Source organism: Desulfosporosinus sp. BICA1-9 (assembly GCF_000802135.1).
On sequence record NZ_JUEE01000131.1, the window covers coordinates 1 to 57,671 of the forward strand.

The 57,671-nt window shown below is 43.0% G+C and carries 59 protein-coding genes, 3 tRNA genes, 1 other RNA gene, 1 riboswitch and 1 other annotated feature (1 of these 65 running past the window's edge); of the genes, 16 read left to right on the plus strand and 47 right to left on the minus strand.

Going from position 1 to position 57,671, the window contains the following annotated elements:
• Positions 1-399: hypothetical protein (locus JL57_RS15315; RefSeq protein ID WP_034142900.1), on the minus strand; the 399-nt coding region annotated here is incomplete at its 3' end.
• Between the two features lie 157 nt (positions 400-556).
• Here JL57_RS15315 and JL57_RS15320 point away from each other — a divergent pair.
• On the plus strand, positions 557-847 hold the full coding sequence (locus JL57_RS15320; protein ID WP_291300142.1) for a hypothetical protein: 291 nt from the start codon (positions 557-559) through the stop codon (positions 845-847).
• A 121-nt stretch (positions 848-968) separates the two neighbouring features.
• Here JL57_RS15320 and JL57_RS15325 read toward each other — a convergent pair whose 3' ends face one another.
• The 3 genes from JL57_RS15325 to JL57_RS15335 all read right to left on the minus strand — a co-directional run bounded on the left by JL57_RS15325 (position 969) and on the right by JL57_RS15335 (position 2,124).
• Entirely contained in the window at positions 969-1,343 is a 375-nt protein-coding gene (locus JL57_RS15325) for a Uma2 family endonuclease (RefSeq protein ID WP_291300143.1), read from the minus strand.
• Between the two features lie 177 nt (positions 1,344-1,520).
• Positions 1,521-1,913 carry a type II toxin-antitoxin system HicB family antitoxin gene (locus JL57_RS15330; protein WP_034142901.1) on the minus strand — a complete coding sequence of 131 codons (393 nt, stop codon included), beginning with the start codon at positions 1,911-1,913 and terminating at the stop codon, positions 1,521-1,523.
• A 37-nt stretch (positions 1,914-1,950) separates the two neighbouring features.
• Positions 1,951-2,124: a type II toxin-antitoxin system HicA family toxin gene (locus JL57_RS15335; protein WP_034142902.1), complete on the minus strand. Its 174-nt coding sequence runs from the start codon at positions 2,122-2,124 to the stop codon at positions 1,951-1,953.
• A gap of 814 nt (positions 2,125-2,938) precedes the next feature.
• On the opposite strand from JL57_RS15335, the gene JL57_RS15340 reads away from it, so the two are divergent.
• Positions 2,939-3,778: a hypothetical protein gene (locus JL57_RS15340; protein ID WP_291300144.1), complete on the plus strand. Its 840-nt coding sequence runs from the start codon at positions 2,939-2,941 to the stop codon at positions 3,776-3,778.
• 432 nt (positions 3,779-4,210) lie between these two features.
• Here the strand turns inward: JL57_RS15340 and csrA are convergent, their stop codons facing one another.
• From csrA to flgM, 7 genes are all read right to left on the minus strand, one after another.
• Positions 4,211-4,444, minus strand: coding sequence for a carbon storage regulator CsrA (gene csrA / locus JL57_RS15345; RefSeq protein WP_034142903.1), 234 nt, complete (start codon positions 4,442-4,444; stop codon positions 4,211-4,213).
• A gap of 1 nt (position 4,445) precedes the next feature.
• Positions 4,446-4,904: a flagellar assembly protein FliW gene (locus tag JL57_RS15350; protein WP_034142904.1), complete on the minus strand. Its 459-nt coding sequence runs from the start codon at positions 4,902-4,904 to the stop codon at positions 4,446-4,448.
• Positions 4,905-4,953: 49 nt separating this feature from the next.
• Entirely contained in the window at positions 4,954-5,502 is a 549-nt protein-coding gene (locus JL57_RS15355) for a DUF6470 family protein (protein ID WP_034142905.1), read from the minus strand.
• A gap of 267 nt (positions 5,503-5,769) precedes the next feature.
• Complete coding sequence (gene flgL / locus JL57_RS15360; protein ID WP_034142906.1) at positions 5,770-6,663, minus strand: flagellar hook-associated protein FlgL; 894 nt, start codon at positions 6,661-6,663, stop codon at positions 5,770-5,772.
• A gap of 39 nt (positions 6,664-6,702) precedes the next feature.
• Positions 6,703-8,319 (minus strand): flagellar hook-associated protein FlgK, encoded by a 1,617-nt coding sequence (flgK, locus tag JL57_RS15365; RefSeq protein WP_034142907.1) that lies wholly within the window; start codon positions 8,317-8,319, stop codon positions 6,703-6,705.
• 4 nt (positions 8,320-8,323) lie between these two features.
• Positions 8,324-8,806, minus strand: coding sequence for a flagellar protein FlgN (locus JL57_RS15370; protein WP_034142908.1), 483 nt, complete (start codon positions 8,804-8,806; stop codon positions 8,324-8,326).
• A 30-nt stretch (positions 8,807-8,836) separates the two neighbouring features.
• Positions 8,837-9,106, minus strand: a complete 270-nt coding sequence (gene flgM / locus JL57_RS15375; RefSeq protein WP_034142909.1) for a flagellar biosynthesis anti-sigma factor FlgM — start codon at positions 9,104-9,106, stop codon at positions 8,837-8,839.
• Positions 9,107-9,447: 341 nt separating this feature from the next.
• On the opposite strand from flgM, the gene JL57_RS15380 reads away from it, so the two are divergent.
• Together JL57_RS15380 and JL57_RS15385 are read left to right on the plus strand one after the other, a co-directional pair.
• Positions 9,448-10,254 carry a flagellar motor protein gene (locus tag JL57_RS15380; protein ID WP_034142910.1) on the plus strand — a complete coding sequence of 269 codons (807 nt, stop codon included), beginning with the start codon at positions 9,448-9,450 and terminating at the stop codon, positions 10,252-10,254.
• The gene (locus JL57_RS15385) at positions 10,251-11,084 is read left to right on the plus strand and encodes a flagellar motor protein MotB (protein WP_034142911.1); all 834 of its coding nucleotides are present in this window, start codon (positions 10,251-10,253) and stop codon (positions 11,082-11,084) included. Before JL57_RS15380 ends, JL57_RS15385 begins: the two co-directional genes overlap by 4 nt.
• A gap of 7 nt (positions 11,085-11,091) precedes the next feature.
• On the opposite strand, the gene JL57_RS15390 is transcribed toward JL57_RS15385, so the two are convergent.
• Positions 11,092-12,135, minus strand: coding sequence for a M28 family metallopeptidase (locus JL57_RS15390; RefSeq protein ID WP_034142912.1), 1,044 nt, complete (start codon positions 12,133-12,135; stop codon positions 11,092-11,094).
• Between the two features lie 29 nt (positions 12,136-12,164).
• Here JL57_RS15390 and JL57_RS15395 point away from each other — a divergent pair, with 29 nt between their 5' ends.
• Positions 12,165-12,602, plus strand: coding sequence for a YaaR family protein (locus tag JL57_RS15395; RefSeq protein ID WP_034142913.1), 438 nt, complete (start codon positions 12,165-12,167; stop codon positions 12,600-12,602).
• 58 nt (positions 12,603-12,660) lie between these two features.
• The gene (locus JL57_RS15400; protein ID WP_034142914.1) at positions 12,661-13,449 is read left to right on the plus strand and encodes a protein-glutamate O-methyltransferase CheR; all 789 of its coding nucleotides are present in this window, start codon (positions 12,661-12,663) and stop codon (positions 13,447-13,449) included.
• 62 nt (positions 13,450-13,511) lie between these two features.
• On the opposite strand, the gene JL57_RS15405 is transcribed toward JL57_RS15400, so the two are convergent.
• The 15 genes from JL57_RS15405 to dnaG all read right to left on the minus strand — a co-directional run bounded on the left by JL57_RS15405 (position 13,512) and on the right by dnaG (position 26,750).
• Positions 13,512-13,706 carry a hypothetical protein gene (locus JL57_RS15405; protein ID WP_034142915.1) on the minus strand — a complete coding sequence of 65 codons (195 nt, stop codon included), beginning with the start codon at positions 13,704-13,706 and terminating at the stop codon, positions 13,512-13,514.
• A gap of 204 nt (positions 13,707-13,910) precedes the next feature.
• The gene (locus JL57_RS15410; protein WP_034142916.1) at positions 13,911-14,297 is read right to left on the minus strand and encodes an EamA family transporter; all 387 of its coding nucleotides are present in this window, start codon (positions 14,295-14,297) and stop codon (positions 13,911-13,913) included.
• Between the two features lie 207 nt (positions 14,298-14,504).
• Positions 14,505-14,944, minus strand: an RNA gene (gene rnpB, locus JL57_RS15660) — RNase P RNA component class A.
• Between the two features lie 52 nt (positions 14,945-14,996).
• Positions 14,997-15,149, minus strand: a complete 153-nt coding sequence (locus JL57_RS34570; protein ID WP_291300145.1) for a hypothetical protein — start codon at positions 15,147-15,149, stop codon at positions 14,997-14,999.
• A gap of 204 nt (positions 15,150-15,353) precedes the next feature.
• Positions 15,354-16,166 carry a Nif3-like dinuclear metal center hexameric protein gene (locus tag JL57_RS15415; protein ID WP_034142917.1) on the minus strand — a complete coding sequence of 271 codons (813 nt, stop codon included), beginning with the start codon at positions 16,164-16,166 and terminating at the stop codon, positions 15,354-15,356.
• Positions 16,157-16,954, minus strand: coding sequence for a class I SAM-dependent methyltransferase (locus JL57_RS15420; RefSeq protein WP_034142918.1), 798 nt, complete (start codon positions 16,952-16,954; stop codon positions 16,157-16,159). Before JL57_RS15420 ends, JL57_RS15415 begins: the two co-directional genes overlap by 10 nt.
• A gap of 255 nt (positions 16,955-17,209) precedes the next feature.
• Positions 17,210-18,100, minus strand: a complete 891-nt coding sequence (gene garR, locus JL57_RS15425) for a 2-hydroxy-3-oxopropionate reductase (protein ID WP_291300146.1) — start codon at positions 18,098-18,100, stop codon at positions 17,210-17,212.
• A 24-nt stretch (positions 18,101-18,124) separates the two neighbouring features.
• Positions 18,125-18,916 carry a hydroxypyruvate isomerase gene (gene hyi / locus JL57_RS15430; protein WP_034142919.1) on the minus strand — a complete coding sequence of 264 codons (792 nt, stop codon included), beginning with the start codon at positions 18,914-18,916 and terminating at the stop codon, positions 18,125-18,127.
• A gap of 44 nt (positions 18,917-18,960) precedes the next feature.
• A complete protein-coding gene (ilvB, locus tag JL57_RS15435; RefSeq protein WP_034142920.1) occupies positions 18,961-20,739 on the minus strand; it encodes a biosynthetic-type acetolactate synthase large subunit in 1,779 nt (592 codons plus the stop codon).
• Positions 20,740-21,552: 813 nt separating this feature from the next.
• Positions 21,553-22,686 carry an ATP-binding protein gene (locus JL57_RS15440; protein ID WP_034142921.1) on the minus strand — a complete coding sequence of 378 codons (1,134 nt, stop codon included), beginning with the start codon at positions 22,684-22,686 and terminating at the stop codon, positions 21,553-21,555.
• Positions 22,687-23,163: 477 nt separating this feature from the next.
• A tRNA-Val gene (locus tag JL57_RS15445) sits at positions 23,164-23,238 on the minus strand.
• Positions 23,239-23,340: 102 nt separating this feature from the next.
• Positions 23,341-23,415 (minus strand) — tRNA-Ile (locus JL57_RS15450).
• A 20-nt stretch (positions 23,416-23,435) separates the two neighbouring features.
• Positions 23,436-23,510: transfer RNA gene (locus JL57_RS15455), tRNA-Asn, on the minus strand.
• Positions 23,511-23,719: 209 nt separating this feature from the next.
• Positions 23,720-24,910 carry an RNA polymerase sigma factor RpoD gene (gene rpoD, locus JL57_RS15460; protein ID WP_034142922.1) on the minus strand — a complete coding sequence of 397 codons (1,191 nt, stop codon included), beginning with the start codon at positions 24,908-24,910 and terminating at the stop codon, positions 23,720-23,722.
• A complete protein-coding gene (dnaG, locus tag JL57_RS15465) occupies positions 24,900-26,750 on the minus strand; it encodes a DNA primase (RefSeq protein WP_045691004.1) in 1,851 nt (616 codons plus the stop codon). Before dnaG ends, rpoD begins: the two co-directional genes overlap by 11 nt.
• A 361-nt stretch (positions 26,751-27,111) precedes the next feature.
• Here dnaG and JL57_RS15470 point away from each other — a divergent pair, with 361 nt between their 5' ends.
• Positions 27,112-27,699: a GerMN domain-containing protein gene (locus tag JL57_RS15470; RefSeq protein ID WP_034142923.1), complete on the plus strand. Its 588-nt coding sequence runs from the start codon at positions 27,112-27,114 to the stop codon at positions 27,697-27,699.
• Between the two features lie 203 nt (positions 27,700-27,902).
• On the opposite strand, the gene JL57_RS15475 is transcribed toward JL57_RS15470, so the two are convergent.
• The 7 genes from JL57_RS15475 to pruA all read right to left on the minus strand — a co-directional run bounded on the left by JL57_RS15475 (position 27,903) and on the right by pruA (position 32,630).
• Complete coding sequence (locus tag JL57_RS15475; protein WP_034142924.1) at positions 27,903-28,898, minus strand: deoxyguanosinetriphosphate triphosphohydrolase; 996 nt, start codon at positions 28,896-28,898, stop codon at positions 27,903-27,905.
• Positions 28,899-29,111: 213 nt separating this feature from the next.
• Positions 29,112-29,234, minus strand: coding sequence for a HepT-like ribonuclease domain-containing protein (locus JL57_RS36455; RefSeq protein WP_366557036.1), 123 nt, complete (start codon positions 29,232-29,234; stop codon positions 29,112-29,114).
• A gap of 130 nt (positions 29,235-29,364) precedes the next feature.
• Entirely contained in the window at positions 29,365-29,772 is a 408-nt protein-coding gene (locus JL57_RS15480) for an RsiV family protein (protein ID WP_291300147.1), read from the minus strand.
• Positions 29,759-30,034, minus strand: coding sequence for a hypothetical protein (locus JL57_RS34575; protein WP_291300148.1), 276 nt, complete (start codon positions 30,032-30,034; stop codon positions 29,759-29,761). The genes JL57_RS15480 and JL57_RS34575 overlap by 14 nt, the downstream gene beginning before the upstream one ends.
• The gene (locus JL57_RS36460; protein WP_366557037.1) at positions 30,031-30,141 is read right to left on the minus strand and encodes a hypothetical protein; all 111 of its coding nucleotides are present in this window, start codon (positions 30,139-30,141) and stop codon (positions 30,031-30,033) included. The genes JL57_RS34575 and JL57_RS36460 overlap by 4 nt, the downstream gene beginning before the upstream one ends.
• Positions 30,131-30,511 (minus strand): RNA polymerase sigma factor, encoded by a 381-nt coding sequence (locus JL57_RS15485; protein WP_291300149.1) that lies wholly within the window; start codon positions 30,509-30,511, stop codon positions 30,131-30,133. Before JL57_RS15485 ends, JL57_RS36460 begins: the two co-directional genes overlap by 11 nt.
• A gap of 487 nt (positions 30,512-30,998) precedes the next feature.
• Positions 30,999-32,630 carry an L-glutamate gamma-semialdehyde dehydrogenase gene (gene pruA / locus JL57_RS15490; protein ID WP_034142925.1) on the minus strand — a complete coding sequence of 544 codons (1,632 nt, stop codon included), beginning with the start codon at positions 32,628-32,630 and terminating at the stop codon, positions 30,999-31,001.
• Positions 32,631-32,935: 305 nt separating this feature from the next.
• On the opposite strand from pruA, the gene JL57_RS15495 reads away from it, so the two are divergent.
• Entirely contained in the window at positions 32,936-33,823 is an 888-nt protein-coding gene (locus JL57_RS15495) for a LysR family transcriptional regulator (protein WP_034142926.1), read from the plus strand.
• 50 nt (positions 33,824-33,873) lie between these two features.
• Here the strand turns inward: JL57_RS15495 and JL57_RS15500 are convergent, their stop codons facing one another.
• Positions 33,874-34,833, minus strand: a complete 960-nt coding sequence (locus JL57_RS15500; protein WP_034142927.1) for a helix-turn-helix transcriptional regulator — start codon at positions 34,831-34,833, stop codon at positions 33,874-33,876.
• A 256-nt stretch (positions 34,834-35,089) separates the two neighbouring features.
• Positions 35,090-35,222: riboswitch (molybdenum cofactor riboswitch) on the plus strand.
• Between the two features lie 80 nt (positions 35,223-35,302).
• Here JL57_RS15500 and modB (JL57_RS15505) point away from each other — a divergent pair.
• From modB (JL57_RS15505) to JL57_RS15535, 7 genes are all read left to right on the plus strand, one after another.
• Complete coding sequence (gene modB / locus JL57_RS15505) at positions 35,303-36,010, plus strand: molybdate ABC transporter permease subunit (protein WP_045691638.1); 708 nt, start codon at positions 35,303-35,305, stop codon at positions 36,008-36,010.
• Position 36,011: 1 nt separating this feature from the next.
• Positions 36,012-37,073 (plus strand): sulfate/molybdate ABC transporter ATP-binding protein, encoded by a 1,062-nt coding sequence (locus tag JL57_RS15510; protein ID WP_034142928.1) that lies wholly within the window; start codon positions 36,012-36,014, stop codon positions 37,071-37,073.
• Between the two features lie 39 nt (positions 37,074-37,112).
• Positions 37,113-37,964, plus strand: a complete 852-nt coding sequence (gene modA, locus JL57_RS15515; RefSeq protein WP_034142929.1) for a molybdate ABC transporter substrate-binding protein — start codon at positions 37,113-37,115, stop codon at positions 37,962-37,964.
• 28 nt (positions 37,965-37,992) lie between these two features.
• Positions 37,993-38,838 (plus strand): ModD protein, encoded by an 846-nt coding sequence (gene modD, locus JL57_RS15520; RefSeq protein ID WP_034142930.1) that lies wholly within the window; start codon positions 37,993-37,995, stop codon positions 38,836-38,838.
• Positions 38,839-39,046: 208 nt separating this feature from the next.
• Positions 39,047-39,853: a molybdate ABC transporter substrate-binding protein gene (gene modA / locus JL57_RS15525; RefSeq protein WP_034142931.1), complete on the plus strand. Its 807-nt coding sequence runs from the start codon at positions 39,047-39,049 to the stop codon at positions 39,851-39,853.
• Between the two features lie 22 nt (positions 39,854-39,875).
• Entirely contained in the window at positions 39,876-40,568 is a 693-nt protein-coding gene (gene modB / locus JL57_RS15530) for a molybdate ABC transporter permease subunit (RefSeq protein ID WP_034142932.1), read from the plus strand.
• A complete protein-coding gene (locus JL57_RS15535; protein ID WP_034142933.1) occupies positions 40,568-41,233 on the plus strand; it encodes an ATP-binding cassette domain-containing protein in 666 nt (221 codons plus the stop codon). Before modB (JL57_RS15530) ends, JL57_RS15535 begins: the two co-directional genes overlap by 1 nt.
• Before the next feature lie 18 nt (positions 41,234-41,251).
• Here JL57_RS15535 and ileS read toward each other — a convergent pair whose 3' ends face one another.
• Positions 41,252-44,353 (minus strand): isoleucine--tRNA ligase, encoded by a 3,102-nt coding sequence (gene ileS / locus JL57_RS15540; RefSeq protein WP_034142934.1) that lies wholly within the window; start codon positions 44,351-44,353, stop codon positions 41,252-41,254.
• A gap of 68 nt (positions 44,354-44,421) precedes the next feature.
• Positions 44,422-44,650: a binding site (T-box leader), on the minus strand.
• Between the two features lie 629 nt (positions 44,651-45,279).
• Here ileS and JL57_RS15545 point away from each other — a divergent pair.
• A complete protein-coding gene (locus JL57_RS15545; RefSeq protein WP_291300150.1) occupies positions 45,280-46,035 on the plus strand; it encodes a cell wall metabolism sensor histidine kinase WalK in 756 nt (251 codons plus the stop codon).
• A 261-nt stretch (positions 46,036-46,296) separates the two neighbouring features.
• Here the strand turns inward: JL57_RS15545 and JL57_RS15550 are convergent, their stop codons facing one another.
• The 11 genes from JL57_RS15550 to glyS form a co-directional block, all read right to left on the minus strand.
• Positions 46,297-46,515 carry a glutamate mutase L gene (locus tag JL57_RS15550; RefSeq protein WP_034142935.1) on the minus strand — a complete coding sequence of 73 codons (219 nt, stop codon included), beginning with the start codon at positions 46,513-46,515 and terminating at the stop codon, positions 46,297-46,299.
• Positions 46,516-46,677: 162 nt separating this feature from the next.
• Complete coding sequence (locus JL57_RS15555; RefSeq protein ID WP_034142936.1) at positions 46,678-47,325, minus strand: DUF1638 domain-containing protein; 648 nt, start codon at positions 47,323-47,325, stop codon at positions 46,678-46,680.
• A gap of 2 nt (positions 47,326-47,327) precedes the next feature.
• Complete coding sequence (locus tag JL57_RS15560) at positions 47,328-49,133, minus strand: hydantoinase/oxoprolinase family protein (protein WP_291300151.1); 1,806 nt, start codon at positions 49,131-49,133, stop codon at positions 47,328-47,330.
• Entirely contained in the window at positions 49,114-49,290 is a 177-nt protein-coding gene (locus JL57_RS34580; protein WP_291300152.1) for a glutamate mutase L, read from the minus strand. Before JL57_RS34580 ends, JL57_RS15560 begins: the two co-directional genes overlap by 20 nt.
• A gap of 1,414 nt (positions 49,291-50,704) precedes the next feature.
• A complete protein-coding gene (locus JL57_RS15570) occupies positions 50,705-51,022 on the minus strand; it encodes a type II toxin-antitoxin system RelE/ParE family toxin (protein ID WP_034142938.1) in 318 nt (105 codons plus the stop codon).
• Positions 51,006-51,290 carry a type II toxin-antitoxin system prevent-host-death family antitoxin gene (locus JL57_RS15575; RefSeq protein WP_366557038.1) on the minus strand — a complete coding sequence of 95 codons (285 nt, stop codon included), beginning with the start codon at positions 51,288-51,290 and terminating at the stop codon, positions 51,006-51,008. Before JL57_RS15575 ends, JL57_RS15570 begins: the two co-directional genes overlap by 17 nt.
• A 345-nt stretch (positions 51,291-51,635) precedes the next feature.
• The gene (gene ppdK / locus JL57_RS15580; protein ID WP_034142940.1) at positions 51,636-54,290 is read right to left on the minus strand and encodes a pyruvate, phosphate dikinase; all 2,655 of its coding nucleotides are present in this window, start codon (positions 54,288-54,290) and stop codon (positions 51,636-51,638) included.
• Positions 54,283-55,104: a pyruvate, water dikinase regulatory protein gene (locus JL57_RS15585; protein WP_034142941.1), complete on the minus strand. Its 822-nt coding sequence runs from the start codon at positions 55,102-55,104 to the stop codon at positions 54,283-54,285. Before JL57_RS15585 ends, ppdK begins: the two co-directional genes overlap by 8 nt.
• Positions 55,105-55,186: 82 nt before the next feature.
• Positions 55,187-55,387, minus strand: a complete 201-nt coding sequence (locus JL57_RS15590; RefSeq protein ID WP_034142942.1) for a hypothetical protein — start codon at positions 55,385-55,387, stop codon at positions 55,187-55,189.
• Entirely contained in the window at positions 55,374-56,009 is a 636-nt protein-coding gene (locus JL57_RS15595) for a helix-turn-helix transcriptional regulator (protein WP_034142943.1), read from the minus strand. The genes JL57_RS15590 and JL57_RS15595 overlap by 14 nt, the downstream gene beginning before the upstream one ends.
• Positions 56,010-56,530: 521 nt before the next feature.
• Positions 56,531-57,671, minus strand: the 3' portion of a protein-coding gene (glyS, locus tag JL57_RS15600) for a glycine--tRNA ligase subunit beta (protein ID WP_034142944.1). 935 nt of this gene lie beyond the right edge of the window; only the last 1,141 of its 2,076 coding nucleotides appear in the window; its start codon lies off the right edge, out of view; its stop codon occupies positions 56,531-56,533.

Sequence of the window (57,671 nt, forward strand, 5' to 3'; positions counted from 1 at the left end):
ATTGTGCGATTCCTTGTAAATAGTGGACTCTTTTTTCCCGCGCTCTCGTCCCACTTTGCTATAATAGTCGATCAACAACCTGAACTCGGGTACAAGCTTTTGGTACGAACCCCTTGCCTTAAAACTATGCCACTTTGAATCGGGATATCTGCCGTGAAGGTCGAACTGCTCGATAGCGCCGATTATTGCGTGTTTCTTTTCGAGTTTGTCATGAGGCGACGAATTGGCCTGGTAATCCCGGTACACGTCGCCATAGCATTTCCAACTCCTTAACCCAGCTTCTGATATGATCCATTGGATTTCTCTGCGGAACGTGTAAATGTACTTCTTTGAGTAGCCTGAATCTTCCATGTGGGAGAGCAACTTGGGGTAATTGTTTTTTAAGTTTTCTACGTTCATATATTTGACCTCCTATCAAGATTGATAGGAAAATCATAACATAAACAAATCCAAACTAATCCTTGTGAAAATGGCTTGGTTATAAAACAATTCGAAGAAAGGTTTGGATTTTATTTTTGTTTGGATAATGAAATCCAAATGTTTGGATAATATCGAGATGTTAGCTGAAAAAAATAAGGACATTAAGAAAGCCTATGACCTATTACAGATCATCAGTAAGGACGAAAAGGCAAGAATGCTGTACGATGCTCGGGAAGCCGAGCTTCGTGACCAGCTAACTAGGATGAAGTCAGAGAAGGATAAAGGAAGAGTACTGACAGCCAAAGCAGCCTTAAAGAAAGGGTTGGCGGTCGAACTAATCGCAGAAATCACAGGACTCCCCCTAGAAGAGATCCTAAAATTAGATCGTAACGAGGTCGTACTCTCACACAATAGGAAACTACTCTGACAATTGATGAATGGTTAAAAGGGGATTGTCCCCTCAAAATTTGGGCATTTCGTCTTCGGATGAAGTGTCTTTTTGGCATTTTAAAAAAATCGATAAATTAGAATAATAAGGAAAGGAATGACTAAAAAGCTACCGGTGCCTGAGAAACCTCAACAACCAAATCAGGTGCTCCCTCACATCCCCTTTGATCCAGTTTTTTGGGATCGCATACGACTACCAAATCGGGTTGTACTACAGTCTTAGTTTCTTCTGTACTCTCGTCCGCCCGTGGAAGACGAACATCAAAAGGGGCAACGTATACTTTACAGGTCTTACCTAGGAGATAGTTAGAAAACTGTCTCCCCAGCTCCACTAGAATTTCCTGGTGTAACCGAGATGGGGCGGGGGTCATGTCAACAATTATGCCTTCGATCAGTTCCATACGCTTCTCATTATCCCATAGCAAGTAGTCTGCGTAAGTATAACCCTCTAACTTTTCACGAGCCGATTCGCCCATTGCAAATCCCCCTTCCAAAAAAATCCCGCACCCATATTATACTCTAAAGTTAAAGAGTTCCTACGAGTGTCTGGCTATTCAGCTTGATTCTTCTCATTACTCTATATCAGCAAATACTTTTACTGGATTTACTGAGTGAATCCAACACTAACATCACCATTATTTTATACTTATAATCTAACGATTTCGGACATCGAGCTTTTCTTTCAAGCCTTCCTGTAGAATCTGCGAAAAATTAACCCCTGCTTTTTCGGCTAGGTCATTAAGCCAACTGGGCAAAGTTAGATTTTTTCGGATTGTTCGATTATCGTTTGCTCTGCGATATGCATCGATATCAATATCAACTAGGGTAACAATCTCGTTGTCTGCGCATACAGGCTGAAGAGTAGATGGTAACGGAATAGACCGACCCATATCCTCTTCACAGATCCCCCATAGCCCAATCGCGTCGCGGGCCATTTCAATAGCATTGGCTATATCTGTGCCTTCGGTGTTAATTCGCAAATCAGGGACAAAGACAACATATCCGACTTCAGCCGGAGTTAAAACAATAGGGTATACTTTTTTCATAATGCACCTCCAATTATTTTCATAGCGGTATAAGGGCTTAACTCAGCCCCTGTCGCTTGATGATAGCTCTTGCTAACTTTTCATCCACTTCTCGATGGCGAGGAATTGGTTCGCTGTTTATTCCATTGGTATATATGTCATGATTTGCACCATTTCGAAATAACCACCAACCATTGACAGTTAATTTTTTAATCAAGTCTTTTCGTTTCATCCCCTCACCTCTTAGTTTATATTATACATATCTAATGCGCATAACACAACAAATTTTTTCCATTAATTACTATTTTATAAAGCTACCGGTGCCTGACACCAACTTATAACTTATCAACTTATTGTTTAGCTTGTGAAAACTAGGGTTCGATGTTGTAGGTGCGAGAAGTATACTCATATGGGTTTAGAGTTTGTTAGTAAGATATTCATAGTAAGCCCGAGGGCGTACCACTTCAACGTCGACGAACTATGCTGACTTATTGCGAATAATGAGTTAAATATTATGCTCTTCGAGGGCATCAAAACGCTCAAGATGAGTCAGCGCCTCGTTTTAGGTTTTCCAATCGCGGAAACAAGCTCGAGAGATACCCTTCCGTCCGGTAAGCCACCCTCGGGGTCAACGCAATTATAAACTTATTCTGACAATTTTAATTTGCTCTTCAAGAATCTAAGGATGACAATAATCAATGTCGTCACTCTTCATAATACGCATATAGTTTGTCTTACTTGGCACAAATTATATCATTGTCGGACATTTTTCAATTCCTACGCTAATTTTCTTTGGAAGATGGCGTGTTTGACCTGTCGAAATTTTCGTGTTTCATAGTAGCTTTTGTAAAAGTAGGGACAAAGTTTAGAAAAATGCCCCTCTTCATCCTCATAAAGAAGCCTTCCATTTCCATCATTGGTTACATTCACAGAAAGATAGTCAATATTATTACAGCATGCCAATATGCGTTTCTGAATAAAATACTGACCTGTAGTTTAACGGCTTAGGTTATAGTATAATATTTACAAAGGGGTAGGTGATAGTCTTGGAAACGGAGATCAACGCTCACAATAATGATATTATCATGAAGGCCACCGCTGCTATGTTTAAGGACAAGACGCTTGAGGTTTTCGGGCTTAAGACAGCTAAGATTGTGGATATCATGCCCACGGTCTTACCTGTAGTGGAGGCCAAAGAGAAGCGGGTAGACTTTGTATTCCTCTTAGAAGACGATACCCTGCTCCACTTGGAATTCCAGACCACAGTCCCTGAGGACCTCTTACGGCGAGTTGCCTACTACGGAGCTAGACTTGTTGAAAGACACAACATGAATGTCAACACTGCCGTAATATATTCAGGACGAATCGAGAGTGCTCCCGAACTACTGGAAAAAGGATCGCTATGCTACAGAGTCAATAACGTCTTTCTCAAGCGCATGGACGGCGATGCAGAATATAATAGGATAAAGACCCTTCTTGACCAAGGAGCGGAATTAGAAGAAGCAGATATATTGAAACTGATACTTCTCCCATTAATGAAGAGTCAACAACCCGAAGCGGAGATGACCATTAAAGCTGCACAATTGGCCAAATCAGCCAATTCCAAATTAACCGACTTTGTCATAGGATCAATCATAGCCATTACTGACAAATTTTTACCAGAAGAATATAAGAAGAAATTACTGGAGGTGTTAAGCATGACTCAGATTGAAGAATGGATAAGAGAAGAAGGCAAGCTTTTGGGCAAGGCAGAAGGTAAAGCAGAAGGCAAGCATGAAGATGCCCGCAACGCATTAATTGAGGGAATAGAACCAACAATTGTGGCTAAAATCACAGGCTTACCTCTGACAACGATCCAGAAAATAAAAGCTGACTTGACTAACTAAGTTATTCCGAATTCTCTTATGCCTCCATGTAATTAGCAAATATGCTCGGGTCGAATCGGTACGATGGAGATCAAATCTTTAATGATTTGGCCACCAAAATCCACAGTGCGAACTGGATCAAATGAGCTTCCTCGATTTTTCGACTTGTGTAAATATTGTTCATGTAAGCATACACGAATACCCGGAATAATGTCTTAGCCTCACGTTCCAACAGAAGAACGTGGGGCTTTTTCTGTCTGATCACACATCAAGAATGGTGCATCTATTCTCGCCTCAATCTGGTCTAACGTTTCAAGTCGGTATTAACCCATTCTAGTTTCTGGTTCAGATAGTTTTCGTCTATCACTGCTACTCCTTTATGCTATTAGAACTTCGGAATTTGGCCTAATATTATTCCCTGAATAAAATTAAGAAGTAAGCTGCTATACGCACTTACTTCTTAATTTGCATTTCTTTCAGTTTATCTAACTCGGTTAGATCATTGGGAACGGCAGCTTGTCTGTTTTCTGCCGCAATCGCATCGAAAATCTCTCCACGGTAAATCTTAACCACTTTGGGGGCCTCAATTGCCAAGCGGATGTTATCCCCTTTGATACTGATCAACGTCACCACGATGTTGTCACCTATGACGATTCGCTCGCCAACTTTACGAGTAAGTGCCAACATATTATCTTCCCCCTTCGACAGCTTCTTTCAGCAAGCCGTCAGGAAATAATTTATGCCGGATAGAATACTCTGGCTTGTCCAGAATAACCTGCCTACCCGTTCGATTGACCCCATTTATTACGATAGGCGCCAACAGATTCACCGTCATATCCGCCAGTCTTTCTTTCGCATTAGCGATCAAAAATACCTGCGGCAGATTTTCCAGGGAAAGGTCCAGTTCCTTAGCAACTCCATCCTCCAGGACAAATTCATAGTCCTTCAAAAAAGCAAAAGGATCCACTAATAAGAAGGTTAAATTTGCTTCCATTGTGGACTGAAGAAAAAAGAAAGGACTTTCCGTATCATGCAGTACATATGCGAACATCTTCTCGTCAGGAAAACCAGGGATTCCGTGGGGGAAGTTAAATAATTGTTCTTCTGCTACTTCCAGTTGTCCTAATCTAGTTGACTCTATCTTCATATACTATTCCCTCCAATCTGGGAGCTCATTCGCAAGCTCATAGCGATCTTCAAACTTTGACATCCACGGTTGATATTTCAATACTGGGGTATTGAATGACTTTAATATCTAGAATCCCAGGCTGATAGTCTCCTTCTACCTTGCCTGGCTGAATAGAAACATTCACATTTCCAGCACTAGCATTTATCTGAGCTGGATTAGCTTGATAATTTATCCTAGGCGCAGCAAGAGGTGCAAAAGTAATCTCTGGAACAGCTGTTAGACTGGCACTGAAAGCTATATTGCCAATCGCATTTGACCCATTCTCAAACCGAGCCATTTGGTTTCCCTCTCCCACAATCCGCGCAATAGTGTCCATAGCGGTTTGCCTACCCAATTCAGCATTGTCTCGGGAAAAATCGGCCATATTCTTTAGCCCGATTGAATAACGAAAAGGAGTCTGGTCGATCGTCAGCTCTCCCCGCGGTTGACGAATCTCCAAAGTCGGCGGCGTCGTCTCCATTTGCACCTGAGGCCGAGTGGACTGCAGATTCAACTTGGCATTCTGAATGTTATAATCCAGACGAATCGGCTGAGTATTAATATTAATTTGGAGCATGAAGCCACTCCCTTCGGTCGAAATACCTAATCCGTTCCATCTTGACCCAAGATGTTTTGCTTAACACAGAGCGAAGCCTCAGAATGAGCAGCCGCCAAACTCAACGAAGACAAGAACCCCAAATCAAGGGCTGAGCACAGGACGTGCGAAGCCGCCAACTGAGCCAGGGACGGCGAATTTGGCGGGGACCCTCGGCCCCAATCCGAAGTCTGAGTCGTAGTTTGGCCTGCGAATTCTACGGCTGACCGAGTGTTAACAAAACATCGCCTATCTCATAAAATCCACTAAAGAAGGCTGAATAATCTGCGCCCCAATCGACAGCGCAGCCTTATAAACATTTTCTGAATTCTTGAAATCGATAATCGTCTTGGCGATATCTGCATCCATAATACTCGAAAGATTCTGGGTCAGATTGTATGATGTGGTATCCAATTGTTCCCGCAGTGCCGTCATCCGGTTAGTACGCGCTCCTATATCGGCACGATGCGCTAAGACATTATCTATATTCCCTTCAATATCCTCAAGAGAATTTCCGATCGCTGTTGCATCATTGTTCTCCAATGCTTGACTTAAGGCATTTAACGTCGCAAATATCCCCGAGCCGCCCGTTAGAGGTTCAAAAAACAAACTCTTACCATCAACGGAAATAGGTAAGCTAAGATTATTCCCCACCTCAAATTTAACAGCCTCACTATTCCCTTTCCATTGCCAAGTTCCATCGGTAGTTACTGGTTCCTTATCCGTTGCTGTCCCTGAGAAGATAAACCTTGAGCCAATTTTAGTATTCGCTAACATACCGAGTTGTTCTGTAATCTGACGAACCTCCAGGACAATACTTTTTCTATCATTTTCAGATAACGTCCCGTTTGATCCTTGTACTACAAGCTCCTTAACCCGTTGCAGCATCGACGTCATATCCCCGAGGGTGCCGTCCGTCGTATCCATCAGCCCCAACGCTTCATCGACGTTGCCCTTCCATTGCTCGACAGCAGAAATATTGCTCTTCATACGCAGGGCATTTTGAATTCCTACCGGATCGTCTGAGGGACGATTGACACGATAACCGGAAGTCATCTGGTTTTGGATTTGATTCATTCTCTCCTGGGTCGCTTCAAGATTACGCAGTAAGTCTTGAGTCATCATTTTATTGGTTATCCGCAAAGTAATCACCTACTCTCGCTGTTTAATATCATGTTCTTATTAACGGGTCGTCCCCATTCGATTGACAATCGTATCTAACATATCATCCATCATGGTTACCATGCGAGCTGCTGCTGAGTAGCTTTTTTGAAACCTCACGAGATTTGTCATTTCCTCATCCAAGGATACGCCGGAAAACGACTCCCGCTGGCTTGTTAGGTGTACGACCAAGACATCTTGTCCGGCTTTCATACGCTCGGCCTGTTGGACATCCACACCCATTTGAGCGACGTTCGACCCGTAATAATCGCCGAAAGAAGCTCCTGTAACAGGAATTGGATAGTCTTCACCAAGTACACTTTTCAGGCCATTCCAGCCACTCGATAACGAGGAAAGCGCTCTTGCAATGCTCCCATCCCCTACGGTAACAAGCAGGTTACCATCAACGTCGAGAGCATGGGTAGGAGGAAGAGGAGGAATAGGTGTTGTATCTAACGGAATCATTCCAGTAGCAATTCGATTAAGATCATCCTCGATTAAAAAATTTAGGGTTATTGTTGCAGCTGTGACCACGGGAAGTTCGGGTGGGTTCGACGAAGAAGGGTTCGACCCATCTGTAAAGAAATTAATCCCGACCGGGCCTGCTAGAGGATCGGTATCGTTTTCCGCGATTAACCCTTGCCCTTTTTGATGAAGCGCATTTACCGCGCTGGCGATTCCCTGAGCTAGCTTGTCAAATTGCTCCCTAAACTTAGGAAGATCAACATCACGCACTTCGATATTTGCAGCGAGGGCTCCAAGTTTACTTCCTAGGTCAACATCCTTATTGGTTAAATCGTCACTCCAGACGACTCGGGAAAACCCTTCATCATTCTCCGGAGGAGGTTCTTCTAAAAATCTTACTCTGCTGTCATCGACCAAGATATTGGACACTGAATTCTCATTTCCAATAATCACCTTATAATTATTAACACTACGATCCGTAAAGGTTGAGTCCTTCGTTTCGACGACTCTGACGCTGACAATCTTGGAAAGCTCATCCACCAGGACATCCCTTTGATCTCGTAAATCATTGGGGTTGTCTCCGGCAACTTCTGACCGTTTAATTATGTCATTAAGATCTTTAATTTGCTGACCATACATATTGATTTGATGAATCTGAACCTTGACATTCGACTCTAAATTTCCTCTCATGTCACTAACTTGTTGGTCAATGTTATGGAAACTTTCCGTTAAAGTTTGTGCTCGCTCACGAACAACTGAGCGCGCTCCCATATTTTCCGGATTTTTCGACAGATCACTCCAAGAGCTCCAGAATTTGTCCATATCTGAATGCAGACTGTTCTCGGAAGGTTCGTTTAGAATGCCTTCAATTTTCTGAAGACTATCTTGTCTTCCTGCCCAATACTGTTGCTTGGATGTCTCCCCTCGAAACTGCCGGTCCACATAGCTATCTCTAGCTCGCGTGATCGTATCCAGAGTTACCCCCGAACCTATGCTCAGGCTTTTTCCGGCCACGGATACCGTATAGGGAGTGGTTGCCGTCAAATTCCCAATCTGCCGAGTATAGCCCTCGGTATTAGCATTGGAAATATTATGCCCAGTAATATTTAAAGCGGCTTGCTGTGATGACAGCGCTCTGCGCGAAAGTTCTAAGCCAAAGAAAGTCGAACTCATATCTTTAAATCCTCCGATCCAAGAGATGAAGTTTACGGGATTCTTCATTCTCTTTAACACTGGGATGCTGGTAAGTGTTTTTTTCCTGATGGGTTAACATACTAACTGTAAACTCCACAACTTTCATGGCCTGTTGAAGAAGTTGGGTATTAATCTCATGAATTTCTTGTAAATCTCCAACAACCTTATCCAGATCATGACTCACTTCCTGTAAGATCGGGAAATGTTCTGCCAATTCTGCCAGAGTGAGGTCCTGGGGCTCTTTTCCAAGGTCACGGCCAATGTGTTCTGCCCACATAAGCCGCTCTTTCTCCAAGCGGCCTGCCTCTAATAAGAGTTGTTCCTCCCGAGCCGTAATCGACTCAATTTCTTGGAGGTTATTCTTCAGCAAAGCTTTTTGCTTATTCCTTTCAAGAACATTTAAGTCCTCATAAACCTTGACTTGTCGTCTTAAGTTTTCATTAAAGCTCTGAAGTATTTCAGGCACGGAATTCTCCCCCTCTGATGCATTCATTAACTAGAACTCTGGAGAAAACAATTTTTCCGCTATCTTTTGTCCGTCAATTTGGAACTCCCCACGTTCAATCTGTTCAGTCAGAGCTTTAACACGGTCCTCCCGAACAGAGGGAAGCTCTTTTGCCTTCTGAAGCAAAGCTTGAAAGACTTGCGCTTTGTCGGAAACAGCGACCTTATCTTCAGAACCGAGCGTCTTCTTTTGCACTTGTGATACACGATTGACTGCTTGAACGCTCCCAATCGGAGACATTGAAGTCCCATCTATTTTCATTTTGCTCACTCCAAAATACTTATTCTACTCTCTATATCGAAGATTAACCGCAAAAACTAAAGAGGAATTTTCTTGATTGCGAAACATTTTTCAAAGAAACTTAGAATTATAGTTTCTTCCTCAGTTTTTCCTATATAATACAATCATAAACTTTACTGTAGAAAATCTAATGATCAGCGTGTAAAATGACGATATAACTATATCGGATCATTCTCATGAAAAGTTTCTCATTTTCGACTAGCGATTATAATAGTCAGAAATTTAGCAAGGGAGGTAAGTCGTAATCCTTCATACTTCAGTTATAACCCCTTTCGAGGTATTAGGGTTGCGGCAAGCAGATCATGGATTTATCAACAATGATTGGACTTCTCGCTGGATTCGGTTCCATCATCATCGGTTTCATATTAGAGGGGGGGACTGTCAGTTCTCTAGGCGGGGTATCTGCTGCTATCATTGTCTTCGGTGGAACTGCTGGAGCAATTATTACCAGTTTCCCACTGTCTGATCTCAAAAAACTTCCTCAATGGTTTAGAATCGCATTTACCTCCCAGACCTTCGGGACTGCTGAGGCTTATGAGACCCTCGTGAGATTTGCCGAAAAAGCAAGACGCGAGGGGTTACTCAGCTTGGAACAAGAACTTGAAACTGTAACAGACCGCTTTACCCATCAAGGCATGCAACTCGTAATCGATGGAACCGACCCTGAAATTACCCGAGAAATTCTAGAATCGAATATTGCGGTTCTAGAAAAACGCCATAAGGTTGGAATTTCCGTATTTGAATCTGCGGGTGGTTATGGGCCTACTATGGGCATTATCGGAACCGTCATGGGCCTTGTCATGGTCTTAGGTAATCTATCTGATCCAGAAGCGCTCTCCCACTCGATTGCAGCTGCCTTTCTTGCCACTCTCTATGGCGTCGCTTCTGCAAACCTCTTATGGCTTCCTATTGCTACAAAACTTAAAATGAAGGACAAAGCTGAAGTATCGGCCATGGAGATGGTACTCGACGGCATTCTGTCCATCCAGGCAGGTCAAAACCCATCCATCCTGAAGGAGAAATTAAAAACCCACATTGGGATATCCTCTGAAAAAAATGAGGACAGTGAAGTCACACCCAGACGTGCCGCGGTTAGTGAGAGCCGATGAGGAGAAAACGCAAACATGAAGCAGAAAAGGAAAATGGCGAGCGCTGGCTTCTAACGTATGCTGACCTAATTACCCTCCTCATGATATTTTTCGTCGTACTTTACTCAATGAGCAAAGTAGATGCTGAAAGATTCCAAGCCGTAGCAGAATCCCTTAACAAAGCACTTGGTGGAGGAACTCCCGCGAAAATCGAGTTGGCTACCAGCCCAGTGGGACCGTCTCTCATTCAGACCGGAACTCCGTCTCCTAGAACCACCCACACAAATTCAAACACCAACGAGGAAACTAAAAACACAACTCAGGAAAATACCGATGCAGAAAACATGAGCATTGAAGCGATTAAAGCCAAACTTGATAAGTTTGCGGCTGACAACCAAATACAATCCAAGCTGGTTTCTTCCCTAGAAGAACGCGGCCTAGTCGTTAGCATTCAGGAAACCTTACTTTTCGAAAGCGGCTCTGCCAGTATTAACGACCGAGCACGCGATATTCTAGAGAAAATTTCCACGGTCCTTGCGCCAACCCCCAATCAGATCAGAGTTGAAGGGCATACTGATAATTTACCCATTCGAACCCCGCAATTTCCAAGTAATTGGGAACTCTCGGTGATTCGTGCAACCAATGTTGTGCAAATTTTATTGAACGATCAGATTATACCCAGTCGGCTATCCGCCACAGGCTATGGAGAATATCGACCGATTTCCCCGAATGATACGGATACAGGACGCAGCAAAAACCGCCGTATTGATTTAATCATTCTTCGCTCCAAATATGACCTTACCGAGCCTAGTGCCCCCACTCCAATCAGCGACCCACTAACAAAACAATAACGAACCCTTAAAAAGCAAGACTATGCACTGCTCTGTAGATCATCTCTGTTGCTAACTGAACCTGTTCAAGCTTCAATAATGCTGTAGTGTCTTCTGGAGTATGATTTTTGACTAACCACTCCTTTGCTAGCAAGGTCACTGCCGGAATGTTGGCCGAGGCAAAACTGACGGAATCGCTATTATGCCCTGCCGAAGGGGTCAATAAGGCACTGGCCCCACATTCTGCAGCGGCTTGACGAATAGCCTTGACCGCGATATTTTCGCTGTCTGCCCAAAGTGCAAAGTTTCCAAGCATCCCATTGCCGACTGTATCGACGTTTAAGACTGCTTGGATTTGTTGAAGAGGAAAGGTCGGAGCTTGGACAAATGCTTGGGACCCAACGAAGCCCATCTCTTCAGCACTCCAAAAGGCGATCACAATCGTTCGTTTTGGAACTTTCCCCTCCCGGAGAACTCGGCGTATGACATCTAGTACACACCCGACCCCTGATGCGTTGTCATTAGCTCCAGGGTAGACCTGCCCTTCAAAAATTCCCAGGTGGTCGAAATGGGCCGAAAGTAGAATGATCTCCTGCGGATTCTCACCGATTAGCCCCCCTAAGAGATTGACACTCGGAGTCTTTAAGGTCCGACTTTCTCCAGGTTTAAAGGTCAACCGACCCTTGACCCTGGTTTTCACCACCGGAGGAATTGTAAACGCATGACTAAACCCTATTTTTGGTTCCCCCATAGGCTTTAGTCCAAGCCTGCTGAGCTGGGTCGTCAGATACTCTGCTGCTTTAGCCTCTCCTATTGATCCCGCTTTTCGACCCTGCATCTCATCTGCAGTCAATATAAGGATATCATCCATTGCTGTGCGGTTTAAACTTTCCTGATTAATCAAATTAGGCTCTTGACTCTCCTCGATCAAAGGGGGAAGTACCAATTCAACCGGCGGACGACCTAACCCTATTTTTATAGTCTCTCCGACACGGGTCGGCCAGAGACTCCAAGGTAGACCGACGGCTCCCAGACCTAATAATGTCTTAATAAATACTCTGCGAGTCTGCATAACAATTCCTTTCTTAAAGGAGAATGACTATGTCTTTACGCATAAATACACCCCATCAAACCCCAGCCACAAACCTTGATTCTCAGAGTCCCTCTGCTAAAACGAATGATTTTAGTGGTGTCTTATCTCAAACCCAAAAAATTCAGCGCATCGAACTCCAAACGTTTCTAGGTAAACTTGAATCTCAAGGGAAGAAGCTAGCTCAATCTCTCTCGATCCGTGATCTTAAAGATTTTCGCGATATGGTAAAAACATTCCTTCGCTCCACCTTTGGACAAAGCCGAAAAATGTTTGAAGATTCGTCCCATGATTCTTATGGGCGCCCAAAGGTCATGACGCGAATTGCCAAAATCGATCAAGCATTAGAAGAGTTAGGGCAACAACTCCTGGATCAGCAATCTAAACCCCTTGAAGTTTTAACAAAGATTGATGAAATTCGCGGCTTAGTTGTCGACCTTTTCGCTTAGGATTACGGTTTTATCAAGTCGTTTGGGAACAAATATATTTATGAAAGAGGTGTAACCCTTGTCCTTTGCATCCATTGCCAATACCTATGAAGACTTTGTTAAAGGGTTTCATCCCAAAAGCGGGCTGGATCTAAAATTCTATAAGCAAAACCAAATGCAGCGTCGAATTCTTAGCTTTATGCACTCTCACGGGCACCAAGCCTATCCGGAGTTTTTGAAAGCACTTAATCTTGATCCCGTCTTATATGACGCCTTCTTTAAACATTTAACCATTAACGTTTCTCAATTCTTCCGGGATGCTAACCAATGGAAAACCCTGCGAGAAACGATTATACCCATGATGCTTCAGAATAAAGCCCCGCTAAAACTTTGGAGTGCCGGCTGTTCAAGCGGCCAAGAACCTTACTCACTAGCTATGACAATGATGGACTATTTCTCCACTGCCAAGTTCACCGTCCTTGGCACAGATATAGATGTTAATGTACTGCAACAAGCTAAAGAGGGTGTCTACAAACAAAATGATTTTGCAAGTACTCCACCAGAATTTCTACAGAAATATTTTACCCCATCTGATAAAGGGTATCAAATCAAAGATTTAGTCAAACGACAAGTCAATTTTCAGCACCAAAATCTACTTACCGATCGTTTCCAAACTAGCTTTGACTTTATTGCCTGTCGTAATGTCGTGATCTACTTCACTGAAGAGGCCAAAGAAATGCTCTACAAGAAGTTCACAGAGTCCTTACGCCCAGGTGGAATTCTTTTCACCGGAAGCACAGAACACCTCTTCGGGATGAATCACCTAGGCCTCAAACCCGTTTCCTCTTTCTTCTATCAGAAACAATAACATAAACCAAACCAACTAGGGACTCTGACTCATTCACCATGAGTCAGAGCCCCTTTAAAGTTTCAAGTAAACGACGTTGGACATTCTCGTTCATACTGTTGAACAAATTCCTCCAAAGGATAGGTAACCCCTTTGCCTTTAAACTCCAACGATACCTGTTGAGCATTTGGATTAAATCCGATAAACTTCATACCGAGCAGCCTAGCCATTTTAGATAATTCGATCCGCGTACCTCGCCCGAGGTCTTGTAATTGCATCCAACACACTCCCCTTTTTCTTGTCATTATGACTCCAAAAAAGTATTGAATGTCCCCGATCAAACCGGCATATTAAGTTGTTTCAGAGAGTGACAAGTCACAAAGAATACTTGGCAACTCAGCTTAGGTTTATCATATCTTATTCACCAGTTTCTTTCAACTCTCTTATCTTGAAAGATATTAGCTTGCCATGAGGAATAGTTCTTACCAAGATCCCCAAATTCCCAAGACACTAATGCCCGCCAAAATCAGCACGCATCCTATGATTTTAGGCATTGTGAGAGTTTCATGGAGTAGAAGAACACCATACAGAATAGCAATTACATATCCCAACGAAACTAGTGGATATGCATAGCTAAGCTCCCAACGTGAAATTACTACCAGCCAAAGAATTGAACTAACTCCAAAACACATAAACCCAACGAAAATTGCCGGAGAGAAAATTATGGATCCCAGCTGTGACCAAATCCCTGTGAGCGTTACCTTTCCATATTGAAGCATACCTAGACGGAATAAAAATTGCCCTGTAGCCCCTAATAAAATTGATACCAAAGCAACGACTAAAGGGCGTACTTCAGAGCTTATAGTCATAGATTCAAAACTCCTTGAATTCAACTTCAAAACTATAGTTAATAACAGTAAAGTTTTCTCTGAATGACGTTTATTTATTCTTCTAACTTTAAGCTCAAGTTATAAAGATAAATAAGTAGTGAAAAAAAACAAGATCTGGGAAAGAGCAAAAATCCTATCAAATAAATAAGGAAACCGCCGATGCATTTACATCCTCAGTTTCCTACAATGCGAAGTCAACCTATAAGCCGAGTTCTGTCCCTCCGTTCGGAGGTGATGATCATCTATCTCGAACCGCCGTTACCGACGGCCTCTAGCGACCTTACCCGGGAACAAAAACGGGCCGTTCATAGTTCCCCTATTCAGTCTTGCTCCAGGTGGGGTTTACATGGCCAGCCAGTCGCCTGACTGCCGGTGAGCTCTTACCTCGCCTTTCCACCCTTACCTACTCGGAGGTCAGTCGTCAGAAGCCGGAAGTCGGATTAGAACAAACTTATTCTAACCTCTGGCCTCTGACAACTGACCTCCGTTATCGGCGGTATCTCTCTGTTGCACTTTCCTTGGGGTCTCCCCCACTGGGTGTTACCCAGCACCTTGCCCTATGGAGCTCGGACTTTCCTCAGAGGCGACCTTTGGGTCCTTACCTCCGCGATCATCTGGTTGGCTTCGCTTAGTTATCTTACTAGAAAACTTTGTTTTGGTCAAATGGAGAGTATTGGATTAATTAACATTAGTCTTTTTCTCTTCCATTTCTTCCATTTCATCATCAATGTCCATCAGTTCGATCAACCATTTAGTACGATTAGCACCGTCTTCTGAAATGTTGATTAATACCTTTTCACGTTGAACACGTAGGATTTCTGTGCGGTTCATAATTCATTCTCCTTTCAAATGTTTTCTATCGGGGAATCAGTAATTCGTCTAAATAAGCCTCGGATATTTCATTGAAAAGACTCTATTATCAGACTATTCCTTGCAATATTATAGTAATATATTTCACAATGGCTGTCAAGTGGTAATATTTACTTTCGTAATGTTGCAATAGTCAAAATTTATTACTAAACAATGACCATCCCTTTAGCCAAGCCATGGCGAGCGATTGATTGAACTCACTTTAATCTCTATTCCTTGCAGAGATTTTTCGGCAGACAAATAGTGATACAGCTTTTTCAGCATGGGCGCTTCGCTTAGGAAATGCCCAAGATCTCCGACAGCCATACCTCCTTCCAGTGCATCGAGAGCGGAATGATGGTCAACATCTCCCGTTATAAGGAGATCCGCTCCTTTAAACAACGCATTAGAGACGAATCGCCCCCCACTGCCATTGACAATGGCGACTTTTCGCACATCTTGCTCTAGTGATCCGGCTAAGCGAACTCCAGATAACTCATAGTCCTGTGCATATACCTCTGACTTGGTCAACTTATCTAAAAACCTCTTCCACAGAATTTCTAATTTCTCACGATGTGGTAAATAGCCGATTACACCGTACCCTCGTTCTTCGCCCTCCAATAGTTCCATTTTTTCAAGTCCTAGGATCTCCCCTAAGACGCGGCTCGAAGAGAATACTGATTGATCCAAATTCGTGTGAGCAGCATAATAACCAATCTCATGTTGCAAAAGTCCAAGAGGGACTTGTGCTCCTGTGTTATCAGATCTTAAGTTTTTCAGAGGACGGAAAATTATGGGGTGATGGGCCACGATAAGTTGGGCGCCAAAATCCTTTGCTTCCTCGACCACTGCCAAGGTTCCGTCTAAAGAAATCAATATGCGCTCAATGGGCTTTGATCCGCTTCCAACCAATAACCCGACATTATCCCACTCCTCAGCCCAAGATTTGGGAGCGATCTTTTCAATTAGTTGAGCCACTAATCCAATCGTTACTGCCATATCCTTAGTCCCTCCACTAACGTCAATTCATTGCAGACCTCTCTGATTTTTGTGACAATTTCTATGCTCTTGGATTTCTTCATTTGCTCGATCCGCCTCAGAAGCATGCCGCAATAGTCGTTGAGATGATCCCTCAAGAGTTCCGTTCGTTCTTCTAGGACGAGGGGTCCGAAATGCCACACAAGTCTGGACACTAAGTCTTGGAATTCAAATGTCTGGATACCGAACTTCTCCTGAAGCGGGTGCAACCGCAGACTCCAAACACTCACATTTTCTTGTAGTTGGACAATGTCCCATCCTTCTTCCTTAGCAAGGGCTATGACCACATAGATTCGATCCTCTTCTTTCACCAACCGCTCTTCCTTAAGCCGCCAGCCACTATTCAACAGCGCTAACCGTAACGGTCCCTCTGCCCCTTGCGGTTGTAAGATGAGATCAGTCACGGAAGCTAAAACGTCTGGACGGGCAGATAGAATCTCCAACATGGTTCTGCCACCCATTCCCGCAAGGGTAAGGGCATTGATTTCCCCTGACTCAAGTGGCATTAAACCATCACCAAACCTCACATCTATGTAAGCCTCTAAGTTCCGGCCTTTAACAGCATTCAACGCGGATAGGTATGGCCCTTCATGGACATCCACAGCGATAGCCTTTGATATTTGCAGTGTCTCGTAGAGTGCTATGGGTAAATAGGCATGATCAGTCCCGATGTCTCCCAGCTCTGCACCCACTGGCACAAAGGATGCAACAGTTTGCAAACGTGGACCTAGAGTGACGGATATTGTCATAATTCACCTCTTTAATAATAACTACTTATTAAAAACTATTATGCCCTTAATTGCATAAATGGAACCCTAGTGTGAGAAAAACAAAACTCAAAATTATGTAGAATAGGTCGTTCTTATTATAACACTCTGTCAGGCAAAGTGCTTCTCGGCGCACAAGAAAAGGCGGATAGATTATTATTGTCAATCCATCCACCTTTAAATTTTGAAAGTTATCTGACGGATCCTCCCCTTGTCCCATCCGTATCTCTTTCGTTACTATCCTCTACTAACTTCGCTTTGGGCCAGTTTTTCGTAATACTGAACGAGAGCTCCATGATCCGCCTGTTCTAAGCCTTGAGCCTTGAGCACTTGCATCATTTCCATTACAGACGCCGTTAAGGGCAACGGAGAACCGATTTCATGACCCGTTTCTAAAACATTGTTTAAATCCTTAATATGCAACCCAATTCTGAACCCCGGATCAAAGCGACGCTCGATCATCAAGGGCGCTTTGGCATCTAAAACAGTACTGCCTGCTAATCCCCCACGAATAGCTTTATAAACAGCTTCAGGATTAACCCCTGCTTTGGTCGCTAGTACTAAGGCTTCGGATACTGCGGCAATATTTACCGCTACGATAATCTGATTTGCCAATTTTGTTACATTTCCTGCACCGACATCTCCGCAAAGTAATGCGGACGAGCCCATAGCTTGAAAGATCGGATAGCATTCTTCAAAATCAGCTAACATCCCGCCTACCATAATAGAAAGGGTCCCCTCAATCGCTTTGGGCTCTCCCCCACTCACTGGCGCATCCAGAAAACGCACGGATTTTCCGGCAAGGACTTCAGCTATCTCTCGACTGACAATGGGAGCAATAGAACTCATGTCAATCACTATAGAACCAGGATGAATCCCTTCTAGAACCCCATTAGGTCCAAGAATTACTTCACGGACTTGAGGGGAATTGGGAAGCATGGTAATAATTATTTCACACTGTTCAGCAACATCCTTAGGGGAAACTCCTGCCTTTGCCCCCGCTTCCACAATCTCTTGAATTGCCTTTGTGCTTCGGTTATACACAACAACCTCATAACCTGCTTTTATAAGATTTCGGCTCATAGGCTTCCCCATGATTCCTAAACCGATAAAACCAATCTTACTCAACTCAGATCACACCTTTCTATTTTTCTATAAGCTATAATTTTTAACCCACCTTAAGGATGTTTCTGTATCAGGGCCAGGAACATATTCCAAGGCAATCTCCTGCGAATACCCTGCTTTCTTAAGCTCTGTCAATAATCTCTGGAAAGCGATCTCACCCGTACCCGGTTGGTGTCTTCCTGGCTGATCCGCAATCTGAATGTGGCCGATCTGAGCTATGGAATTACTGAGGGTTTTCCAGAGATCTTCGTTTTCACGACTCGCATGGTAAATGTCCCACTGTAAAAAGACATTTGGACGATTGATTTCTGCGATGAGTTTTAAAACTTGATCCGTGGTATTGAGGAAGAACCCAGGAATATCATAATGATTAATAGGTTCAATCATCAAGCGCAAACCATGCTCCTCAAGTTTCTTTGCCGCATAAGAGATGTTTTCCACCATGGTCGACCGTAATACCGACTCATCCAACTCAGGATCTCCTTTGCCAACTAAACAGTTCACCTGTGTCACACCAAGTTTTTGAGCCGCCACGATCGCTTGCCCTACTCCTGCACGAAACTCGTTCTTCCGTTCTGGCTTAACCGCGATTCCTCTCTCCCCATTTCCCCAATCCCCTGCCGGAAGGTTAAATAAAACGAGCTTTAACTCTAAGCTATTAAGCTGTGATTTTATCTCCTCAAGGTCATAATCGTAGGGAAACATAAACTCTACCTTTGCAAAGCCTGCCGCTTTCGCGGCCCTAAACCGCTCCATAAAAGGCAACTCTGTAAATAGGAATGAAAGATTTGCGACGAAATTCTTAAGATCTGTACCCATAAGTGATCTTCCTTTCTGCTGACTATTTTATCTACTTATACCTCTTAATTAAGTTCCTTAACTCCACTAATAGTTCCATCCAGAGAAACTGAACATTGTGCATCCGGATCAACCAAGATCTCAATTAGATAAGGGCGATTGATGCTAAACGCACGCGCTAGAGCTTCAGTGATCTCTTCAGGCTTGTCTATTAGTTCAGCTTCTACACCCATTCCTTTGGCCGTAGCGACAAAGTCTAAGCCTCTTTGATGCCCTTGCACTGTGTTTTCGTAGTCCAATTCCGTGGAAATCCATCTGCGGTTGAAAAGCAGGTTTTGCTGCTGTCGAATCAGACCAAAAAGTGAATTGTTTAAGACAACGACCACCACAGGAATATTATGTTTTGCGGCAGTAGCTAAGTCTTGTAGCGACATCCCCAAGCTCGCATCCCCCAATAAATTGACAACTTGACGTTGAGGATAAGCGAGCTGGGCTCCCATAGCTGCCCCTAACCCCCACCCCATGGTGCCTGCTCGTCCTGTGATTAAAAACGTCCGAGGTTCGTAGGCCTCAAATAATTGAGTAGCCCAGATTTGGCTCAACCCACAATCCAAGGTTACAATTGCATTCCTGTGCAGACCTTTTCTGACTTCAATGATAGCCTGCTGAGGTTTCAAGGGTCGCGTCTCGAAGTCCGTTTGACGAGCAAGCTTTATCCTATCTTCTTGAAGAATTTGAACCCTTTCCTGGGCCTCAGTTTTAGGCTTGTACGCACTTCTGCGAATCTGATGGTTGAATTGCCGTAAAAAATCTTTCACATCTGAAACAATCTCCAGTTCCGCAGGTACATTGCGTGATAGTTCTGTTTTATCGATATTGACGTGAATCACTTTACGGTCCTTTTTAAAAACCGCCATGGCTCCTGTACTCCGACTGTCGAACCTTCCCCCTAGATTCAGGATAAGATCGGAACCCAGAAGGGTTTTATTACCTAGCGGAGTCTGACACATGGTCCCCACCATTCCTGCATAGAGCCTATGATAATTTGGAAACCCATCCTTCCCCATGAGCGTGGAAACGACAGGAATCTCGAGTAATTCAGCCAGAGCTAAAAGTTCTTCTGAGGCGTCTCCTAAAACAACTCCTCCTCCAACCATAATTACCGGTCTCTCAGCTTCTTGAATCATTGTTAAAGCCTGTTCTAATTGGCTATGGGTTACTTCCATTATGCGACTATCGGTCTCTTCATTCAAATAATCTTCGACATTAATTATTATACTTCCTTTTTGGACGTCAATGGGAAGATCGATTAAGACCGGGCCTTTTCTACCTTGCGTCGCCAATTTCCATGCCTCTTGCATCACCTTAGGCAACTCAGACGTCTTCTTGACCAAGTACGCTGCCTTAGTGACTGGCGCAGCCATTTCCACAATCGGCGCTTCTTGAAACGCATCGGTTCCCAGTAAGTTAGTAGGAACTTGGCCCGTGATTGCTAGTAATGGAATAGAATCTCCATAGGCGCTATAGAGTCCTGTCAGAAAATTGGTTGCACCTGGACCAGAGGTAGCTGCGCAAACCCCCACTTTACCCGTCGATCTTGCATAACCGTCTGCCATAAAAATTGCGGTTTGCTCATGACGGACATTAATCGAGCGCATATCGTGGCGCTCAAATACCTCGTCGTAAAAAGGCAGAATGGCAGCCCCTGGAATACCATAAATCTGAGTCACTCCCTTGCGAGCCAAAAATGTCACGATAAATTGGGCTCCTGTCATTCTCTTTGTTTCAGCTTTTACTTCTCCCCAACCCTGTTCCTCTACCTTTTCGACTCCCCAAAGTGCCATACCAATCTTCCTCCTTTACTTCTTTTGCATTTCTCATAGGTTAACTTTATTAAATAGAAACCGTAACAAAACGACTAAAAATCATTTTCGTTTTATATAGTGAAATTAAGTTTCACAGTTACGGTAAAGTTTTCTCTGCTGGTGCATTACTCTCTAAAGGTTTTAGCTGACTGTCTCTTAATTATCGGAGGAGATAAATGATTTATTAAACGATTAGATATGGTTGGCTGATTAATATCTAATCATGTTTCACATATTAAAACTGTGTTTCATTATTTCCGTACTAGAATACTACCACATTTTGCCCTGTAAATGCAATAGAAATTTTATGGGTCATAAATATAAAAATCCCCTCACTAGGAGGGGTATAGAAAAAGGAGGAGAGCTAAGTAAAGTGTTAATCATTTAGCTATAAGATACTTAATCTATCTTTGATATAGGTCATGCTTAATAATATCATTAACTTGAATTCTTGGAATAGGACATTGGTCCTTATATTTGACCTAATTTGAAATAACTCCCCGCACAGACCAAGGTGAGTATAGAAAAGACCACAAATTGAATACAACATCTTTTCAGCCAATTGTTTGCGACAACCTGTTTTTCCATCTTATTTACTAGATAAACAACTAGATGTTATCTAGCAGGGCGTTGATTTAAAAACAGTCTCAGAGCTCCTTGGTCAAAAAAACGTTCGCGACAACTGGTAAGATTTATACTCATGTCATGCCTAGATTACGGACTCGGGCCATGAGCAAAATTACTTATTAAAGGATAAAAATAAAGCAGTACTTGCATAAATCCCTTCTACGTTTAATAAACATCAATCTTTTCGATTAGATAATGTTTTAACATCGGTTCCACAAAATTATAACTGCCACGGCTAGATTTTTCGATAACTGCTCTTGAAACCAGTGTATCTACAGCTCGCTTTATCTCATTTGGATTACCGCTCAGCCCCGAATAAATGCGTAACCCTTTTGCAATACCAATCAGCACATGACGGACATTAGCGACTTTCCCCAATTCATCTAAGAGTTCATCAAAAACAGGGGACAACGTTAAAAGCGCCCGGGTATATCCTGTTCTTACAAAATCCAACGTTAATGTCGCTTCCCCAGCTTCTATAAGTGCGTAGTAAATCTCAGAACATAAAAGCATTGTGTCTTGCGGATGACCACCACTTAAATCTAAGATTTCAAGGATTGTCCTCTCATTAACGGCGATTCTTTTCTCTAAATATTTGGAGGAAAGGTACTCCTTCCAAGCATCCGTAGGGATAGGTGGAATAGGCAATATTGTAGCAAATCGATAAAAGGCCTGCCTCTTATCGCCGAAGATAGTATTCATCATGCCCTCTTTTGAACCAAGAAATAAATAGGAAACACCCTCTTGTCTCTGAAAATAAGAGCGCATAACCTTAAGTGTATCCTCACCAGCTATGCGAATGACCTCTTGGAATTCATCGAAAACCACCACGATCTGCTTTTTGTCCTTTTTTGCAAGAATCTCAGGTAGGCGAAGAGCGTAGTTAAATAACTCATCATCATCTCTACCTTCGCCCGGCAACCCAACCTCAAATTCAAGATCCTGGATCTTAGCAGTTAGCCTTGCCCCGCTAGCTATTCTTTTTAGGCCATCTTTTAAAGCTGCCGTTGTTTTACTAATACCACTACGATTTTCTAAACAAGCATCTATAATTGCAAGGGAAAGTTGTTTTTTTGTGTTATATCGAAATAGGTCAATAAACGCAACATAACTATCCTTTGTTTTAAGTCTCCTTAAAACCTCTAACGCCAAAGACGTTTTACCAATTCGACGCGGGCCAGCCAACATGATACTCTGCCCTTCTATTAATCGAATTCCAAGGGAAAGTAAGAAATCCTCACGATCAACGATATCCTTTTCCGATACGGGTCCACCCAATGGAAATAATCTGCTCGGCATGTCTCCACTCCTTATTATTACACTATATGTAACATAATATTACATTTAGTGTAATAATGCAAACGCTTAGATAATGATAAATTGTATGAACGTAAAATATTGAACACGTATAAACTAAAAGGATGGTTAGTGGTAAGGGAATTTTAGAATTGTATCCTTTCAAACAACTTAGAGCCCATTTTGGGCCTCTAAGTGTAAAGGTAGTAATTTCATAAATGTCTCAACTATTATGGATCTATATGTCAAAGCTAAAAAATATCCATTCAATAATAAAATACCTCATTGAACTCATCAATGAGGTATCTGTATTTTTCTTATGACCGCCTGACCGAATTTTGACCGACTACTTAGTGATTCTTACGGGTATTAGTGGGTATTTAACAGTTTTGTCGTTCAGCCTCACAATTTTCCACTATCCACAAATCTGCTCATACCAAGACTGTAGGCTTGTTTACCTAATTTCTATATCTATTTCACTGGTGGGCGATACTGGTCTCGAACCAGTGACCTCATCCGTGTGAAGGATGCGCTCTACCGCTGAGCTAATCGCCCAAATCGATATTCGTTGTTCGTTATTCGATAAACTGTACGAACAAGAACTAAGTTACGTATGTTTGTTATCTTTTCCACCGTTTCGAACTTCGAACTTCGAAATGGTGGGCCCACTAGGATTCGAACCTAGGACCAACCCGTTATGAGCGGGGGGCTCTACCGCTGAGCTATGGGCCCGTAATAAGATAAAAAAGTAATGGCTCCCCGAGTAGGACTCGAACCTACAACCTACCGGTTAACAGCCGGTTGCTCCACCATTGAGCTATCGAGGAATCTCTTGCACGGGTTATTATACGTAATTCGCCCGCTGTAGTCAAGTCTTTTTGTGATTATCTTTATTAGAAATTTTATCCTCTGGGATCGATCCAGTTTTCAGGACCCCCCATTTTGTATGTGGGGGGTGGTTCTAGGTGGGATAGAGTCTGCCCTTCGCCGCGAAGTGTTCCTATTGGGACGGGCCTCTGAACAAGTTCAGGGTCACTTATTCTAAATAATCCTTTAGCTTTTTACTGCGACTTGGATGGCGCAATTTCCGCAATGCCTTAGCCTCAATCTGACGAATTCGTTCACGGGTGACACCGAATTCCTGTCCCACTTCTTCCAATGTCCTCGTCCGCCCGTCATCAAGTCCAAAGCGCAATCTGAGAACTTTTTCTTCACGTGGGGTTAATGTTTCCAGAACTTCTTCCAATTGCTCTTTTAAAAGAATGAAGGATGCTGCCTCCGCCGGGGCTGGTGCATCATCATCAGGGATAAAATCTCCCAGATGAGAGTCTTCCTCTTCCCCAATCGGGGTCTCTAAAGAAACGGGTTCTTGGGCAATTTTCATAATTTCTCGTACTCGTTCAACGGGAATATCCATCACTTTAGCGATTTCTTCAGGAGCTGGTTCTCTTCCCAATTCCTGCAAGAGTTGCCTCGAAACTCGGATCAATTTGTTTATGGTTTCTACCATATGCACAGGAATCCGTATCGTCCGGGCCTGGTCGGCTATGGCACGAGTAATCGCTTGGCGGATCCACCATGTAGCATACGTACTAAACTTAAACCCTTTGATATAATCAAACTTCTCGACAGCCTTAATCAGCCCCAGATTACCTTCTTGAATTAAATCTAGGAAAAGCATACCTCGTCCTACATACCGTTTGGCAATACTGACCACTAGACGCAAATTGGCTTCGGCTAGTCGCCGCTTTGCCTCCTCGTCGCCTTCCTCCATCCGCTTTGCCAGTTCGATTTCTTCATCCGCTGATAGTAGAGGAACTCGTCCAATTTCTTTGAGGTACATGCGAACTGGATCATCAATTCCCACTCCTTCAGGAACGGAAAGATCCACTTCAGCTTCTTCTTCGACCTCATCCTCAGGATCCTCTACGATATCATCGTCATCGTCATCTTTGCCCTTTTTCATGATTTCGAGTTCAACTTCTCCAGGCTCTGGCACCACATCTATTCCCATCCGACCAAGTTGTTGATAGATATCATCTATCTGATCCGCAGAAAGCTCAATCCCTTGGAGAGCATCCATAATCTCTCGATAGGTTATGGAACCCTTCTTTTTGCCTTTCTGAATGAGGGCTTGGACGTTGTCCATTTTTTGTTCATCGTTCACCTGTCCCCCACCTTTCTTCGGATCATTCTTTTGGGTGCCTACGACCTTACTATTCGCCACGTTTCAACCGCTCTCCTATCTCTTTCAACAGAGCCATAGCCCCTGCCATGTCACCGGATTTTTCTAAAGTTGCCATGCGCGCTTGAAGATCTTCCACTCTTTCCACTACTTGCGTTGAAAGAATGCCCTTTATGCAATCCTCTAAAAGCCGCTCAGTTTGAGATATATCTAACTCTTCCAAGAGCAGGCTAGCCAAACAGCTTTGAACCGTTTCGTCGCTATGCGCGGGCAATACGCCATCCTGGTTGAGATACTTAAAAATTTGCTGGTGTGCCGGAAGTTTCCAAAAGGATTCTCCTAGTCTTTCCTTAATTCTCGGCAAATGAGCCTTATTTTCTAAGAGCAATCGTAAAAGCATTCGCTCTGCGCGATAACCCGCTAAATAGACAGTCGGTTGGGGCTGTTCGATATTACCCTTACCTATAATGGTACCCTTAATATTATCTCTATTTTTCCCAGAACTAACCTGTTTTTGTTGAGAATATTCGTGTTCTCGCTCCTTTTTAGCTTTTTTCGGTTCCTGACTTACAATCTCACGCTGCACAGCTTCCAAAGTAAGGCCAAGTTCCAGACTTAAAAAGCGTTCATACCCTTCTCGTTCAACCGGACTGTTCACTCTAAGAATGTCTGGAGCTAATTTCATCACTATTTCAGCTTTTTCAGGAATAGTCTGTGGAAGCTTGTTCTGGACAAATGTCCGATATTTGAATTCTACATAAGTTAACGCCCGGCTTAATGATCGTTTAAACTCTTCCAAGCCATAGCTCTTTAAAAATTCGTCCGGATCTTTGGCTCCACTTAAGGTTAAAACATCCACTCGGATCCCGACATCACAGAGGATTTCTCCCCCTCTTAAAGCAGCTTGAACACCTGCCTCATCCGAATCATAGAGAAGTACAACGCGTTGTGCATACCGCTTTAATAGAGTCGCCTGATTCCGTGTTAACGCAGTACCTAGAGAGGCCACCGCATTCGGGAACCCAGCATTTTGCAGCGCAATGACATCCATATAACCCTCAACTAATAGAGCGTAACCTTCTTCACGAATTCCTTGGTGCGCACGATGCATCCCATAGAGATGATGGCCTTTATTATAGAACGTGCTCTCAGGAGAATTCAGATACTTAGGCAGTGAATCATCCAGAACCCGCCCCCCGAAGGCAATAGTATGGTAGCGCCGATCAAGTATACTAAAGAGTACGCGATTGCGGAAACGATCATAGTACCGGCTTACTTTACCAGATGTCACTTTTTCTAAGGCCAGCCCTGCTCCTACCAATTCATGTGGCTGAACCCCTCGTTCCTGCATGTAAGTTATTAAGCCATCCCAGCGTTCCGGAGCATAACCAAGCCGAAAGCGGTTGATCGTATCCAGATCGACCTCACGTTTAGCAAAGTAAACTCGTCCGGGTTCTCCTTCTGGCAACCTTACTAAAATGTCCTGATAATAACTGGTAGCCCATTCATGAATTTCTTCCCACCTTCGACGAAGTCGATTTTCTTCTCGTTCCTGCGGAGAGAGTGATTTTTCAGGAAGCGCTACTCCATATCGGCTAGCAAAATTCTGAACACTTTCCACAAAAGACCAGTTTTCCTTCTTCATAACAAATGAAAAAGCATTTCCTCCAGAGTTACACCCAAAACAATAAAACATTTGTTTCTCGGCGGACACTGAAAAACTTGGTGTCTTTTCCGAGTGAAACGGACAAATACCCCAATAGTTGTTCCCCTTGCGCTGGAGACTGACATATTCAGATATTACCTCAATGATATCTGTGCGCAATCGCACTTCCTCGATAATCTCTTCTGGTATAAACTCTTCATGAAGCCGATTGTTCACGTTTCTCGCCTTTCAATTCTCAGCCACAATTAATATAGTTTGTCAACCCTTGTCTTATACAATTCTTCGCCGAGAATTCACAAAATCCTCTTTTTAGTTCTTTAATTCAAGTTGTCAGATTTTATTAGGGGCATGGAGCACTAACTAAGTATACCTAATTCTCCTTTTTCAAAAAGAATACCTGCTTACTTCGACAATTATTTATTCTTACTTTTACCATTGGTCTACTTAGTGCAAATTGTGGTCCCCGAGCCACCCTTTTCCATACTTGAAAAGCATGATAGTATAGATCTAATCAAAAAATCCAACTCAGGTTCTGAAGAGTACAAATAAAGAACTTTATGAGGAAGGTAGATATTTTATGAATAAACGATCTTTTATTTCGCTGATTTTATCAATCTGTCTGTTACTTACTGGCGCCTTTTTGATTGGCTGTAATTCAACTCGAACACAAACAATCAAATCACCCGATAACACAACTGCACCTGCACCAACTTCTCCAGTGGTAACACCCTCTGAATCCACTCCGCAATCTCTTAAGTTAACCCTATATTATCCAAATCTGCAGGCCACAGGTTTGATAGCAGCGAATCGCACGGTTGAAGTAACTAATCAGGAAGTAATCAAAGCAATCTTCAAAGAACTAGCAGTTCCCCCTTCCGGGTTGGAAAAACCACTCCCTGAGGGTACTATTCTTCTCAACGCGTCAATAAGTACCGATGGTATTGCGGCGATTGATCTCTCTCAAGAATTCCAAAAAAACTTTGGCGGCGGTTCCGCCGGCGAACAAATGACGTTGTATAGTATCGTTAACACGCTGACGACTCTCCCTAACATTCATAGTGTTCAATTTCTAATTGATGGCCAAAAGCATCCTGGAATTCTAGGTCATATAGACACCAGCGAACCTATTAAGCGAAATGAGAGCTTTATTTTAAAGAAGGACTAAGTATCAGCGTAAATTAGAGCTTCCGCCAAGCCTTAGTTTACTTCTATTGTCCATAACTTATACTTTTTTATCGGCATCTTCTATTGATTTGCACCTTTTTAATTCCTACGAGCCTTCGCACTTCATTAAATGAAATGAAAAGGCTCGTAGGAATTTTAGTGTTCATACGCTGAGGATGTAATCAATAGTTATCTCTTATTCTCTTACTTTCGAGGAATAAATAAACTTTGGAATAAATCAATGGCATAATTATCTGTGAGCCCTGAGATATAATCAATAACTGCTTGGGTTTCATTCCCACTTGCCCAAATCAAAAAATGCTCAGGTAATTTCGATATATCCTGACGATAATATTCAAAAAGTGCTTGGACAATGTATTGTCCTTTGCGCCGTTCATCACGTAAAGTTACACTATTATACACTCTAGCAAACATAAACTGACGAAATTCCTGCATTGCACTATATACCTCTACTGATTGCTTAATGTGACCTAATCCACGGGATGTCTCAATCATGTCAACCACCATCGTCGTAATCATATCACTCGGTTTCACACCTAGCATTCCTTGAACAGTCACTGGCAAATCACTCGGTGTCAGCAAACCAGCCCGCAAGGCATCATCGTAGTCATGACAGAGGTAGGCTATCCGGTCCCCAGTCTTTACAACCTGCCCTTCAAGGGTTTTTGGTACTCCTTCTCCGGTATGATGTAAAATCCCGTCCAGAACAGGCTCTGTCAGGTTTAAACCCTGTCCCTCGCACGCTAAGACCTTTAAAATCCGAATCGACTGTTCATTATGCTCGAAGTGACTAATAATTCGCCGCAGAGCCTCCTCTCCGACATGTCCGAAGGGAGTATGGCCAACATCATGTCCTAAAGCAATCGCCTCAATGAGATCTTCATTGAGTTGAAGCCCCCGAGCAATTGTTCGACATATTTGGGAAACTTCCAAGCTATGCGTCATCCGCGTGCGGTAATGGTCTCCCGAAGGAGCAATGTATACCTGAGTCTTATGTTTAAGCCGACGAAACGGTTTGCTGTGCAATATCCGATCACGATCCCGTTGAAACTTCGTGCGTATTGGGCACTCCTCTTCTAAACGCTCACGCTTAGCCTCCCAGCTCTTTGCTGCATAAGGTGAAAGGCGTTCCTGCTCTTCTCTCTCCGTACGCTGACGGATACTCAGAATCTCACTCATTTAAAAACCCCCTTATTCGTGCAAGTTGGGGACGGTTATCTCCCCTCCAATACTATAATCTCGTGCAAGTTGGGAACCGTACCCGGCTTGCGCGCCGACTCACGAGGAACAGTCCTTAACGTCAGGCTTCTTTAAATATATTCTAACACATGCTTCAGACATCTTCGTGTAATAACTCCAAATAAACAAACACTGAACAAAAAAGTCCAGTGCTTAAGCCAATAATTCTATTATCTTAGCTTTAAGTTGAGGCAACTCGTTCTGCACCACATTCCAAACAATTTTTAGACTAATTCCCATGTAATCATGTATTAACACATCGCGTAGTCCGTCCATTTATTTCCGTGGAATTTCTTGGTGTTGTTCTTTGGTTCCTTGTGATACTCTCTTTGTAGCTTCTCCGACTATTTAGAGATTCCGAATAACCGCATCCTGAATATTCCGCTTTGGTATTATATGCTACATATTACTTTAATACATCCTTAACTACTTCATCAGGAATAACAAACTCAGGGCTTCCTGATGATCCAGGAGCAACCTCATATTTATCAAAGCAGATTACGATCCTGCCATCATTATTGATATAAAAATTCTGTTTTTCTTTAATATTTTCAAAACCTTCGAATGTTGGATCATCTACCCAATAAGTATTTTCACCTTTCTCATTTTGTCTTTTCATTTCGGCTTTAATATACTCGCTAAGCTTTGTAATATAATCAGAATCCTTCTTAAAGAGGGATGGTAATGTAAGCAAAGTTTTTGTTTTCTTATCTATGGTATAGAACTTATGTGTTGTCGATGATGAACCGACAGTATTTACTATATAGACATCAATTGCAAGAATACTTTCATTATCCGTTCTAACGTCTTTCACCTACATATCTTCCGAATGTTAACGCTTTTACCATTTCGCTCATTCCTGGTATATCAGCTACTGTCGCTGCAAAGACCGGACTTAGATTAAGAGATAAACTAAAGGCAATACCGAGACAAGCAACTAAACCTGTCACCTTTTTCCAAGTATTAGCCGTATTTATTTTAGATGCATTTATGGTAATATCAATCCTTTGTTTTAATGTGTCAGACGCCTTAATCTGCATATACTCTTCCTTCATTTTTTCTAGTTTTTCGTTCATAACGCTCCCTCCATTTCAATTCGAAGTATTTTCAGCGCTTTATAGAGCCTTGTTTTGACCGTATTTAAATTTTCATCGAGAATAAGTGCAATATCTTCAAGAGGCATTCCTTCGAAAAATCTTAAAACCACGAATACTTTTATACTTTGGTTCCAGAACGCCTATCATTTGCTCAAAAGAAATATTGGAAAAGTCATCACCATCATCTTGAACATCCGCCATGTCTTTAGGATCTAAGTACACTATCTTTTTATTTTTTTTAATATTCGTGAGTGCTGTGTTTGCAACAATCCTATATAACCATGTCCCTATCTGATTAGGATTTCTTAATGAGTTTATTGACTTTAAGGCTTTAAGAACACTTTCATTAACTACGTCTTCAGCGTCTTCTTGATTTGTGGTGTATGTATAAGCAAACCGATAAATGCTATTTATATGTTTAGAAATATAGGTTTCAAACAGCTGTTTATTTGTCATCTTATTGCCTCCTTCTGACTGTTAGACTATTGAAATCATTAAAAAGTTTTAAGTATGGCAAATTTAATGTGTCTTTTTTCGGTAAACAGCAACTGCGACGTGTATCACCCTACTTGCACCAATATTCCGAGTGTAGCGAGCGGATATGAGTATTATTTGAAAGGATCATAACTTATCATTCCTACCGCTCCTCTTAGCGTACTTCTAAGAGACGAAGAGGCTGGCTGTGTTCAAATTACACAACCAGCCTCTATCGATTGACCCTTCAAGTAATAAGTTGAAAATCCACAATTGTCGCTATAATATTACTGATGCAGTTTAATATCCATAGATTGACGGTGTAAGATGTCCAGCTGTAAACAGGTAAGCTGAATGTGCTGCAAGAGATTGACTCAGTCTTGATAAAATTCTTCTTTAATCTCATCGTCTGGGTCCCACATTGACCATGCAGCTTCTAATTAAGTTACCTTGATCATTATCGACAAGGTTATTCCTCTTGCATATAAGGATAGTTAACTTCTGTACGAGGAACCAAGGTCTCCTTAATTGTACGTTGACTCATCCAACGATATAAGCTGATGGCGCTGCCAGCTTTATCATTGGTACCTGATCCACGACTGCCACCGAAGGGTTGTTGTCCAACTACAGCACCAGTTGGTTTGTCGTTGATGTAGAAGTTACCGGCTGCATGATCTAAGGCTTTAGAGATCTTGATAATTGCCGATCTATCTTGAGCAAAAACGGCACCTGTCAGTCCATAGATGGTAGCTGTATCGCAGGCTATTAATGTTGATTCGAATTCGTCATTTGGATAGACATAAATGGTCATGACGGGTCCAAAAATTTCTTCTACCATCGTCTTGAAGGTAGGGGTCTTTGCTAAGATGACTGTCGGCTCTACAAAGTATCCGACACTGTCATCGCATCCGCCACCAATGATGATTTCAGCATCGTTCGATTCCCGTGCATAATCAAGATAGGTTCGGATATTCTTGAATGATTTATGATCAATTACAGCGTTCATAAGGTTCGTAAAGTCACGAACATCACCCATCTTAATCTTTCCAATTTCGTTTTCAAGTCGTTCTTTTAATTCGCCCCAGAGACTTTCGGGAATATACGCACGGGATGCAGCCGAACACTTTTGTCCTTGGTATTCGAAGGCACCCAGCACAATTGCACAGGTAAGTGCTTCAATATCCGCAGATTCATGAGCAAAGATAAAGTCTTTACCACCTGTCTCCCCAACAAGACGAGGATAGGTAACATACTTATCAATGTTTTCACCCACTTGATTCCAAATACCGTTGAATACTCCGGTCGAGCCTGTAAAATGAAAGCCTGCCATTTTAGGATGACTCACGACAACTTTACCGAAGTCAACCCCTCTACAGGGTACAAAGTTAATAACACCAGCAGGTAAACCAGCTTCCATAAGGATTTGCATGACGTAATAGTTTGAAAGAACCGATGTTGTTGATGGTTTCCACAAAACAGTATTACCAGCCATCGCTGGAGCTGAAGCAAGGTTACCACCGATTGCTGAAAAGTTGAAAGGAGTGATTGCTGCAACAAAACCATCAAGGGCACGATATTCAACACGATTCCAGACACCATTGGAGTTGGCTGGTTGCTGTTTGTAGATTTCTTGTACGTAGTAAGTGTTAAATCGAAGGAAATCTGCCAATTCACAGATAACATCAATCTCTGCTTGGTAAGCATTCTTGCTTTGTCCAAGCATACAGGAAGCCGATAATTTTGCCCGGTACTTTCCAGTCAACAAATCTGCAGCTTTTAAGAAAATAGTCGCTCTATGCTCCCAAGGCATGTTTTCCCATTCTTCTTTTGCTGCTTCTGCTGCTTCGATAGCCATAAAAAGCTCTTTTTCACCTGCTACAGAGTATACGCCAAGTACTTTTTGATGATCATGGGGACAAATTATGTATGTTTTGTTTTCTGTACGAATTATTTTTCCGCTAATAATTATCGGAACTTCGACTGGGTCCGCTAATTGTCTTTCAAGTTCTGCTTTTAAAGCAGCCCTTTCAGATGATCCTGGCATATAACTTTTTACAGGTTCATTTTCCGGAAGTTTAATTTGGAAATAGGCATTGTTCATATTATTAAATAATTCCTCCTTGTGTACTTTTATAGAGAAGTGGCACTAATGCAAGCCAGATTGATGATATCGGAATTTATTTATCTAAATAATAGCTTACAGTATAAATAGAGCCTGGTAAAATCAAAAGATTATATACATTGCTTCACTTTTTTTGAACTATATGCAGGGCCCTAGCCGGATGTTGTTTGATGCGGTCATTGACAACCCAACATAACATGCATAAAATTTATATTATCCGGGATTTGATATAAAACACTGAACATATATTGTTATTCGATACCTATGTAGGAGAGGTGCTTAACTTGACACTAACAAAATTTGAGATCTTTAATACAATTGTGGAAGTTGGCAGCCTAACCAAAACGGCTGAAAAGCTCAATATGACGCAGTCAGGTGTGAGCTATGCAGTTTCCACCCTCGAAGATGAGTTGGGATTTATCTTACTCAAAAGAGATCGTTCTGGCATAAGCTTGACCAGTAACGGGGAGCGCATTCTTAAACATGTACAAATAATCTTGCACCAAGAGGAGCTTTTGCGGCAGGAAGCGGCTGCAATTAGAGGGGTAAATACTGGTACCGTTCGCCTAGGAACTTTATCCAGTGTTTCAACGCGATGGCTTCCTGGGATTTTATCTCAATTTCATAAAACTCATCCTCTTATCGAAATAAAAACGTACCAAGGGTGTTATGATGAAATGAATGATTGGATATCCAACGGCACGGTTGACTTTGGTTTTTTGTCACTGCCCACCTCAAAGTCATTTGAAGTCATTCCCTTAAAAAAGGACAAACTGGTGGTCCTCTTGCCACCTGAGCACCCGCTGCGACATCAAAAAGTTATCTCCTTCGATCAACTTGAAAATCAGCCTTTTATTATGCCGCAATGGGGTAATGATGACAATATTAAACGCAGTTTGAATGAAAACAAAGTGAAACTACAGATCCAATATGAATTAATGGAAGAACAGACCATCTTAGAAATGGTAAAAATGGGATTGGGGATCAGTATTCTTCCTGAACTAATTTTGCTCAATGTACCCGAAAACGTACACATAGTTGATTTAGATAAACCTCATTATCGTATCATAGGAATTGCAGCACTTTCTCTGAAAGACCTATCTCCCGCTGCGAAAAAGTTTATTGATTGTACTCGTTCTTGGTTACGTGATCATGACCTTCTAGAATTTTAAACAAATATTTGAAAGTGGCTAACCTATAAGTTTAGGTTAGCCACTTTCTATTACATTTTAGCAATGATTTGTCCCATCTGGGAGATGTCGTACCCTCCGATTCCCAGCACTTCATTTCGAAAAGCAGGGGATTGCAAGATACTCATTAATGCCTGAAAATGATGTCGTTCTAGATCTTCCTGTCGTATTACTAAATCATAGCGTTCTTTATGCAGAGGGATAAAATCAAGATTTATAAATTGCATGACTACCTTTTCAATCCCTAAACCAACGTCTGCTTCACCGCGTGCAACTTTGCTCGCTATGGCAAGATGGGTCATTTCTTCATCTCCATAGCCAAGGATATCTTTGTGGTTAATTCCAGAAATTCTTAGTTTCTCATCTAACAATACTCTTGCGCCGGACCCTCTTTCCCGGTTAATAAAACGAACATCTGGTTTGGTTAGGTCACTCCAAGTGGTTATATTCTGAGGATTTCCTTTGGCAACATAAAAGCCTTCCATTCGATAAACCAAGTTAATAATACAGGTCGGATGACCGGGTAAAAGCCTTCGAACATAGGGGGTATTATATTCGTTGGTATCGCTATCCCATAAGTGCGCAGTAACAACGTTCGCCATGCCACGGTAGAGGGCTATGAGACCGTCGATGCTTCCAATATAACGACGCAGGAAGTGAACCTGTGGAAATTGCTTTTCCAAATAGCGGGTTAAGATGTCCAAGACAATATCTTGACCACAAATGACTAAGCTTTCGTCAGATTTAAAACAATGATTTGAGCGGTCGTTCGATATGGGGGAGTCTAATGGGGATGCGACGGGGAATTCTAGGGGATTAAGTCCCTTAGATTTTCGTTTATAATTTTCAATATCAGTACCCTCAACTCGGACTTTGCGACCAATATGGTAAGCTGTTAGCTCCCCCCGCTTTATGAGTTCATAAACTGTAAACTTGGAAATTCTAAGGATGTTAGCAACTTCTTCAGGCGTATAAGAAACATCATTGGACATAGCGAACGCACCTGTCCCTTCTGAATATTTTCTAGCATTGATTAGAAAAAATCATCGCTAATGTACTTGCAATATATTATAACACATTGTACAATGACGATGTAATTCAGTTATCTTAGCTTATGTTTGTTTAAGTTAAACACGAGGTCCCATCTACATAACACCGGCAAGTATAAACTAACATAACTCGATATACTAACTATAGCGAAGGTTGTGCGGTGAGTATATCTCAAGAGGGAGAAATACTTGGAAAAATTGAATAATTAATCTCCGAGCCAGAATGACCTAACGAGCAAATCTATGGTCGCTGGACAGGGCCTTGGCCCTCAGGGTGTTCCCAGAAATAGGTATGCCTTCACGTTTTGAAAAGGAGTAGCTCATATTAGACTGGAACACCAGTTTATTCATGGCTCCCTTTCATGGGAGTCCTATTTTTTTATTCATTGTTCTTGACGAAGGGAAGGGGGTTATTTGTGTTTATACTAATTTAAGGGGACTGGATTTTTCCCCATTACTAATTTCATTAAGAGCAGCTTTCATAGCCACTATTGTGACTTTTTTCTTGGGAATCGCAGCTGCCTGCTTTGTTTCGGGATATCGGGGGAAATTCAAAGGATTGATTGATGGAGTCCTAACTCTGCCTCTGGTTTTACCACCTACTGTGGTAGGATTTTTGCTGCTAATCCTATTTGGTAAGAATGGACCCTTGGGAAAGTTCCTGTTGGCCCTTGGCACGACTGTCATATTCTCTTGGCCCGCTACCGTTATCGCAGCGACGGTTGTCGCCTTTCCCTTGATGTATCGCACAGTCAGAAGCGCCTTTGAACAAATTGATCAAACGATGATCTATGCGGCACGCACCTTGGGCGTCTCGGAATGGAAGATATTTTGGAAGATTACAATTCCTCTTTCTTGGCCGGGAGTCGCTGCAGGTACTGTCTTGGCCTTTGCGCGAGCTTTGGGAGATTTTGGTGCCACACTGATGATAGGTGGTAATATTCCCGGGAAAACCTTGACCATTCCGGCGGCAATCTTCTTTGCGGCCGAGAGCGGAGCCATGGGAAAGGCCTTGATTTGGGTGATTCTAATCGTACTTATTTCGATCATCGTGATGACGCTAATGAATTACTGGACTGATTACCAGCGCAAGATGATTGCGACTATTAGTAGGAGATAATATGGATTTATTGGTTGATATCCAAAAAACACTTCCGGGCTTTGAGCTCGATGTTCATTTCGAGACGGGTCAGGACATTCTTGGACTCTTGGGAGCATCTGGTTCCGGTAAAAGCATGACCTTGCGCTGTATCGCGGGCATTGAAACCCCTGATCAAGGCAGAATTGTTCTCAACGGTCGTATTCTATTTGACTCCCAGAAGGGCATCAATCTCCCCTGTCAGAAGAGAAAGCTGGGTTATTTATTTCAAAATTACGCTCTTTTTCCCAATATGACCGTCGAAGAGAACATTGGTTTTGGGCTTGGAGATAAAAAGCGAGACGCTCAGAGGGCAATCATTAAGAAAATGGTGACGATGATTAAGCTGGAAGGCTTGGAAAAGAGGTACCCCAACCAGCTTTCGGGAGGACAACAGCAGCGCGTTGCGCTAGCCCGGGCTTTAGCGATTGAGCCAGAGGCTTTGCTCCTCGATGAACCCTTCTCGGCACTGGATGACTATCTCAGAAGTCACATGGTTCAACAATTGACGGAAACCATAGCCGACTATCCAGGGGTTACCCTGTTCGTAACCCATAACATGGACGAAATCTATAGCATTTGCAATCAATTGGTCGTGCTCTCACAGGGTAAAATTGAAGCACATGGAGGGACAGAAGACCTATTTCGATCACCGCCAACCCTGATCTCCGCGCAATTAACCGGGTGTAAGAATTTTTCTCGGGCTAACTACCTATCACCATTTGAGTTAGAGGCCTTGGATTGGGGAATTCACTTAATAACCCAGCACGAACTTCCTCAAAAAATTGCTTATGTGGGTATTCGTGCGCACTCGATCGAATGGGCTACTGATGAAAAAAGGGACAATGTATTGTGTGGTTGGCTAAAGGCCACCAGTGAGACTCCCTCTCGGATAACCTTATATCTAAACGTGAAGAATGAGACTCTAAGACAGCATGACCAGCAAATTCAGTGGGAGATCACAAAACAAACTTGGTCGGCTTTGAGGGACAAACCACAACCTTGGAACCTGTACTGCCACCCAGTGGATCTGATTATTGTTTAGCAAGTTAGTAGGAAATGGATGGAGAAAGAGGAGAAGTTTATGGATTTTTTCAATCAATTTCGGAAGTCGACTAAAACTCAGGTTGCCGTAAGACTTGTTGCATGTTTGTTATGTTTACTTGTGTTAGTTCTTTCAGGTTGTTCAAACGCCGTCAAAGAAACCCCAAAACAGGACGACAGCAAAGTTGCACAGACAGAAGCGATCGAGCTGATGATTTCGACGGCTCCCAGTTTGAAAGGCTCTTTCGAAGAGATCAAGAAGCTGTATTCGGTCAAAGAAACTCAAGTAAACCTTGTTTTTAATTATGGGCCGTCCGGTTCACTACAAACTCAGATCGAACAAGGCGCTGCCACGGATATTTTCATTTCCCAAGGAAAGCCGCAAATGGATGCCTTGGAGCAAAAGGGACTGGTCAAGAAAGATTCAAGGGTAAATCTGCTCGGAGATGAACTTGTCTTAATCGTTAAGACAGACAACACAACCCTTAAAGGCTTTGAAGATTTAACGAAACCAGAGGTTAAACATATTGGCATTGGTGAAGCTGAATCCGTTCCAGCAGCCAAGACCACGAAGGAAACCTTAAGCACCCTTAAATTATGGGACACCCTCCAATCAAAAATGGTCATAGGGAAAGACCTCATGCAAGTCATGGCTTATGTGGAGACCGGTAACGCTGAAGCGGGTTTCGTCTGGGATACGATTGCGATCACCTCAGATAAGGTGAAAATCGTGGCGTCAGCACCAGCAAATTCGCATACACCAGTGGTTTTACCAGCAGCAGTGGTGACTGCCTCCAAAAACAGCGAAGCGGCCGTGAAGTTTATGGCCTATTTACAAAGTGATGAGGCCATGAAGATTTTCGAAAAGAACGGTTTTATCAAGGGGAAATAGACTCACAGGAAAAATGGGGGTAAAGACGATGCTCTATATCAGTGACGAAACCATCGACCGCTGGATCAAAGAGGATGTTCCGTATCTCGATTTAACTACGCTAACGTTAGGTATCGGCGGACATCAGGGGAAAATCTGTTTTACAGCTAGAGAATATACAGTGTTATCAGGGGTCGAGGAAGTATTGCGAATCTTTACTAAGCTGGGAATTACGCCGATTCGAGCGCTGTCAACGGGTACCCTTGTTGACAAAGGGGATGTCTTCATTGAAGCTGAGGGGTTAGCATCGAGCCTGCATATGGCTTGGAAGTTGTCGATGAATATCCTAGAGTACTCCTCAGGGATTGCGACCAGAACAAAAAAGATGGTGGACAAGGTCAAAGCAGTGAACCCAGAAATGACGGTACTAGCCACTAGAAAATCGTTTCCCGGAACGAAAGAACTGTCCATCAAGGCCATCCTTGCGGGTGGTGCTTTTCCACACCGACTGGGTTTATCAGAAACCATCTTAATTTTTAAACAGCATCTGGCGTTTCTGGGCGATATTAACGACCTAGCCCGAGTCATTCGACAGAATAAAGCCTATGCCTGTGAAAAGAAGATCATAGTTGAGGTTGAAACGCTGGACGATGCTCGCCTGTTAATCGAAGCCGGAGTTAGCGGATTACAATTTGATAAGCTCCCAGCCAACGATTTGAAACTCATCGTTGCTCAAATCAGGGGAATTAACCCCAATATCGTACTGCTGGGAGCTGGTGGCATCAATGGAGACAACATCGAAGAATTTGCTCATACTGGCATTGATGCAGCTGTGACCACGGCAATGTATTTTGGGAAACCATCCGACATTGGAGTGACGATGGTGAGAATTTAACGGTTGATTCACGGAGAGAATTAATCATCTTCTCTATTCAAAAAACATTATAAATCCTATCTTAGAGCCGGAATAAACCAAATGCTAATTTTTCTCAGTGGAACTTGTCGTTCCGCGAAAGTACCTGGAACCTCCGCGGAACGACAAAAAACTGCATACCAAGACTGTACCGCCGAGTACATATCATAATTCATGAGGGGGAGCATAAATGAAAAAAGGATCATGGCTATTACTATTCAGTTTGTTATTAATCCTATCTTTGGCAGGCTGCAGTGCAGGAGGTACTAACCAACCGGCAACAAACGTCGCAAAGGTTGAAACCACAGAAATCATGGTATCTGCCGCAGCCAGTTTGAACGATGCATTGACCGACCTCCAAAAAGCGTATGCTGAGAAAACTCCTGAAGTAAAGCTTACCCTTGTTTTCGGGGCTTCGGGTACTCTCCAACAACAAATCGAACAGGGTGCCCCAGCAGACCTCTTTATCTCTGCAGGAAAGACACAAATGGATGCCCTCGAACAAAAGAATTTATTAGTTAAAGAGAGTAAAGTCGACTTAGTAGGAAATGAGTTAGTGCTGGTTGCTGGGAAGGATAACACCAAGGTTACATCCCTCGAAGATCTGACTAAAGCGGAGGTTGATAAGGTTAGCATTGGTACACCTGAGTCCGTACCTGCTGGAAAATATGCGCAAGAATCCTTGACGAATCTCAAGCTGTGGGATGCATTAAAGCCAAAGTTCGTGTTGGCTAAGGATGTGACTCAGGTCCTGAATTATGTAGAAACAGGAAATGTGGAGGCAGGACTTGTCTACCAATCCGATGCTCAAGGGTCCACAAAAGTTAAAGTCGTAACAGTAATCCCTGCAAGCAGTCACAAGCCCATTGCTTACCCTGCCGCTGTTATTGCAGCTACTAAAAACAAACAAGCCTCAGAGGACTTTCTAAAGTACTTACAGAGTTCAGATGCCCAAAAAATCTTTGTAAACTATGGGTTTAAGACCTTAGCAAAATAAATTAGTTTTTTGGGGGAACCTTATGGAATTTAGCTTTATTCCGATTATTTTATCTCTGAAAGTTGCCTTTGCCGCCGTTATTATTGTCACTTGTTTTTCTATACCTATAGCGGCACTTATGGCCAAGCGTGAGTTCATGGGCAAAGATGTCGTCGAGTCTATCATTACTTTGCCCCTGGTGCTCCCCCCTTCAGTTATCGGCTTTATGTTGCTTTATGTCTTTGGGAAGAATGGTCCTTTAGGTAAATTATTCGAACAATGGTTTCAGACTAGAATTGTCTTTACCCTAGCGGGAGCCGTGATAGCGGCAGCTGTCGTAGCTTTCCCATTAATGTATCAAGCTGTGAAGGTTGCCATCGAGGGTGTTGACCAAAATCTAGAGAAGGCAGCTCGTACATTGGGGGCTAGAGAACTAAAGGTGTTCTTTACTATAACCCTTCCGTTAGCCATAAATGGTATTGTTGCGGGTCTAGTCTTGGCCTTCGCCCGGTCTCTGGGGGAATTTGGAGCAACCTTGATGATCGCTGGAAATATACCCGGCAAGACGCAAACAATGCCTATTGCCATATATTTTGCTAATGAAGCGGGCGATACAACTCAGGCAAGCATCTTGGTTGTGATCATGACGGTCTTTAGTTTTCTCGTCATTTACGGACTGAACCGGTGGGGGAAACGATCTCAACGTGATCGCATTCCCAAAGGAGGCACCTCATAATGCTAAAGGCTCATTTCAAAAAAAAGTTACCTACCTTTGAGCTTGAAGTCGATATTTCGTTGAGTGATGGAATTCTTGCCCTTGTGGGTCCCTCCGGCGCCGGCAAGACAACGATTCTGCAGTGTTTGGCAGGCCTTCAGACTCCTTCGTGGGGGGAAATTAAAATCCACGACAAGGCTGTCTTCGCTTCTGAGCGTAGTGTAGATATTCCAATCAGGAATCGACGCCTAGGGTATGTATTTCAAGATTATGCTCTCTTTCCACACATGACTGTTGAGAAGAATGTGATGTATGGTAAGCCCCAAAAAGGGAGTATCCCCAATAAAGTCCTTACCGTTTCCAATGTCTTAGAGATGCTAAAGATCGAACATCTTCGAAATCGTTATCCTAATCAGATTTCGGGTGGGGAAAAGCAAAGAGTTGCTCTTGCTCGTGCGTTAATGACTGAACCCGAACTTCTGTTGCTCGATGAACCTCTTTCAGCACTAGATCAGGACACGCGGAGTGCACTCCAACAAGAGTTGCTTAAGCTCCAAGCTCAATGGCAGATTCCCTTTATCTTAGTAACGCATGATATTAAGGAAGCAGAAATGCTGGGAAATCAGATTATTAGGCTGGAACATGGTAAACAACAGGAGATCAGGAAGCTTAATAAAGCCCAATGAATGAACCTGCCCTGGAACCTACAATTTCTCCAGCTTCAAGCCTGTCTCATGACCATTAAGATTCTGCTTTTCCAAACTAGCATCCTTAATTCTCTCAATATTGTTTGCTAGAGTCTCTTGTTTTATATAGTCTTCATATAGTTTAACAGCCTCAGCTATTTCCTCATCGCCATCATAGTAGATTTTGATTCTGTCCATCATTTCATAGTCATTAGATTTTCTCATTTGCTGTACCTTGGAGACAAACTCCCGCGCATACCCTTCATCGATCAGCTCTTTGGTAAGGGTTGTATCAAGTATTACAAATAGATTGTCCTCCACGGTCATTGTAAAGCCTTCTTTAGCCGCGATCGTAGTGATGACATAGTCCTTAACTAGGTCTACACCTTCGCCCTCTACCTCAATCGAAATCGTTTCTCCAGCTTCTAATCTAGGCACAAGGTCAGACGCGTCAAGGGCTGCCAGTGCTTTGCCTAAGGATTTTACTTTTGAACCAAAGATAGACCCTGCTACTTTGAAATTAGGCTTTAAGCTAAAGTGCATATACTGGCTCAAATCCTTGGCAAACACAACCGCCTTAACATTAAGCTCTTCCTTGATTAAAGGAAGCATGTAGTCGATCAATTGCTCATATTTACCGTCGATCAAGATCTGTCGGACCGGTTGTCGCACCTTGATTCTGACCTGTTCCCTTGCTGCCCTGCCTAGACCCACTAGATTTCTCACCAGATCCATTCTAGTTTCCAACTCGCCATCGATCAGGCTTGAATCGGCGACGGGGTAATCCGCTAGATGAACGGATAGTTCATCAGTCAAACTTCGATAGAGTTCTTCGGAAATATAGGGCGCAAAGGGAGCCACCAGCTTGGATAATCCCACGAGTATTTCATAGGTCGTATTGTTGACCGCTTTCTTGTCATCCGTAAGCTCTGAACCCCAGAAACGCCTGCGCGAACGTCTTATATACCAGTTCGAAAAATCCTCATTGACAAACACAGTGATCTTTCTCACTGCTTTGGTCAGATCAAAGGCACTTAAATCTGACTCGACGCCTTTTAGAAGGCTGTTATATTTTGATAGTACCCATCGATCAAGCTCGGGTCGATCCTGGTAAGCAATAAAGAAGTCTCGTGGGTCAAGCTTATCCGTTTCGGCATACAAGGAAAAGAAAGCATACACATTTCTCATCGTGCTGAAAAATTTACTCTGTACTTCCTTGATCCCTTCGATATCAAATTTCGTTGGACTCCAAGCCGGAGAAACGTGAAGTAAATACCATCTTAAAGCATCCGCTCCATATTGATCAAACAATTCAAAGGGATTGACTGTATTTCCTTTGGACTTAGACATCTTATGCCCATCCTTATCGAGAACCAAATCATTAACCAGTACTCGTTTATAAGGTGCGATTCCCTTGATGAAGGTTGAGATCACAAGTAGAGAATAGAACCAGCCTCTGGTCTGATCAATACCCTCACAGATATAGTCGGCGGGAAAGAGCTGATCAAAGTTCTCGCTATTTTCAAACGGATAGTGATGCTGAGCAAAAGGCATGGAACCACTGTCAAACCAACAGTCAATCACATCTTTCACCCTGGTCATTGTCCCGCCACATTTTGTGCATTTAAGGTGAATATCATCCACAAAAGGCCGGTGCAATTCAAGCGTTGTTTCATCCAGCGTTTCCACCGCGTTTTCTACCAGTTCCTTTCGAGAGCCAATCGATGTGGTGTTTCCGCAATCGCATCTCCAGATATTCAGCGGTGTTCCCCAGTATCGAGTTCTGGACAAGGCCCAGTCATTGGCGTTTTCCAACCAGTTGCCAAACCTTTTTTCTCCGACAAAATCAGGATACCACTCAACGCCTTTGTTGTTCTCAACCAATTGATCTTTAAATTTTGTGACTTCGATATACCAGCTCGGTTTAGCATAATAAAGGAGTGGAGTCTGACATCTCCAACAGTGAGGATAGTTATGCTCCATTTTTTCTTTCTTAAATAATTTTTCTTCCCCGTGCAACCATTTGATGATATCGAGATCCGCATCCATAACAAAGCTACCTTTCCATGGAGTGATCACAAATTTTCCTGTTTCATCGACAGGCTGTAGAACTGGCAAATTATACCTCTTGCCAATGTTGTAATCATCCTCCCCAAAGGCTGGGGCAGTATGGACAATTCCCGTGCCATCCTCTGTCGTTACATAATCGCCGACCGTAACAAAGAAGGCCTTCTTATCCGCTTTTACAAACGGCATTAACTGCTCATATTCTACGAACTCAAGATCTTTTCCCTTGATTTCTTCCAGAACTTCAAACTCTTCTCCCAAGACTCTATGGGATAAAGTCTTGGAAACATAATAAATCTCCTCATTTTGCCTAACTCTCAGATAGACCTCTTGAGGATTGACAGTCAGTGCCACGTTCGAAGGAAGCGTCCAGGGCGTCGTCGTCCAGACCAGAAAGAACTCTTCGACCTCTTTTCGCTTAAACTTTACGAAGACGGTGTTAGTCTTTATTAACTTATAGCCCTGGGCTACTTCATGGGAGGCCAGCCCAGTTCCACAGCGTGAACAATAGGGCAGGATTTTGTGTCCTTCATAGATCAAACCTTTTTTGAAAAACTGATCAAGTATCCACCAAACGCTCTCAATGTAATTATTATCGAGGGTGACGTAGGGATGGTCCAAATCGATTGAATATCCCATTCGTTTGGTCATATCTCGCCATTGCTTCTCATAGCTGAACACCGATTCCCGACAGTTCTGATTAAACTCCGCAATTCCATAGGCTTCAATTTCCTGCTTGTTGGTAAGTTTAAGTTGTTTCTCTACTTCGAGTTCCACAGGAAGACCATGAGTATCCCATCCAGCTTTACGCTTGACCTGATAGCCCTGCATGGTTTTGTACCGGCAAACTGAATCCTTTAAAGTTCTGGCTATGACGTGGTGTATTCCCGGTTTGCCGTTGGCCGTGGGAGGTCCTTCATAGAATACGAAGGGTGTTTTACCTTCCCTAGTTTGGATGCTTTTATCTAGTATCTTATGATCGTTCCAGTAATCGGCTATTTCACTTTCTTTTTTCGCTACGGGTAGATCCGTTAGCGGTTTGAAGTTAGACATATTCATCTTCCTTTCATGTTGGGTTCAAATATCGTGTAAATAACATCAAAAAGTCCCTAAGTCAATGACTTAGGGACGGATTATCCGCGGTACCACCCTTGTTATTAATGGATAGCTTAAATAAACAATCCACTAATCGCTTAAAACATGTAACGTATGTCTACGGAACAGCTTAGATTATTTCAGCCGCTCAACTCCAAGGTGATCTTCATAAAAAACCTTCGTCATAATCTTTCACCCGAGGATTATGTCTCTAAAACCCAAGTCCTTTATTACTATCCTTATCATGGTCGTTAACAATATTTTATACTATATCCAAACGATTTAACCTATATGCATCATATTCCAGTTGCTTAAACATTGTCAAGGGCACTCCACTCCAACTACAAAACCTTAAGACAGACGTACTCAGTAAATTCCCTGGCTAATTTATCCAAGGCCTCAGCACGCCTAAAACAAACGGCAAACTAGTATTTCCAAAGTTTATGGGTACGCATTATAAGGAATGAGATAGGCGCGCTTGCGAACTTTGATAATGTTTTTTATTAAAAAAGGTCGAAGTGTTATAATATAACTACAAAAAGAAAAAAGCGTTAAAGTATTTGACAATTTCCCATAATGTTGTGATATTTGTGCGATGCCCAAAAACAACAGGCAAATGTTCTTCAGTACTCCCACCAAATTAACGACAAAACTCTTTTTTATGTGATTCGTAAAGATGAAATTAAGCAGCAACCGAGATATATTGTATCCTTTGCCTGGGGCAATTACCCCAATAACCTTGCAATGTCCATGTTCTGGCGATTGTTGTTGCTAATGCTGATTTCATTGCTGCTTAGTTGGCCTGTCTCTTTATTTCTAGCACGCTATATCTCCAGGCCGCTTGTATTGATGGAGACTCAGGCAGCTCGCATAGCCGAGCGTGATTGGTTTGGTTCGAGCCGTTTGTTCTGGATCGGCGTGACGAGATCGGCAAGCTAGGCCGTGCGTTTGAAAACATGCGCCAGCGCCTGGTTAAACAGGATAAGGCTCAGCAGTCTTTTCTACAGAACATTTCACATGAATTGAAGACTCCGGTGATGGTTATCCGCAGCTATGCCCAGTCTATGCTGGATGGCATATATCCAAAAGGAACGCTGGACGAAAGCATTCTAGTTATCAATGGCGAGGCGGAGCGACTGGAAAAACGTATTCGCGACCTGCTGTATTTGACGAAGCTTAATTATTTATCAACAAAGGAGAAAAAACGGGAATCGTTTAATCTGACTGAATTACTTGAACAGCGCTTGGAGAGGTTTCAATGTCGTCGGCCAGAATTAATATGGACTGTAAAATTAGTGTCTTTCTGCACTACAGGCGACCGTGAACAGTGGGGAGTAGCTATCGATAACATGCTTGATAACCAGATACGCTATGCCGTAAAACGGATTGTCTTGTCGCTGGATGCACTAGCGGATACCACAGAGAAGGTTCTGTTACGTATCTGGAACGATGGAAACAGTATTGAAACTGAATTGATCGACTCACTGTTTGAGCCGTTCCAAATCGGCAAGGATGGTGAATTCGGTCTGGGATTGGCTATTGTTAAACAGATCACAGAATTTCACGAAGCCAAAATATGGGCCAGTAATGAAGCGGACAACGAGGAAGAAGGTGTAGCCTTTTACATTGAGCTAGGTTGAGGATATTGCCTACCAACTTTTACCTTCAAACATCATTTTGGGACAGCCCATATTTGCACCAATTGCACGATGTACACACTTTCCGCGTATGGCTTTTTTATATATGGGATTCTGATTAAAGGACCAATCAATTTTTAACCATTATGGAACATTTTTATCTATTGCATAAATTGTTTTTTACTACTCCATATGTCCATACATTGACGGGATAAGGTGTCCAGTATCTGACAAAAAAGAGACCAACGTATATTTGTTTGTCTGTTAGTCTCTTCTCCTAACCTTCTTTATAGAAAGAGAAACCATTCTAACGTTATCCAGATCGATCTTCCCTAAATTCTCGAGACATTCTTTTATTCCAATCGTCAAATCCTGCGGCGTTGTAAATGCTTTAGCCTTGGCAACGACAACTTTTTCTTCAAAATCTAAGAGTACACCATCCGTGTAAGTACCCCCGGTATCTATCCCTAATATGTAAGACATGGCTATCACCACCCAAAATAATTGCCAGCACTAGCCAGCACCGTTACAGCCAAGGTATTACGCTTATAAAAAGTTCATCTATCAGATGAGTTCGTATAGATTAAACTGGATTAAACTCGTGGATGATACCACTAATTAGATTAATATCCCGTTAGAAAACTCTTAAAAGAAGCTTTCTTGGGTAACCATCATTTTTGGGGGAATCACGACAAAATCCCTATCCCAATCTCCAGTTACTAATCTCTCTAAAAATCGACAGGAACCCTTTCGTTCTTCAAGTTCAGCTCCCATAAAGTCAGCTACTTGTTTTGAATAGTCCATAAGTGAGCCATAATCTCCAACTTCTGTATCGATGAAAACAAGTCTCTTGTAATGGTGATATTCAGTATCAATAATATACTTAGCATTCACTTCACCGTATTTATCACAATATCTCTGATACTCTGCCAATGGTTCAGCACCTTGATCGATCCATCCCTTGCTTAGATAGATGGTTCCTGGAGATTTGTCGAATTCCTGCTGGTAAAGCTGTCGTGAACCGAGCAAGAGGCTTATGCAGTCGTGAACCCTAGGGATAACCAGCGTGTGAGTTCTCGAATGAAGATTTACAACTCCGTTCGAACACAATCCATAGCCGAAAAGCAGGGTATCATGTTCTTGGTCTGCATCGATTCTGGCTTGCAACTCTGAGTTAAGTTTTTTAGGTTCGCGATGAAGTGCGTAGGGCAACAGTTCATAGGACATACCTTGAGGTAGCACTTTTTCAATTTCATCGGCCATGGTACTACACACAAAAACCTTTGCTTTCATGGTCACAATCCCCTCTCTTCTTGACAGTATCCGGAGGCAATGATCTCGAAGAACTCTTCAATAAAAACCGTACCAAACTCCGTCTCACTCGTCACTTTATCCTGATTTACGGTGATCTCTGGGTTGGCTATGCCCGCCTTATGGGCATTTTCTATGACAATTTCCTTACCCCTCGTTAGAATTCTCTCGCAGGCGTCATCATAGTACATAAAGGCCTCGCAGCCCCATGGAGCGTGGACTTTGAACCCCGGTTTAATTAAGGCAGTGATCTTCTCGCTAACCTTTCCCATGGCTGCCCCGATCGCACTAGCTACTTCACTGTGCTCAGGAATTATCATTTCGGTATTTAATAGCTGACCCACCGCAGGTAAATAGGCTTTTACGGGAGCTCCGATCGCGACAATTGGGTAATTCAAGTTGATTGGAATACGTATATCCGAGTCCATTGCTTGCTTGAAAAAAGGCTCTAGGAAAAACTTAAAGTTCGCATCCTTCAAATCGAGCTGATAACCTTGTTTGGAAGCAATACTCTGCAGCGTAGAAAGAGCCAGTGATTGAGTCATCGTCTCTAGACATTTTGTGGCAAAACTCTCATGACTACAGCCATAGGTATTAGCAAGGATTCTTGCTCCTTCGAGTGCAGCCTCGACATTCCATTTTTTCAAAAGACCAAGGCAATGCAGGGCATCTGTCGGAGTAAACGAAATACGCCCAATAATTCCCGCTTGTTCGAGAGAACTAAGCGCAAATGGGCTGACGTATTTCCCAATTCGTTCTTTTAAAATCAGGCCATTATGGGGCCCATCCTCAAGTGCCTTGACAATCAAGCTTTCATCCCGGCTTAATCTTTCTAAAGTACGAGGGGGTTTAACGATTATCCAGCAATCCATGGTTTGGGCGTTAAAGCTACTCCCGTTACTCAAGGGTTTTGAGCTTTGGATTTCCCTAAGCTCCTTCACTAAATAGGGATAGTGCAAGCTAATAACACTCAGCGGCCTCACGCGAGTTGGGCCAATACCGAGCTGACCCTTTCCTTGAACTGTAATATAACTATCCCCGCCGATCCCAAATGTACTGATTCCCGCTGTATTGATATGGGTTTTCCACCCTGCGACGATGGCTCCTTCGTCATGCATTCTCCAACATTTATGCTTGACGATTCCGATGTCAGAGGTAGTGCCGCCCATATCCAGCGTTAAGAACGTTTCCAAACCCGAGAGAAACATTGCGCCGACAATACTTGCGGCCGGTCCCGACAGGATTGTCTCAATGGGCTTTTCGAGTGCTTTTTCTTCCCTAATTAAAGATCCGTCCCCTTTTACTACCAACATGGGAACTTCAATTTTCTTTCTTTTAAGCACTTGTTTCACGGCTTTTAACAAGTCGGCGATGATTGGCAACAATTTAGCATTCAAGCAGGCCGTTACAGTCCGTTCATAGAGCCCGATACTTGAGCTTAGCTCGTGGCCACATACTATAGGGACATCCCATTCCCTTCGCACTAACTCTTTAGCTTGATTCTCATGCTCCGGATTTCTGATACTAAAAATCCCGGAGATAGCCAAAGTATCCACTTCACCTTTCATTTGCCCGATGACGTTGATAAGCTCATCCGTGTCAAGTTCACATTTTGCCATTCCAAGCCCATCGTGTCCGCCTGAAACCATACTAATCTTATGGGCTGGGTAAATTCCGGCAGGTTTATTGCCGATCAGAATCAACCCTACTTTACCACCACGTCCTTCCACGATCGCATTGGTAGCGAGGGTTGTCGAAAGAGAAACCATCTTAAATCTGTAAAGGATCAAATTCCCCTATGTTATCAATGCACTCTTCGATCCCAATCGTCAGATCCTGGGGTGTTGTAAAGGCTTTGGCCTTAGCGACGACCACTTTGTCCTCAAAATCCAAGAGCACACCGTCCGTATAGGTTCCTCCGGTATCGATTCCTAAAATAAAGGACACTGTTTTCACTCCTCTTTTACAGAAATGGGTTTACTCCTCGATACTATGTACAACATTAAGATGCAATTTTTATGCCATCGGTAAATATTGATACTCTCACAGGGATGGAGGGGCAGTCAAGTCAACTTTAACTTTATCTTTAATTTTAAGTCATTTCCGACTCCTGTGAACTCGTTCAGCTAAAGCTGAACATCGAGTCTTCGGTGAAGTAAGTCTCCAGTGACGATAGTGTCCGGTGGACACTATCGCCGAAGGCGCATGCTCCATAGAGTACTGACCGCCTAAGGATTACTTATGCCGAAGGCGCAGATCTACTGATGAATACTTTCGCGCGTAGGATGGACTCTACCTCCTTCGCCGCTAAGTGTTCCTGTTGGGAAAAGCGGCTCGGCGAAACCAATCCTCAGCGCGATCGTATTCGTTAAGGGCCGTGCGCTTCGGCGATACTCTCCACTGGAGACTATCGTCACTGGAGGCTTTCGTCACCGAAGCAGAGGACGAGGACCCACTCCCACTTGAAGAAGTGGGAGTATTACGATTGGATAAATATCAATCCAAAACATTGGATTACGAAGTTTCCATGTACATAAGACAATGGCTAATTTCATTGTTGTATCGATCCTTAGATTTTGATGACATATGGATATCTTTGATAAAAAATGATTTCACAATGTCATGGGTAATCTCAGAAGGCTGGTTTATGCCTGCAAACTCAAAAAACAAAAAGAAACGCGAGCAAGCGTTTCTTATCTGAGTCAGGTATGAAGTCCCATAGGCGTAAGGTAACGTTGCAAGATAGTTGTCCAAGAATGTTCTGCCCCAGTTTGGAAGCTGAGTGTAAGGTGACGTATTAAATGTGTTCACCGACCTTAAAACATAACAATAAAGTCGTTTAGAACTGGTTGCTTCTATTTCGACATAAAGTTACTTCTGTAATATCTGAATAAGGTTTCCACATGTATCGTCAAAGACAGCTATTGTGACTTCGCCTATTTCTGTCGGCTCCATAGTAAACTTCACGCCGTGTTCTAATGATAATGCTAATATTTTACATCAGTTGCTCATCTTTATTACCAGACTAACCCAAAATTTCACAATAAGAAATAGGGTACTATCTCTTAATTCTAAAAGACAATACCCATATATATTTTTTAAATATACTCTATAAACCTTGATAGATAAGGATTGGATAGCTGTGCTTATACTATTTGCTTTATTATTTAATTGACCCTTGATTCTTTATCGCTGCCTGAGCCTTATCTATCATAAAAGACCAATCTCTTTTTCATATTGAAACACTTTATGTAATCATAAACTAAATTGGAGTAATCAGAGGCATAATTCTCATCTCCTTTTTCGTGAGTCAATTATAGCTTTCTTCGTCTTATTTTAGGCTTTTATTCTGTTTTCCAGCCTACGATAACCAGCCATAGTCCTGGCGTGTATCTACAACTGCGTCCACATATACGGTGTTTTCCTTGATCTGATAGACCAATAGATACCTTTTCTCCAATAAGAGTTTTCGGTATTTTTCTGAAGGAATCAGCTTGTCAATCAGCCCTGGATTTCTTTCTGGGAACTGTTCTAATGACTTTGCCCTTACCTGAAAGTCTTCAATTAACCACGTGGCTGCATGCTCACTAACCTGTGCCAGAAACCGTGCGTGTGATATCAGCATTTGCTTGGCCTCATCGGAAATAACTACGGTGTACCGTTTATTTTCGCTGTCCATCTAGCACCTCTCGGACTGCTGATTTCATCATAGCAGAGACCTCGTCAATGGAATAACCTGGTTTTCCATTCAGCCTGCCTTCTTCTGCAACAACCAGGTTTTCCCGTAGCCGAAGCATACTTTCCCTTCTTGCATAGGTTTCTATATCCATGACCACGAGATCCCCTTCTCCGTTTTTCGTAAGATAAACCGGTTCTCCTGACCGCTTGCACAATTCAGAAATCTCATTATAATTTTTGCGGATTGCTGCGGACGGCTTGATATTCATCATATAAATCACCTCTCTTGGTAGCAATAAAATACACTTATTATATGCTTATTATACTACCACCGAATCGATTTGTTGTCTATAAACATTACCTAGAACCAGATACTCCTAATTTTTGTACGTATCCCGGTTTTGAGAGCTTTGCCTATATTATTTTAAGCCCTTATTTTGATTGGTCTTTTCAATGCTGATTTCATTTAAAGATTGGCTCAAAAATCAGAAACGAAAATAGGGTATTGTCTCTTAAATTACTAAGAGGCAATACCCTTACTTTATATTTTCTATTAAGTCTCCAAAGCCTTGGTATATAAGACTTTCGGAGTCTCATTCATCCTGTTTTATTCCTTACTTAGATCGGTCTTTGTTGATTACAGCCGCCTGGGCGGCAGCCAATCGAGCAATCGGTACGCGGAATGGAGAGCAAGAGACATAATCCAAACCGACCATATGGCAGAATTCCACAGAGTTCGGTTCCCCGCCGTGCTCACCACAGATCCCTAAGCCAAGAGCTGAGTTTGTACTCCGACCAAGATTTACGCCGATGCCGATGAGCTTACCAACCCCCTCGCGATCTAATACGACAAAGGGATCTGTCTTCATGATTTTCTTATCGAGATAGACCGGGAGGAACTTTCCTTGGGCATCATCACGAGATAAACCCATGGTCATCTGGGTCAGATCATTAGTTCCGAAAGAGAAGAAATCTGCAACCTTTCCGATCTCATCAGCCAAGAGCGCCGCGCGCGGCACCTCAATCATGGTTCCGACTTTATAGTGAAGCTGAACGTTTTGTTCTTGCATAACCTCTGCCGCAGTATCGTCTACCAACTTTCGCATCATCAGGAATTCTTCTTTCCCCATGATTAGTGGAATCATGACTTCTGGATGAATGTCGTACCCTTCTTTGATCAAACGTGCACTAGCTTGGAAAATCGCCCGTGCTTGCATAACCGTAATTTCAGGGAAGGACACGCCAAGGCGGCATCCACGATGGCCAAGCATTGGATTCAATTCAGATAAGGCCCGAACATTACGTAACAAAGCTTCTTTTTCATGTAAGGACGTTAGATCAGTTTTGCTAATTCTAAGTTTTGTGATCTCCACCACCAACTCCTCAGAATGGGGAAGAAATTCATGAAGTGGAGGGTCGAGCAGCCTAATAGTCACAGAGAACCCCTGCATAGCCTTCAAAATACCGTAGAAGTCCTCTTCCTGCATGGGTAAGAGCTTAGCTAAAGCAGCTTCGCGATCTTCAAGGGATTGAGCCAAGATCATCTCTTGAACAATAGGTATCCGCTCAGGGTCCATAAACATATGTTCCGTCCGAGTCAACCCGATCCCAACCGCGCCAAAATCACGAGCATTAGTCGCTTCTGTTGGACTATCAGCATTGGCCATAACCCGAAGTCTAGCAATATCATCCGCCCAACCCAAGAACTCCTTAAATCCTTCGCTTAGTTCTGGATCGACCATGGATACTTCCCCTTTGATCACTCGACCAGTTGATCCGTCGATAGAGATGATCGTTCCTTGGGGATAATCCACCCCATTAATGACAAACAAACCTTGGGTATAGTCAATCTTTAAAGCATCGCACCCACAGACAGCCGGTTTGCCCATATGACGGGAGACAACAGCCGCATGGCTTGTCATACCGCCACGGCTCGTCAGAATCCCCTGAGCTGCCAAAATACCCCGGATATCATCCGGTGTTGTTTCCGTGCGCACCAGAATTACTTTCTCACCGAGATTTCCTAACCGTTCCGCTTCCTCAGCACTTAAGACAATTCTGCCGGATGCAGCTCCTGGCGAAGCAGGTAACCCTTTGGCCAGAACTTGGAGCTTTGAATCCGTGTCCATACGGCGATGTAATAGATGTTCTAATTGATCCGGTTCGATCCGCATCACTGCTTCTTCTTTCGTAATCACGCCTTCGTGGAAAAGTTCCACAGCCACTCGGATTGCTGCCGAGGCAGTACGTTTGCCATTTCGAGTTTGGAGCATATATAGTTTACCGCGCTCGATGGTAAATTCAATATCCTGCATGTCTCGATAATGAGATTCTAGTCGTTGGGAAGCCTCCACAAATTGATTATAGATCTCTAAATTTTCCTGCGCCAAGGTAGCAATCGGGTTCGGTGTTCTAATGCCTGCAACCACGTCTTCCCCTTGAGCATTCATTAGGTATTCACCATAAAGTGCACTTTCCCCTGTGGAAGGATTACGGGTAAAGGCCACGCCCGTTCCTGAATCAGATCCCATATTTCCAAAGACCATGGACTGAACATTAACAGCTGTTCCAATGTCATTTGGAATATTATTGATTCTACGATAAACATTAGCACGGTCGTTATTCCACGAACGGAAAACTGCCAAGACTGCTTGTTCTAACTGAGTTCTAGGGTCCATGGGAAACGGGTTGCCAGTTTTACGTTGAATCTTTTTCTTATACTCACTTACCATCCATTTGAGGCTCTCCGCGGAAAGCTCGGAATCATAGTGGACTCCCTGTTTTTCTTTGGCAGTCTCCAGTATCTGTTCAAAAATATAATGCTCTACTTCTAAGACAACATCCCCAAACATCTGGATAAAGCGCCGATAACAGTCCCAAGCAAAGCGCTCATTTTGAGTGTTCTCAGCCAAAGCTACCACAGTCTCATCATTAAGGCCCAAATTGAGAACCGTATCCATCATGCCCGGCATTGAGAACTTTGCCCCTGACCTTACCGAGACGAGAAGTGGATTTTTCGGATCTCCAAAGAGTTTACCCGTAGCTGCTTCAACCTCAGCCAAAGCAGGCCAGACACCTTCCCATACCCCATCTGGCAACGTTTCACCATTGCTGTAATACTCGTTACAGGCTTCCGTGGTAATTGTAAATCCTGGAGGAACCGGCAAACCAATTTGGGTCATCTCGGCCAAATTGGCCCCTTTTCCACCCAATAAATCACGCATTGAGGCCTTACCTTCTTGGAATAAGTAAACATATTTCTTACTCATTTCGATCCCCCTTAAATAACATTTCTAGAACGATACTCGCAGTTTCTTCAACTGCTTTACCAGTTGCATCGATAATTGGACAGCCTATCCGCCTCATGATACCACGGGCATATTCCAGCTCTCTCATGATCCGATCCAGGTTAGCATAATCTGCTGTCGCTCCCAGCCCCAGAGTTTTTAAACGTTCTGTTCTAATCTGGTTAAGCAATTCGGGTCGCAGAGTTAAGCCAATCACTTTCCGTGAAGAAATACAAAAAAGTTCCTCAGGAGGATCGACTTCTGGAACTAAGGGAATATTAGCAGCTTTAAGCCCTTTGTGAGCTAAGTACATACTGAGTGGAGTTTTCGACGTTCGAGAGACACCAATCAGAACAACATCAGCATAAAGTACCCCGCGCGAATCTTTACCGTCATCATATTTCACAGCAAATTCGATCGCTTCCACCTTACGAAAATATTGTTCATCTAAGCGATGGATAATATTTGGCGTATGTGTGGGGTCCATACCCGTTTGGCTGCTAAGAGCGCCAATTAGAGGACCCAATATATCAACAGTTTTAAGCCCTTTTTCAGAGGCCTTTCTCTCTATATAATCTCGAAGATCTTTAAGTACCAGGGTATAAACTAAGATTGCTTGCTCGGCAATGGCCTCTTCCATAATATCTTCCAAATGAGCTTGATCCCGTACGTAGGGAACCCGACGGATCCGAGTCTTTACGCCAATGAATTGTGCTGCCGCCGCCCGACTTACAAACTCAGCCGTCTCTCCAAGTGCATCTGAAATGACATAAATCACCGACATTTGAGCCGTCACATTCACACCTCCGAATTCATTCGAAGTCTACTCTGACTTCTATTTACTGACCTGGTGCCCTCCAGCCTCTGATTTCCGACCTCTACCTTTGGCTTCTGCCTCTAACCTCTGGATTGCCTTCTGCCTCTGCATCTGACTTCCAGTCTATGACTTCAGCACTCGTCCTTAGTCCAAGTCCTTTATGTAATAGGCTCCCTATTCCGACCTCTGGCTCCTGCCCTCTGTACAGGCCTCTGACCTCTGGCTTCTGATCTCTGACCTCCGGACTATTACCTTTCCGCAATCTCCACAAAGAGCTTTGTGACATTCGTCTTGGTAAATCGGCCCACGACTTCATAACACTCATTACCGTTCTCGTCAACATACCCTTCCACGACTGGCAAACTGTCAACTTGATGTTGGACCAATTTTTTGGCAGCACTTAAGACTGGTTCATCAGACGTCGTCATGTAAATGTTCGGCATACGGGTCATGATGACACCGACAGGCACTTGTTGCAAGTCAATTTTTCCTAAAGAGGCTTTCATAATATCTTTCCTTGAAATCATTCCTAAAAGGACTCTATCTGGCCCGACAACCGTTAAACTTCCTACGTTTTGCGTGAACATTGCAACCGTCGCTTCATAGATACTGGCATCTTCCAGAACCGTGACTGGCATAGATTTAAACGAGCAGACCCGCAGCTGTAGCATGCGTTCCATGATCGGAGAGGGCCCATTATCCTCACGATAAGAATACCCAACGCGCGGCCTGGCCACTAAGACACCGGACATCGTCAAAATGGTTAAATCCGGGCGGAGAGTGGCTCGCGTCAAATCCAGCATTGCCGCAATCTTTTCACCGGTGATGGAACCTGAGGCTTTCACGATCTCCACGATTCGCTGTTGACGTTCCGTCCATTCCAACCCATTTCACCCCTTAATGTTTCTCTCAAACCGCAATGTGACATACTAATAAAGTTTTACGCGCTTGATTATATCATATTATATTATTTTTTGCCTAGATAGTGAGCATATAAATCATATATTTTTATGAACGATTACGAACGTTCACTAACAATCACTAACACTCACTTACTCAAATCTGTCTGCTTGACATGCCGCTTTGCACTATCGAAGTTTTACTGTGGACTTTTAGTTTGTCAGTCATTAATCTCTAATACACTTATGCATAGCTTATATTTCTACTGAAAAATACATTTTCATTATCAGATAGAGGTGCGATGCGGCATGAGGATCTGCCAAAAAAATAACTATTTATTTTAACGATATGCTCAGCGACCTGGGGCATATAAAAAAACACAGATGGTGTTTAAAGTCCATCTGTGTTAACAGCCAATTTTTAATAAAGTATGAATATTATCTAGTAATCAGGCGCCCTAAAACCTACTTACTACTCACTACTTACTTTCAAAAATAAATTCCGCTTAAGCTAAGACGCTTAATTCTCCTAGGCAACCTAAGATTACCACACACTGACTAAGCAAAGCCAAGCGAGCTGTTTTTAAAGCCTGATCTTCTACCATAATCATCACCGCTTGGAAGAGGGCTTCGATTTGCGGGACAAGTTCCCAAGCCAGGTCATAAGCCTCCTCATAATCCCCCAGCGCAATGGCCTGATCAAACCGCTCCCTGCGCTCAGATATCCCTTTAGCAAGGGCAATTTCAGTCTCATCCACCAAGATTGATGAATCTAACGCCCGAATTACTTCTTTTTTAGTCAGATTAAAGCAGCGAGTATAGGTCTGGGCATAGAGAACAAAGGCTTCTTCCTCCCGTTTGACGGAAAGTAGCCGGGCTCTTTTTACAGCGCGATTCACGTCATCACAACCTGACGCCAACGCCGCATCCACTGTATCATAACGGAGCCCTTGTTCCTGAAGCACAAAACGCACCCTTTGTTGGAAGAACTCCTCCAAGAGTGACATGATGTCCTCAACTGGCAACAAATCTGCCCCTTGCTCTGCAAGAAGGCTATAGGACTTCTTCAAAAGCGAGGTTAGAGAGAGATCCCACCCTGAATCTAAAAGAATGGCTATAATCCCCTGCGCCTGCCGTCTTAGCGCATAAGGATCTTGAGACCCGGTAGGTTGAATGCCAATACTAAACGCTCCAACGATGGCATCTAGTTTGTCGGCAACACTGACCACGCGACCTGAATCGGATTTAGGTAGCGTATCTCCTGCAAAACGAGGCTGATAATGCTCAAGTATCCCTTGACAGACTTCAGCTTTTTCTCCGCTGGCACTGGCATAATCCGCTCCCATAACTCCCTGCAATTCCGGAAAATCGCTGACCATTAACGTCACCAGATCCGCTTTCGCCAATAAAGCAGTGCGGTCTATTTCTTCTAGCTTGCCAACTCCAAGCTCCAGCTTCTCTGCCATGAACCGAGACAGGCCGCGTAAACGAGCAACCCTTTGCTCGACCGTACCCAATTTTTCATGATAGACAATTTTTTCCAACTTTGAAACTAGTTCTGACAAAGGAACTTTTTGATCTTCGCGATAATAGAAGGCGGCATCTTCTAGACGAGCTTTGAGCACCTTTTCATTTCCCGCTTTAACC

Bases quoted from the DNA above. Each gene is read 5' to 3' on its own strand.
- JL57_RS15350 (WP_034142904.1), bottom strand. From the start codon at position 4,904: ATGAAGATAGAGTCAACTAGATTAGGACAACTGGAAGTAGCAGAAGAA.
- JL57_RS15475 (WP_034142924.1), bottom strand. From the start codon at position 28,898: ATGAGTGAGATTCTGAGTATCCGTCAGCGTACGGAGAGAGAAGAGCAG.
- JL57_RS15440 (WP_034142921.1), bottom strand. From the start codon at position 22,686: ATGCCGAGCAGATTATTTCCATTGGGTGGACCCGTATCGGAAAAGGAT.
- JL57_RS15405 (WP_034142915.1), bottom strand. From the start codon at position 13,706: ATGCAATTACAAGACCTCGGGCGAGGTACGCGGATCGAATTATCTAAA.
- modB (WP_034142932.1), top strand. From the start codon at position 39,876: ATGGAATTTAGCTTTATTCCGATTATTTTATCTCTGAAAGTTGCCTTT.
- JL57_RS15380 (WP_034142910.1), top strand. From the start codon at position 9,448: ATGGATTTATCAACAATGATTGGACTTCTCGCTGGATTCGGTTCCATC.
- hyi (WP_034142919.1), bottom strand. From the start codon at position 18,916: ATGGGTACAGATCTTAAGAATTTCGTCGCAAATCTTTCATTCCTATTT.
- JL57_RS15410 (WP_034142916.1), bottom strand. From the start codon at position 14,297: ATGACTATAAGCTCTGAAGTACGCCCTTTAGTCGTTGCTTTGGTATCA.
- JL57_RS15390 (WP_034142912.1), bottom strand. From the start codon at position 12,135: ATGCAGACTCGCAGAGTATTTATTAAGACATTATTAGGTCTGGGAGCC.
- JL57_RS15535 (WP_034142933.1), top strand. From the start codon at position 40,568: ATGCTAAAGGCTCATTTCAAAAAAAAGTTACCTACCTTTGAGCTTGAA.
- modA (WP_034142929.1), top strand. From the start codon at position 37,113: ATGGATTTTTTCAATCAATTTCGGAAGTCGACTAAAACTCAGGTTGCC.
- JL57_RS15485 (WP_291300149.1), bottom strand. From the start codon at position 30,511: ATGACAAATAAACAGCTGTTTGAAACCTATATTTCTAAACATATAAAT.
- ilvB (WP_034142920.1), bottom strand. From the start codon at position 20,739: ATGGCACTTTGGGGAGTCGAAAAGGTAGAGGAACAGGGTTGGGGAGAA.
- flgM (WP_034142909.1), bottom strand. From the start codon at position 9,106: ATGAAAATAGATGGGACTTCAATGTCTCCGATTGGGAGCGTTCAAGCA.
- flgK (WP_034142907.1), bottom strand. From the start codon at position 8,319: ATGAGTTCGACTTTCTTTGGCTTAGAACTTTCGCGCAGAGCGCTGTCA.
- ileS (WP_034142934.1), bottom strand. From the start codon at position 44,353: ATGTCTAACTTCAAACCGCTAACGGATCTACCCGTAGCGAAAAAAGAA.
- JL57_RS15355 (WP_034142905.1), bottom strand. From the start codon at position 5,502: ATGCTCCAAATTAATATTAATACTCAGCCGATTCGTCTGGATTATAAC.
- JL57_RS15325 (WP_291300143.1), bottom strand. From the start codon at position 1,343: ATGGGCGAATCGGCTCGTGAAAAGTTAGAGGGTTATACTTACGCAGAC.
- JL57_RS36460 (WP_366557037.1), bottom strand. From the start codon at position 30,141: ATGCCTCTTGAAGATATTGCACTTATTCTCGATGAAAATTTAAATACG.
- ppdK (WP_034142940.1), bottom strand. From the start codon at position 54,290: ATGAGTAAGAAATATGTTTACTTATTCCAAGAAGGTAAGGCCTCAATG.
- JL57_RS15550 (WP_034142935.1), bottom strand. From the start codon at position 46,515: ATGTCTTACATATTAGGGATAGATACCGGGGGTACTTACACGGATGGT.
- JL57_RS15500 (WP_034142927.1), bottom strand. From the start codon at position 34,833: ATGTCCAATGATGTTTCTTATACGCCTGAAGAAGTTGCTAACATCCTT.
- modD (WP_034142930.1), top strand. From the start codon at position 37,993: ATGCTCTATATCAGTGACGAAACCATCGACCGCTGGATCAAAGAGGAT.
- JL57_RS15420 (WP_034142918.1), bottom strand. From the start codon at position 16,954: ATGACAATATCCGTCACTCTAGGTCCACGTTTGCAAACTGTTGCATCC.
- JL57_RS15570 (WP_034142938.1), bottom strand. From the start codon at position 51,022: ATGGACAGCGAAAATAAACGGTACACCGTAGTTATTTCCGATGAGGCC.
- modA (WP_034142931.1), top strand. From the start codon at position 39,047: ATGAAAAAAGGATCATGGCTATTACTATTCAGTTTGTTATTAATCCTA.
- csrA (WP_034142903.1), bottom strand. From the start codon at position 4,444: ATGTTGGCACTTACTCGTAAAGTTGGCGAGCGAATCGTCATAGGTGAC.
- JL57_RS15510 (WP_034142928.1), top strand. From the start codon at position 36,012: ATGGATTTATTGGTTGATATCCAAAAAACACTTCCGGGCTTTGAGCTC.
- JL57_RS15385 (WP_034142911.1), top strand. From the start codon at position 10,251: ATGAGGAGAAAACGCAAACATGAAGCAGAAAAGGAAAATGGCGAGCGC.
- JL57_RS15575 (WP_366557038.1), bottom strand. From the start codon at position 51,290: ATGAATATCAAGCCGTCCGCAGCAATCCGCAAAAATTATAATGAGATT.
- JL57_RS34575 (WP_291300148.1), bottom strand. From the start codon at position 30,034: ATGAACGAAAAACTAGAAAAAATGAAGGAAGAGTATATGCAGATTAAG.
- JL57_RS15335 (WP_034142902.1), bottom strand. From the start codon at position 2,124: ATGAAACGAAAAGACTTGATTAAAAAATTAACTGTCAATGGTTGGTGG.
- JL57_RS15470 (WP_034142923.1), top strand. From the start codon at position 27,112: ATGAATAAACGATCTTTTATTTCGCTGATTTTATCAATCTGTCTGTTA.
- JL57_RS15415 (WP_034142917.1), bottom strand. From the start codon at position 16,166: ATGGCAGTAACGATTGGATTAGTGGCTCAACTAATTGAAAAGATCGCT.
- pruA (WP_034142925.1), bottom strand. From the start codon at position 32,630: ATGAACAATGCCTATTTCCAAATTAAACTTCCGGAAAATGAACCTGTA.
- JL57_RS36455 (WP_366557036.1), bottom strand. From the start codon at position 29,234: ATGGACGGACTACGCGATGTGTTAATACATGATTACATGGGAATTAGT.
- JL57_RS15330 (WP_034142901.1), bottom strand. From the start codon at position 1,913: ATGAAAAAAGTATACCCTATTGTTTTAACTCCGGCTGAAGTCGGATAT.
- JL57_RS15555 (WP_034142936.1), bottom strand. From the start codon at position 47,325: ATGAAAGCAAAGGTTTTTGTGTGTAGTACCATGGCCGATGAAATTGAA.
- JL57_RS34570 (WP_291300145.1), bottom strand. From the start codon at position 15,149: ATGAACCGCACAGAAATCCTACGTGTTCAACGTGAAAAGGTATTAATC.
- JL57_RS15395 (WP_034142913.1), top strand. From the start codon at position 12,165: ATGTCTTTACGCATAAATACACCCCATCAAACCCCAGCCACAAACCTT.
- JL57_RS15320 (WP_291300142.1), top strand. From the start codon at position 557: ATGTTAGCTGAAAAAAATAAGGACATTAAGAAAGCCTATGACCTATTA.